Consider the following 57,671-nt stretch of genomic DNA (forward strand, 5'->3'; position numbering starts at 1 on the left):
CCGTCCTGGATCGTGCCGATCTGACCGCGATCGCCGAAATCGCCTGTGCACACGATCTGATCGTGCTGGCCGACGAGGTGTACGAACATCTGGTCTACGACGACGCGGAGCACCTCAGTATCGCCACCCTGCCCGGAATGGCCGAGCGGACGCTGGTCGTCTCGAGCGCGGCAAAAACCTTCAGCGTCACCGGCTGGAAGATCGGCTGGATATGCGGCCCTGCCGCGTTGATCGACGGTGTGCTGGCCGCTAAACAGTTCCTCACCTTTGTCGGCGGCGGCCCGTTCCAGCCCGCGATCGCCCATGCCCTCACCCACGAGCTGGACTGGGTGGCCCGGCTACGCGACCGGCTGGCCGGTGAACGGCTTCGGCTGTCCGCCGCGCTCGCCGATACCGGGTTCCGGGTACACCACAGTGCCGGAAGCTATTTCGTCTGCGCAGATATCCGGCCGCTCGGCGCGGACGACGGTATCCGGTTCTGCCGCGAGCTCCCGCAGCGGCTGGGCGTGGCCGCGGTACCGGTGAGTGTGTTCACCGACGACCCCGAGCCGTGGCGCCACCTCGTACGGTTCACCTTCTGCAAACGACCCGAAACACTCGACGAAGCGGTGTACCGGCTCCAGCTGGCACGGACCCGCTGACCCGGCGGCTCGTCCCGGTGCTCATTCCCTGACGAGATGCACGGGGACATCGTCGTCCCACGGCTGCCGGACGACCATATCGGCGACCCGCACATAGCCGCGTTCGAATTCGCCGGTGGCGGCGTCCACCAGACGGTAGGACTGCCGCTGCCGATGGATGGGCTGCGCGTCCAGCAGTACCACCCGCACCTCACCGGGTTCGAACCCGCAGCGCTCCTGCAGCGCGCTGATCAGCTGCTCGTTGTGCAGATGTCCGTCGCCGAAATTCCAGCCCAGGGCCGTGGAACAGATCCGTTCACCGTCGGTCAGCAGATAGTCGTCCTCGTTGTGCCCGGCCATCGCGCGATGCGCCAGGGTGAACAGTGCCTTGCCGTGCGTGTTGAACGCGCGGAAGGCATATCCGAGATAGAGCGGGATCTGCGCCGCTTCCCGGCTGCCGTAGTAGCGCTCGAGTTGCGCGGCGGGCATGGTGGCCACCGCGACGATGCCCGCGCGGATCTTCGCGTCGGCCGATGGCTTGATGCACCACAGCGTGGTATCCCAATTGCCCGCGTAGTACCGCATGCCGGGCAGGAACGAGACCTTGCGCGGGAAGACATTCCCGACCGCGACAACTCCCGCGAGAACGACCAGCAGAAGCACCACGGGCACCGGGTTGCCCAGGTCGGCGAGACCCACGTCCGCGTGCGCGACGAACAACGTCAGCACCCCGAAGATCATGAAGACGTTCCATTCCAGCGGCACCCCCATCGGTATCGAGGTGAGGATCACCAGGTGGAAGCAGATGATCGCGGTGGCGGCCACCGCGGTCGGGATACCGCCGTGGCTGAAGATCAACACCACCCCCGCGCACATCTCGACGGCCGTACCGCCGTGGGCGAACAGCCGGGACAACCGTCCGGGCCGCAGATCGTCGGGGAACCGCTCGAAGAACAGGCGTTTGAGGGCTCGCGGCCGCACCACGGGACTGTTGGACATCATCGTCGACACCACGAACGGAAAGTGCTTGTTCAGCTTCGAGACCGCGGCGCCGACCCAGATGACCACGAACACCACCTTGGCGGCGACGAGCGTATCCGCGCCGCCGAAGAGGAAGGTGACCGCCAGCGCGCCGTACACCTCGCCCCGGGCCGCCAGGAAAATAACCTTGTCGCGCAGCCCGAGCACCGCCAGCACCCCGAGAACCGCCGCGATCTCCCAGGCCGGCAGCAGTCCGACCGACGTGCCGAGTTCGGGCACCGGCCCGGTGCCGTCCGAGAACAGCGCCACCAGCAGCAGGATCAGCAGCACCGCGTACAGCGCCGCGTCGAACGGTGTCCGGGTCGAGCCGCGGGTGAACGGCACCCGCCCCGGCCATGGTGGCAGCCTGATCGTGCCCGGGCGCAACCAGTACAGAATCGAGCCCATCGGCGGGAAGAACCGGTTGTTCAGCGGCCCGAAACCGCAGCCCAGCCCGATGACCTCGAACAGCATCGTGAAGAGCACGACCTTCTGGAAGACGATCGGTTCCGACCACCACGCGCCGACCTCGGTGAATCCGTCGATTCCTGCGGTGGTCAGCGCGAACAACAGGCCGCCCAGGATGTAGAGAACGATCTTCGCCACATAGAACAGGTGCAGCGGCGCCGGTGTGCCGAACCCGACCTCCGCCCAGTGCCGGGCCATCGGCCGGATTTTCTCCGCCCGTGTGCCCCGACTCCATTCTCCGTAATCCACCACCGGAAGCTCCGGCCGGAGGATGCCGAACAAGCGATCCGTTGTACCCACTGCGTGCTCGATCCTGTCTTCGTTCAATCACTTGATTGAACGAAGCTACTACGACCGGGCGCGCCTCGGTTCCGTTTCGTCCGAGGGAGGCGAATCCGGCCGGCCACGGGCAACCGACCCCTACTCGATCAGCTGCTCGCTCCGCAGCCAGTCATAGGCGACATCGGCGGGATCCTCGCCGTCGATATCGACCCGGCCGTTGAGTTCCTGCATCAGATCGTCGGTGAGCCGTTCGGAAATCGTCCCGATCAGGTCCCGCAGCTGCGGGTACTGCTCGATGATCGCGCCGCGCACGACCGCCGTGCCGCTGTAGGGCAGGAAGAATTTCAGATCGTCGTCGAGCACCACCAGGTTCAGGTTCTTCACCCGGCCGTCGGTCGTGTAGATCATGCCGAAGTTGCACGGGGCACTATCGGCTGTCGCCGTGTACACGACACCGGCGTCCATCCGGGTGACATTGCCGGCGGGCACGCCGTTCGGATCGTTGTAGGGAATCCCGTACTTCTGCAGCATCGGCAGGAAACCGTCGGAGCGGCTGAAGAATTCGTCGTCGACACAGAACGTCCGGTCGGCGACCGGCAGCGCGGCGACCTCGGACAGCGAAGTGACGCCCAGACGTTCGGCGGTCGGGGTGGATGCCCCGAAGGCGTAGGTGTCGTTGAAGTTGGCCGGTGGCAGCCACTCCAGGTCGTAGTCGCGTTTCTCGATATCGTGGACCTGCTGCCACAGCTGCTGGGGATCGGCGATCGTCTCGGTCCGGTTGTGGTAGTTCACCCACCCGGTGCCGGTGTACTCCCAGAGGATGTCGGCGTCGCCGTTGAGCTGGGCCTGCCGGGAGGACGCCGATCCCGGGGCACCGGTCAGATCGGTGACCTCCGCGCCCGCCGCGGCCAGATAGGTGGCGGTGATCTTGCCCAGCAGCACACCTTCGGTGAAGCTCTTGGAGGTCACGGTGAGCCGCGCACCGTCCAGCGGCCGTTCACCACCGGGCAGGCTCGCATCGTGGAATGTTCCGGACGAACTCACCAGACCACATCCGGTGAGCATCGAGAGCGTCACGGCGACTACGGAAACCGCCGTGGCCAGCCGGGTTCGTGGCGAGCTCATGAGACACCTCGTGGGGTCGCGGCGAGTTCGACGAGTCTGCCCAGCCAGTCGATGACGAGGGCCAGCAGCCCGACGAGGATCGCACCGGAGACGAGCAGTTTCGGCAGGAAAAGGGTGACCCCGGTCGTGATCAGCGTGCCGAGGCTGGTCGCACCGATGAACGTGCTCAGCGTCGCGGTGCCGACCAGGATGACCAGTGCGGTGCGCACCCCGTTCAGGATCACCGGGACCGCCAGCGGTAACTCGACCTGGAACAGTGTCCGGGCCGCCGAGAAACCGATCCCGCGCGATGCCTCGATCGTGCGCTGGTCCACCTGCCGCAGCCCGACGATCGTGTTCTGCAGGATCGGCAGCACCGCGTAGACGACGAGACCGACGATCGCCGTGCGGAAGCCGGTCCCCAGCCAGAAGGTGAACAGAACCAGCAGCCCGACCGCGGGCGCGGCCTGGCCGATATTGGCGATATTGACCGCGAGGGGCTCGAAGCGCCGCAACGCGGGCCGGGTCAGCGCGATACCCAGCGGTATGGCGACCAGGACCACGATCACGGTCGCCACGACGGTCAGTTTGATGTGCTCGAGGATCGTGGTCTGTAGATTTGCCCAGCTCAGCGAGGCCTGCTCGGTCGCGGTGAAGGTCGTCGACCGGTACCACAGGAGGTAGCCGATCCCGATGACGAGAATGATGAGCGGTTCGAACCAGACATCGAGCGGTACGCGGCGCAGCCTGTTCACGACGCCCCGGCCGATCCGGGTTCTCCGGCGCCGGCGGCACCCGGAAGCTCCCCGTCACCGGAACCGACCGGGAGATCACCGGCGGCCGCACCCGGGCCTTCGTCGTCGGCCGCGACCACGGGGGTGGGCGCCGGATCGGTTCCGTCGACATAGGTCTCGTACGACACGGCCGATTCCTCGTCGCGCACATCGGCGAGCTTGTCCCGGATCACCTCCGTCACCGAGCCGATACTGAGCGAGCCCACCACCGCGCCGCGTCCGTCGGTGACCAGTGCCGCGCCCTGGCTGGTCGCCAGCATGGCGTCGAGCGCGTCGTTGAGGGTCGAGGAGCGGGCGACCACGGGCAACCGCCGGTCCAGGAAGTCGGAGACCTCGGGTTTCGTCGCCAGCTCCGCGAGCGTGGGCCACGACCGTGGCCGCCCGGCGCCGTCGACCACCACCACCCAGGTGTGCCCGGCGGCCTGCGCGCGCTCGATCACCGCCGGCGCCGGCTCACCGACCCGGGCCGTGACCACCTCGTCGCATTCGATATCGCGCACCCGGGAGACGGTCAGATACGCCAGCTTCGCCCCGGATCCCACGAATTCCTCGACGAACGGCGTGGCCGGATCGGTCAGGATCTCCTCCGGGCGTGCGTACTGCTCGATACGGCCGCCCTCGGACAGGATGAGCACCCGGTCACCGAGTTTGGTCGCCTCTTCGAAGTCGTGGGTGACGATCACGATCGTCTTGCCCAGTTCGTGCTGGATCGAGAGCAGGCTGTCCTGCAGGCGCGCCCGGGTGATCGGATCGACCGCGCCGAACGGCTCGTCCATCAGCAGTACCGGCGGGTCGGCGGCGAGCGCCCGCGCCACACCGACCCGCTGCTGCTGCCCGCCGGACATATCCTTCGGCAGCCGGTCGGCGAATTCCGCCGGGTCGAGGCCGACGAGATCGAGCAGGTACTCGGTACGTTCGGCGATCCGCTTACGGTCCCACCCCAGGACCCGCGGTATCGCACCGATATTCCGGGCGACCGTCCAGTGCGGGAACAGGCCGCCCGATTGGATGACGTACCCGATCGACTGCCGCAGTTTGTCGGGGTCCTCCCGGGTGACATCTCGACCGTCGATGAGGATCCGGCCCTCGGTCGGTTCGATCAGCCGGTTGATCATCTTCAAAGTGGTCGTCTTCCCACACCCGGACGGACCGACGAACGCGACGATCTCGCCGGCCCCGATCTCGAGGTCGAGACGCGCGACCGCCGGAGTCTCCTGCCCCTTGTACCGTTTGACGACTCCGTCCAACGTGATGGACGCACCGGTGACGGCCCGCTCCGCTGTCGCCGTACCGGACCGCCCGGTCGCACCCTCGCTCACAGTGTCTCCTTCGAAGCGGATTGATGCGGTCCGCGGAGGCCGCAGCGTGGGCGGAGGTATCGCATCATGACAGTCCCTTTGCGATCGTGAGCCGTCCGAGCAGGACGAGCAGAGCGTCGAACACCAACGCGATGATGACGATGAGAATGGTTCCGGTGAGCGCCATCTCCAGGGCGTTCGCGCCGCCCAGCCGGGACAGGCCGTTGAAGATCAGCGAACCCAGGCCCGGCCCGAGAACGTAGGCGACGATGGCGGCCACACCGACGATCATCTGGGTGGACACCCGGATACCGGTGAGGATCACCGGCCAGGCAATGGGCAGTTCCACGGTGAGCAGGATGCGCCGGCGCGACAAGCCGATCCCCTCGGCGGATTCGATGACCGAGGCCGGAACCGACCGCAACCCGACAATCGCGTTACCGATCACCGGCAGGGCCGCGAAGAACGCCAGCATCAGAAACGACGGGACCACACCGAGCCCGAACGGGACCAGCAGCAGGGCCAGCAGCGCCAGCGACGGAATCGTCAGCGCGACCCGGCTCGAGGTCAGCGACAGCGCGGACAGCAGCGGCAGCCGGTACACCGCGACCGCGATGAGCACGGCGACCACGGTTCCGGCCAGCACCGTCTGAAACGCCAGGGACGCATGCTGGTAGGTGAGGAACGCCAGAGTCTCTCCTCGCCCCTGGACGTAACTCCATAGATTCACAGGATTCCCCTCGTCGACCGTCGACCGGCCGGTACCGGTCTGCGTGAGGTCACGGACGCGCGAGTCGCCAAGGCTAGCCGAAACTCGGCCGCATCGCCGGGCACGGCGCGCGGAGGGCGAACCGCCGGCCCCGGTGAATCCGCGGGCACCAGCAGTGGCGCAACGCCCGGCGCGCCGACGGGCGTTGCGATCACAGTGATTCCATCCCCGCAACGGCGACTCGCACCGATACGGCGCCGGGCAGCGCCCAGCCCGACCGTGCCGCGGCGCGGTCGGCCGTTCCCGTACCCGCGCCGGGTCGGGATCCGGACGTCGCGCCAGCGCAGCTCGAAACTTCCTGCAGCCCAGCGATTTCGGTATCGGAGGGGATATCCGGACGACAACCGAGATCGGTCGGGCGGCGGCCGAACGTGTCACGCCCCAAGTCACACGCCGGCGAATACCGGGTTTCCGCATCCCCTACCCGGTAGTGCCCGGCGACGGGGCACCGACCGGCAGACTGCCGCCACGGCATCGTCGCCCCCGACTACGCCGGATCGCCGGAATCGCCCGCCGGAACAGTCGACCGCCGGCATGCTCCGGAGCCTCGCAGGATCAGGGCAGCGGCCGGCAGGAGCTGCCGGTGTTGATCCCGCGGCCCTGCACATCGACCTCCACGGACTTCGACGAGGTGTTGTGCCACGCATGCCTATCGCCCGCAGGGCGTGAACCGTCGGCGATCCGTGTCCGGCGGCACCGCCGCGACGACACAACGCATCGTTCATGCTCCGGGCGCGACGTCCGCACCGCTGCGCGAATAGATCTCCCGGAGCTGGGTTTTCAGCACTTTTCCGCTGGGATTGCGCGGCAGCTCGGCGACCACCGCGATCTCCTTGGGACATTTGTATCCGGCCAGTTGGGCCCGGGCGAAGGCCTCGACTCCCTCGGCCGTGGGCGGCACCGCCGGATCCGCGGGGACGATCACCGCGAAGGGCGCCTCTCCCCATTGCGGGTGCGGGACACCGATGAGCGCGATATCGGCGATACCCGGATGCCCGGCCAGGACGTTCTCCACCTCGGCGCAATAGATGTTCTCGCCACCCGAGATGATCATGTCCTTCTTGCGATCGACGACATAGAAATAACCGTCCTCGTCCTGGCGTACCAGGTCACCGGAGTGGAACCAGCCGCCCTCGAAGGCCTGCGCCGTCTCCGCCGGCTTGTTCCAGTACTCCTTCATGACGGTCGGCCCCCGATAGACGATCTCCCCGACCGCACCGGCCGGTACATCATTCATCTCCTCGTCGACGACCCGGACCTCGACATTCAGGATGGGCATCCCGACCGAACCGATCTTGCGGATCGCGTCCTCACCGCGCAGGGTGCAGGTGACCGGGCTACATTCGGTCTGGCCGAACGCCGTCGACACCGCCGCCTGCGGGAAGGTCTCGATCATGGTGCGCAGCAGGGTCGTCGACGCCGGCGCCGCACCCCAGGAGATCTGCCGCAGCGCGGACAGGTCGTACCGCGCGATATCCGGTAGTGCGCAGATCGCCTGCCACTGCGCCGGCACGAAGAAACAACTCGACACGCGCTCACGCGCCAGCAGTTCGACCGACGCCGCGGGATCGAACCCGCCGGATGCCGTGATCACGAAGGTGCCGCCGGGGAGCAGGCACATCAGGTAACTCGACAATCCGGCGATGTGGAAAAGCGGTGCGCCGTTGAGCGCGACCTTGTCGTCGCCGGATGCTCCGTTGTGCAGGATCACACTGAAGGCGTGGAGCAGCAGGTTGGTATGGGTCAGCACCGCGCCCTTGGGGCGTCCGGTCGTGCCCGAGGTGTACATGATGTACGCCGCCGAATCCTCGTCGACGGTGATATCGGGAGACACCGGATCGGCTTCGGTCAGCGCCGCGTCGTAGTCGTCGCCGTGTTCCCCCGGCGCACCGTGCTCGCTGCCGCCGATCACCAGGCAGGTCCGCAACCCCGGCGCCTGCCGGCGCGCCTCGGCGAGCACACCGGCGAACCGCGCGTCCACGACTGCCGCGACCGCTCCGGAATCCTCCAGGAGGTAGGCGATCTCGGCGGCGGTGAGGCGGAAGTTGACCGGCACACAGATCGCGCCGAGGCGCATCGGCGCCAGGAACGCCTCCACCACCTCCATCGAGTTCAGGCCCAGAACAGCCACCCGGTCCCCGGCGGCGACGCCGCGGGCACGCAAGGCACCGGCCAGCCGGGACACTCGGTCGTCCAGTGTGCGGTAGTTACGCGACGTTCCGCCGAACCGCAGGGCGGGCGTCTCCGGGATCTTGCGGGCGTGGCGGGCGAGTTGATCGCCGGCGGTCATCCCCCGGGAAATCATGTAGGCAGTACCGGTCATGGCGTACTCCAGATTCGGCGTCGATCGAATACGCAGCCTACGCGCATAGTTCGCCCCTCGTGGCGCATTCGGTGCTTCCCGCCGGGACCAGCCCCGGAGTCGGAGCGAGTCTTCCACCGACCTGTCGAACCGGAGTACTCGACGGCCACCGGAGCCCCGGCAACAGCCGCGAAGTTAGCCTGGAGTCTGGTCGGGGTGCAACCCCAGCCTGCGCAATGCGGTTGCGAGCACGCAGAACTCGACCACGCAGCCCATACGGCCGTCCGATTCCTGTACCCGCATCGGATTGATCACTACCTCGTCGGCCGCGAACGGCATCCAATCGATACCACGCTCCCGCAACCACGCAGCGAAGGCGAGCCGCGGCGGCATACCACCGGAAACGTTGCGGCAACGCACGACCGGTACCCACTCCCCCGCCACCATATCCGCATCATGCCACGATCATCGTTCCGGGCACATCCGGAAAGGCTCCGCTACCGCTTGTTCAGCTGGCCCGCATCGACAGGGACAACGGTGCCGGTGACGTAGCGGGCGTCATCGGAAACCAGCCAGGCGATGGCATTGGAGACGTCCAGTGGTTCCACCAGATCCACCGGCATGGCATTGGACAGTGCGCGAGCCAGTTCCGGGGCACGTTCCATGATGGCTTGCAGGTTTCCGTCCCCGGCCATCGGCGTGCGGACGGCTGTCGGCGCGACGCTGTTGACCCGGATGTTGTGCGGTGCAAGGAAGTTCGCCCACGACCGCATCAGGCCGACCACACCGTGTTTGGCGACAGTATAGCCGAGGAATCCGGCGGTCGGAATACCGACACCGATCATGCCGCCCGTAGAACTGGTCAGCACGATCGAACCGCCCTGCCCCCGCTCGAGCATCGACGGAATCGCGACCCGGCCGGTGTTCCAGACACCTTTGAGGTTGACGCCGACGACCTCGTCCCATTCCTGGTCCTCGGTCACCGCGGCACCACCGGCCCCGATCCCGGCGTTGGCGAGCACGATATCGACCGGGCCGAGTTCCGCCGTGCCCTCCTCGAACGCCTTACGCAGCTCGGCGATCTCGCGCACATCGGCCTGGCGGGCCACGATCCGCCGCCCCAGCTTCTCCACCTCGGCGACGGTTTCGTCGAGCTCGCCGGCGGTACCCATCGGGTATCGCACCGAGTCGAGCTGGGCGCAGATATCCACCGCGATCACATCGGCGCCCTCCTGTGCCAGCCGGATCGCGTGGCTGCGGCCCTGGCCGCGCGCGGCGCCGGTGATGAAGGCGACCTTGCCGTCGAGCTTTCTTATTGTCTCTCCTCGGGATGTAGTGAAACCGGTGGCAGCAGGGGTGTCCGGCGTCAGCCGACGGTGATCGGCACGGTTTCCCAGCCCCGCATCGTCGAGGTGGACGACAGTTCCAGCGCCGTCCAGTCGACGTCCCAGACCGGGAAGCGGCGCAGGAATTCCTCGAGCGCGACCCGCGCTTCGAGCCGTGCCAGGGCGGCGCCCAGGCAGTAGTGGGTGCCGAAGCCGAAGGTCCGCAGGTTGCTCATCTTGCGGTGGATATCGAACCGGTCGGGTTCCGTCCAGCGGCCGGGGTCCCGGTTGGCGGAGGCGACCAGCAACATCATGGCGCTGCCGGCCGGGACGGTATCGCCGTACAGTTCGACGCCGGTGGTGACGTAGCGGGCCAGGGCGTGGCCGGTGGGTTCGAAACGCAGGGTTTCCTCGATCGCGTGGGGGATCAGCCGCGGATCGGCCACCAGTTCGGCGCGTTGCTCGGGATGGCGGGCCAGCAGCGTGCCCAGCCAGCCGAGCAGCCGGGCGGTGGTCTCGTTCCCGGCGCCGGCCACCACCGACACATAGGTCAGGATCTCCTGCCGGGTCAGGGTGCGCGTCACCCCCTCGGTGTCCTCGAATTGCGCGTGCAGCAACTCCGTCATCAGATCGTCGGACGGGTGGTCGGCCCGCCAGTCGATGTATTCGGCGAAATGGTCCGCATGCGGGATCGCCTTGTCCGAGACCTGCATCTGCTGCCCTGGCTCGGTGCGCAGGTTGGCGTCGGCGCGGTCGCGGACCCCCTGCTGGTCGGACTCCGGGATACCGAGCAGCATGCCGATCACCCGCATCGGCACCTCATTGGCGAACGCGGTCATCAGGTCGAACCGGCCGGCTCCGGCCAGGCGGTCCAGCGACCGGACGCACAGCTCCCGGATCTGCGGCTCCAGCGAGAGGACACGCCGCGGGGTGAACACTCGGGCGAGCAGTGCGCGGTGGATATCGTGCGCGGGCGGGTCCTCCATCAGCAACGTACCCGGGGGGATCTCGACTCCCGCCTTGATGATCTCCAGGATCGGACCGCGGGACGATGAAAAAGTCTGCCAATCCAGCAGGGCCCGGTCGATATCGTCGTACCTGCTGAGGACGTAGAAGTCGTGTTCCTCGTTGTAATACAGCGGCGATTCGCGACGCAGCCGGGCGTAGACGGGATAGGGGTCGCGGGCGATATCGCGGTCGAAGGGATCCCAGTAGACCTGGTCGGCACGGCGCACGGGCGAACTCCTTCGGTCGCTGCCGGGTTCGATCGCGCGCACGGGGCCGCCCGGTTCGGCACCAGGACCACTCGACCGCTCAAGAACCACAATTCCATGAATCGATAACCACATTATCGGATGCGGAAATTTCATGATGGAAAACCGTGACCGTGACTCTCTGACCGCCGTCTCTGTGGAGCAGCCGCCGGTGGCTGTACAGCGAACTTGCGGCGGTATCAGCCGCCCGGACGCGGGACATCGCCGCGCCAGGCGCCGGGTCTCGTGCCCGGCGACAATCCGACGGCTGTCCGGAGAAAATGCACCCGGACAGAAATACTTCCGTTTCAGGTCAGTGTTTCGTACGGCCCGTCCGATCACGAGAGTGCCGAACCGGAATCGTCCCTGCTCATACGCTTACGGGGAAATCCGGACATTTCCGCGGAGCGGGGAGGCTTCGCCCGACTTCGCCGGTAACGAATGCGTCACGATACCATCGCCCCCCGTGACCGACACCATGGTGAGGGCGGACCTGACGCCCGCGGAGCAATCTCGGGCCACCCGGCTCGCACGCGGACAATGGGCGAGGCCGGTGGCGCTGGTCGCCGGCCTGCTCGCCACCCTGCTCGCCCTGGCGGTACCGCTGTTGCCGGTACACGTGGACAAAACAACACTGAGCTGGCCCCAGCAGGGCTCCACGGACAGCATCGCCGCGCCGCTCGTCTCCTATGCGCCGGTCACCTTCGACGCCACGATCCCCGGCGCAGCGCTGGAACAACTCACCGAACGCGGCGGTCTGGCCACGGCGACCATGCCCGCGGAAGCGCCCGACCTGGAGAAGTACGGATTCGTTGCGCGGGTCCAGCCCGCGGCGGACGGCCAGGCCGCCCGCCTCGAGGTGGTGCTGCGCAGCCAGTCGATGTTCAGTGTGCCCGTCGAGGAACTCGGCGATGCCGCACTCACCGTGCACTCCGACCGCTCCTCGACCACCGCGGAGCTGATCGGCACCGACGTCCAACCGGTGATTCTGCAGGGTGATTTCCGGCCGCAGGTGGTGGGCATCTTCAGTGATCTGCCCGGTTCGGCGGGTACGACCGTGACCGCGGAGGTCGACAGCCGGTTCTCGGTGGTACCGACCTTCACCAAACGGGCGGCCTCGGTGCTGGCAGTGCTGTTCGCGCTGGTCTCCCTGGTGGCGTTGTTCCGGCTGGACAGCTCCGCCGGATTGCGGGTGCGGCGGCTGGTGCCGCAGCGCTGGCGGACCTTCGCCCGGGTCGACGCGGTGGTGCTCGCCACTCTGCTGGTCTGGCATTTCATCGGTTCCACGACATCCGACGACGGCTACCAGTTCGGCATGGCCCGCACCTCGCTGGCATCCGGCTATATGGCCAACTACTTCCGGTTCTTCGGCGTACCCGAGAACCCGGTGGGCACGCCGCCCTACGACGTGATCGCCCATATGACCGAACTCGGTATCGCCAGCCCATGGGTGCGGTTGCCGACACTGCTGGCCGGTTTCCTCGCTTGGCTGGCGCTGAGCCGGGAGGTGATACCCCGGCTCGGGGTCGTATTGCGCCACGACAAAGTCGTCGTCTGGACCGGCGCACTGGGATTCCTCGCGGTCTGGCTGCCCTATAACAACGGTTTGCGCCCGGAACCGGTGATCGCGGTGGCCGTGCTGCTCACCTGGTGCTTCGTCGAACGCGCGATCGCGACGAGGAAACTGCTGCCGTATGCGATCGCCATTTCGATCGCCGCGTTCAGCCTCACCGCGGCGCCGTCGGGTGTGATCTGCTTCGCGCCGCTGGCTGCCGGGGCACGGTCGGTGGTCCGGTTCGCCACCGCCCGCGCCCGCCGGATGACCGCTGAGGCCACCGGCCGCGACCGGCCGGCCCGGATGCTGGCCTACGGTGCGCTGCTGGCCCCGTTGGCCGCTGCCGGAACGCTCGTCCTGGTTTTCGCCTTCGGGGTCCAGCCGATATCGGCGATGTTCGAGATGACCCGCGTGCACAACGAGGTCGGCCCGTCGATTCCCTGGTACGACGACTATGTCGCCTATCAGCGGTTGTTCACACCCACGGCCGACGGTTCGATCGGCCGCCGGTTCGGGATGGTCGCGATGTGGCTCGGGCTGCTGGTCTGCGCGTTCGTGATGCTGCGCAAAGGGGGCCGGATTCCGTTCGTCGCCCCGGGCCCGGCGAAACGACTGCTGGGGATCACGTTCGGCGCGATGCTGCTGATGGCGACGGTCCCGACGAAGTTCACCCACCACAACGGGGTCTTCGCCGGGCTGGCGGGCGCGGTCGCGGTGGTCACCGCGGTGGCCGTCGGACCGAAGGTGATGCGGGCCCCGCGCTACCGGGCCTTGTTCGCGGCTGTTGTCGCGGTGGCGCTGGCGCAGATATTCACCGGCGTGAACAAATGGTTCTACGCCTCCGATCACGGGATTCCGTGGTGGAACGAGGCGCCGGCGATCGGCGGTATCGGGATGAGCCAGATCTTCCTGACCGTCGCCGTGCTGTGCCTGCTGCTCGCCGCGTGGTGGCATGTCCGGGCCCCGGAACCGGGCACCCCGCACCGGGTTTCGCCCCGCGCCTGGCGCCTGGTCAAGATTCCGCCGTTGACGGTGGCAGCGGCCGTGATCGTGATGTTCCAGGTGGGCTCGTTCGCCACCGCGGCCGCCACGCAGTACCCGGCGTTTTCGCTGGCCCGCTCGAATATCGATGCGGTCCGGGGCGAACCGTGCGGGATGGCCAACGATGTGCTCGTCGAATCCGACCCGAATGCTTCGATGCTCGCCCCGCTGTCCGGCGACGCTGCCGGCACTTTCGCCGGCGAGGCCGACGGGTTCGTCCCGCACGGAGTCGCGAACGTGACCTCCGACGACGATCAGTCGAAGGATGAGGAGAGCAGTATCGCCGACGCCCTCGACGACGAGGGGTCCGACGGCAGCTCCCGGACGCAGACCGGTGGTGCGCCACTCCCCTTCGGGCTGTCCGCCACCACTCCGGTGCTCGGTACCGCCGGGCAACAGGAAGCCGCCTCCCTGACCACCGGCTGGTACCGCCTGCCCGATGCGGCGGACCGTTCGGGCATCATGGCGATCACCGCGGCGGGCCGGTTCCGCGCGGCGACCCAGGACGGTTCGGTGATGCCGGGCCAGCCGGTCGAAATCGAATACGGCACCGCGGAATCGGCGACCAGCGCCCGGACACTCGGCCAGGTGATGCCCATCGATATCGGCCCCACCCCCTCGTGGCGGAACCTTCGGGTGCCGCTGGACCAGATACCGGAACAGGCCGATGTGGTCCGGATCAAGGCCAAAGATCAGACCCTCGACCCGCAGCAGTGGATGGCGCTCACCCCGCCGCGAATCCCGCAGACACAGACGATCAATGAACTGATCGGCTCGCAGCAGCCGGTACTGCTGGACTGGGCGGTGGGCCTGCAGTTCCCGTGCCAGCGGCCCTACGACCACAAGGACGGGATCGCCCAGGCCCCCGGCTGGCGCATCCTGCCGGACCGGCCGGCCTCCGCTACCACCTCGATGTGGCAGAGCCACGACGGGGGCGGACCGCTGGGCTGGAGCCGGCAACTGCTGCGCTCGCAGACCCTGGCCACCTATCTGAAGGACGATTGGAGCCATGACTGGGGGCAGTTGCAACGGCTCACCCCGGTCGATCCCACGGCTCGTACCGCCGTGCCTGCGGTCACCCAGGAGACCCACGGCGGGCTGTGGAGCCCGGGGCCGATCAACGTCGACTGGTAGCCGGCGGATTCAGTAGGCTCCGGCCCCTTGGAGGACGGCTCGCAGGGTGCGCGCGATGATCCGCAGATCCAGCAGCATGGACCAATTCTCGACATAGGAGATATCGAATTCCACCGACTCTTCCGGTGACAGGTCCGAGCGCCCGCTCACCTGCCAGAGCCCGGTGATACCGGGCCGCACGAGCAGCCGCCGGCGCATCACCCCGTCGTAGGAGTGGACTTCCCGCCGCACCTGGGGTCGTGGTCCCACCACGCTCATATCCCGGTGCAGCACATTGAAGAACTGGGGCAGTTCGTCGAGGCTGTATCGGCGCAGGAACCGCCCCACGGGGGTGACGCGCGGGTCGTCCTTCAGTTTGAAGAACAGCGGGTTGCCGCCGTGCGCGGTGATCAGCGCGGACATTTCCCGGTCGGCCCGGGTGTACATACTGCGGAACTTCACCATCCGGAACGGCTTGCCGTCCATACCGATCCGCTCCGATAGGTAGAAAACCGGCCCGGTGCTGGTGGATTTGACGGCGATCGCGAGAGCGAGCAGTACCGGCGAGATCAGCAGCAGGATCAGCGCGGCGAAGCAGATATCGAAAACGGCTTTACCGAACGACAGCGCCCGATCGTATTGCGGGCGTTCGATATGCAACATCGGCATACCGGCCAGCACCTGATTCGACATCCGGGTGCCGGAGATGTCCATGACGCCGGGCGCGACGATGAGATCGGTGCCGAACGCGTCGAGATCCCAGGCGAGACGCCGGATATCGCGCGGGCCCAGCCGATCGGTGGCCATCACCACCACGGTGTCGGCGCCGGTACGGCGGACCGCACTGCGTACCGACCGGTCGTCCCCGACGATGGGGATATCGCGGCGGCCGGCGCGGAGGGTGGCCGGTGCGGCGAGTGCGGCGCCGGCGGGCGTACACACTCCCACGACGTGGTAGCCGTACGCATCCTGCTCGGAGAGGGCGGCGGCGATGGCCCGGGCGGCGTCGGGACCGCCGACGACGAGGACGGACCGCCGGTACCGGCCGCGGGTCCGGCGCCGGGCAGTATGGCCCCGCCAGAGCGCCCGGGTGGCGACCAGCCCGAGCAGACCGACCGGTAGCGCGACCACCAGGTAGTGCTGCGCGATATCGACCCGCAGGATCAATGACGCGATCGCGAGGGCGCCGAACAGCTGCAGGGTGGCCGAGACGAGCCGGCGATATTCGCTGCTGCCGGCGCCCACGGTATGTGGGGAGCGAGAACCGTTCCAGCCCAGCACTATCGACCACCCGGCAGCCAACCCCACCGTGAGCGCGGTGGTACGGGGGTCGAATACCGGGGCCGGGGCCGCGCCGGTGATACCGGCCCAGTGCGCGGATAGGGCCGCCACCGTGACCACGAGGGTGTCGGTGCCGGCGAGCCGGCGGAGATGCCCGGCGCGCCAGGAGTCCCGGTCAGCGGGATTCGGCAGGTGCAGGTCGACGATACCGCCGACTCCCCGGAGATCCAGAACCATGAAACGCACTCGCTTGCACATCGAACCGTCCGCGCTTCCGGACGTCTTCCGCGACGGCCGGATTGCACGCTATTTTCAAGGAAGTCCGGCCTCGAAAACAGCAAGGCGTATCGAAACCGGGCCGACCTGTTGCGAAAGTATTGCCCCGATCGTCTTCCGGCACAAGCGCACGGAACCGACCCACTACCGGGAATATCCCGAACTCCCTGCCGCACAGGCGTGAAGCACGTTTTCGGACGTTGACAATCGTCGCCCGGATGCCGATCGTTACGCAGTTTGCTGAAGATATGCCATTGGTCACTCCGCGAAAAAATTCGTCCGCGATCGTGTCGCAATTGCGCCGGATCGGTGCTAACTTTCCCGTCGATCGGCAAGCGAGAAGCCAATTCTCGCAGCTGCGGGGCGCCGCCGATATCCGTGATCGTTCGAGTGGAGCCCGAGTGCGTTGTCGACTGTGTGATTCGTCCCGGCTGGCCGGTGTCCTGGACCTGGGGGCGACACCACCTTGCGAGAGTTTCCTGTCCGAGGAGCAGCTAAACCTTCCCGAAACCACCTACCCGCTCCATCTACGGGTGTGCGCGGACTGCCTGCTGGCGCAGATCCCGGCGCTGATCACACCGGCCGAGACGTTCACCGAGTACGCGTATTTCTCCTCGTACTCCGACAGTTGGGTACGGCATGCACGGGAGTTCGCCGATTCCGCGATCGCCCGGTTCGCCTTGGACCCCGACTCGTTCGTAGTTGAGGTCGCGAGTAACGACGGTTACCTGCTGCGCACCGTGGTCGCGGCCGGTATTCCCTGCCTCGGCATCGAGCCGGCCGAGAACGTCGGCGCGGCCGCCCGGGCGGCCGGGGTGCCGACCCTGACCGCTTTTCTCGACGAGGACACCGCGCAGCGCGTCCGTGCCGAACACGGCCCGGCGAACCTGGTGGTGGCCAACAACGTCTACGCCCACATCCCGGACGTGCGCGGTTTCACTCGTGCCCTGCGGGCGCTGGTCGCCGACGACGGCTGGCTCTCCGTCGAGGTGCATCATGCGCTGAATCTGGTGCGCCACGGGCAGTTCGACACGATCTATCACGAGCATTTCCAGTACTACACCCTCGCCTCCGCTCAGCGTGCGCTGGCGACGGCCGGGCTCACGGTGGTGGATGCGGAGACGCTGCCGACCCACGGCGGCTCCCTGCGCATCTGGGCGCGGCCCGCCGCCGTGGCCGAACCAGGACCGCGGGTCGCGCACCTGCTGGCGGTCGAGGCGGACGCGGGATTGCACTCGGTGCAGGGCTATCTCCCGCTGCGCGAGCGGGCCGAAGCGATACGCCGGGACCTCCTCCGCTTCCTGATCGACCAGAAAACCGCCGGCAAGCGCGTTGTCGGCTACGGAGCGCCCGGTAAGGGAAACACCCTGCTGAACTACTGCGGAATCCGGCCCGACCTGCTCGAATACACAGTGGATCGCAATCCGTACAAGCACGGCCGCTACACACCGGGCACCCGGATTCCGATCCACCCGCCGGAGCGGATCGCCGCCGACCGCCCGGATTACGTGGTCGTGCTGCCGTGGAATCTGGCCGACGAGCTCACCGCGCAATTGCGGTATATCGGCGCCTGGGGTGGCCGGCTGGTGCTGCCGCTGCCCACCGTGCGCGTCGTGGAACCGAGTCCGATGGAGGTCGGTGCGCAATGAAGGTCGTCTTGTTCTGCGGTGGCTACGGAATGCGGATGCGCAGCGGGGACGCCGACAGTCCGCCGAAACCGATGCAGATGGTGGGTCCACGACCGCTGATCTGGCATGTCATGCGCTATTACGCGCATTACGGGCATACCGAATTCGTCCTCTGCCTCGGCTACGGGGCCCACCACATCAAGAACTTCTTTCTCACCTACCAAGAGACGATGTCCAACGATTTCGTCATCCGGGACGGGCAGGTCGAGCTGCTGGATTCCGATATCGCGGACTGGACGATCACCTTCGTCGACACCGGTCTCGAATCGGCCATCGGGGAACGGCTGCGGCGGGTGCGTCCCTACCTGGGCGATGACCAGGTATTCCTGGCGAACTATTCCGATGTGCTCACCGATGCCCCGCTGAACCGGATGATCGACCAGTTCACGGCCTCCGGCGCGGCCGCGTCGATGATGATCGTGCCGCCGCAGTCCTCGTTCCACTGTGTCGATGTGCTGCCCGGCGGCGAGGTCAAGCAGATCACTCCGGTCGGCAAGCTTCCGATCTGGGAGAACGGCGGCTATTTCGTGCTCACCCAGGAGATTTTCGACTACCTGCCCGAGGGCGGGGATCTAGTGGAGGATGTCTGCGGGGCGCTGGCCGCGACCGGCCGCCTGTACGGGTATCAACACGACGGGTTCTGGAAACCGGCCGACACCTTCAAAGAACGCGCGGAACTCGACGCCGGGTACCACCGTGGCGATCGCCCGTGGATGGTGTGGGAGGGGGCCGCCTCGTGATCACTCTCGCTCCCGCGCGGCTCACCGAGATCGCGCTACTCGGCGCACACTGCGACGATATCGCCATCGGTATGGGCGCGACCCTGCTGACGCTGGCCCGCCGGCAGCCCGGATTGCGGGTGCGCGCCCTGGTGCTCTCCGGCGGCGGCACCGCACGCGCGCAAGAGGAAGCGACCGCGCTCCGCGCCTTCTGCGCCACCGCCGACCTGGAGTTGACGGTGCTGGATATTCCGGACGGGCGCGCCCCCGCGCACTGGGCCCGGGTGAAAGACGCGCTCGCCGAGTTCCGCCGCGGCACCGAGCCCGAGATCGTGTTCGCCCCGCAGCCCGGTGATGCCCATCAGGACCATCGCCTGCTGGCGGAATTGGCGCCCACGGAGTTCCGGGACCATATGGTACTCGGCTACGAAATCCTCAAATGGGAAACCGACACTCCCAGACCGGCCGTACTGCATCCCGTGACACCGGAGATCATCCGGGCGAAAGCCGGACTGCTCGCCGAATGCTATCCCTCGCAGGCGCACCGCGACTGGTTCGACGAGGAGGCGTTCCTGGGGCTGGCGCGCCTGCGCGGAGTACAGTGCCACGCCGCGTACGCGGAGGGGTTCGACCTGGGCAAAGCCGTTCTCGAATTCGGAGGGGCGTAAACGATGCGCGTTCTCGTCACCGGCCACCAGGGCTACCTCGGCACCGTGATGGTTCCGGTGCTGCGTGCCCGCGGCCACGATGTGGTCGGGCTGGACACCGGCTTGTTCGCCGACTGTGTCCTGGGCCCGCCGCCGCAGGATCCACCGATGCTGACCGTCGACCTGCGGGATGTGTCGGCCGGACAGCTCACCGGGGTCGACGCGGTGATCCATCTGGCCGCGCTCTCGAACGATCCGCTGGGTGCGCTGATCCCGGAGATCACCCATGACATCAACCATCGCGCGTCGGTGCGGCTGGCGCGATTGGCCAAGGATGCCGGGGTCCGCCGGTTCCTGTACGCGTCTACCTGTTCGGTATACGGCGCGGCCGGGGACGGGCTGGTGGACGAACAGGCGCCGCTGCGGCCGATCACACCGTACGCGGAGAGCAAGGTGCGGGTGGAGGACGATCTCGTGACGCTGGCGGACGCGGATTTCGCGCCGGTGTTCCTGCGCAACGCGACCGCGTTCGGGTTCTCCCCGCGGCTACGCGCCGATATCGTGCTGAACAATCTGGTCGGCCACGCCGTCCTGGACGGGGTGGTGAAGGTGCTCTCCGACGGCACCCCCTGGCGACCGCTGGTGCATGCGGAGGATATTGCCGAAGCCTTCGCCGTATGCCTGGAGGCACCGGCCGCGGCGATATCCTGCCGGGCCTACAACATCGGCACGGAGACCAACAACTGCACGGTCGCCGAGATCGCGCAGGCGGTGGCGGCGGCGGTGCCCGGTTCCGAGGTGGTGATCACCGGCGAGTCCGGCGCGGATCCGCGTTCGTATCGCGTCGATTTCGGGGCGGCGCGACGGGACCTCGATTACACGGCACGCTGGACAGTGGCCGCGGGCGCGGCGCAGCTGTACACCGAATACGTCGCATGTGGCCTGACGGCGGCGGACTTCTCGGGACGGTTCGTCCGGTTGGCGCGGTTGCGGCAGCTGGGCGAATCGGGTGCGGTGGACGCGACGCTGCGGCGGGTCAGGGCCGGTGTGTGAAATGAGCGGATTCGAGCAGTTCCCGCCAGCTGCCGGCAGCGCGGTCACGGGCCGAGATCACGGTGATGTCCTGCGGCCAGGTCAGCGCGAGATCCGGATCGTCGTGGGCGACCGCGAGATCCTCGGCCGGATCGTGCGGGCGGTCGATGCGGTAGCAGACATCGGCGGTTTCGGTGAGGGCCTGGAATCCGTGCAGGAAACCCGGCGGCACGTACAGGTGCCGGAAGCTGTCGTCGTCCAGCAGGAACGCCTGGCTGCGGCCGAAGGTGGGCGAGCCGGGGCGGATATCCACGAGGATGTCGTGGACCGCGCCGTGGGCGCAGCGCACCAGCTTCGCTTCGCCGCGGCCGCCGCGGCCGTGCATCCCGCGGACCACGCCGCGCGCCGACCGCGACTGCGAATCCTGCACGAACGTCGCGGCCGCGCCCGGGTCGGTACGGGCGTCGAAGATTTCGGCGTCGAAGGTACGGGTGAACAGGCCACGGGCGTCGCGGAAGGGTTCGGGCACCAGGAGCAGCACATCGGCGAGCTCCGTTTCGTCGATTCGCACCGGGTGATCGTGTCATGAGCGGCGTACCCCATCCGGGGGCGGCGCTCCTGCGCGCACCGAACCGGCCGCCGGCCGACCCGCCGGGCTGCAGGGCCTGCCGCCACGAGGTCTCGGTGCCGGTTCTCGACCTCGGCCCGATGCCGGCGGCCGACCATTTCCCCCTGGTCACCGATCCGCCGCAGCCGGGTGAAACAGCGCATCCACTGGCGATGGTGGTATGCCGCGGTTGCGGACTGGCGCAACTGGCTCAGGACGATACGGCCACCGCTGAACCACGCGGAGTGGAACCGCGCGCGCTGCGGGATCAGGCCGCCGACGCGGTGCGGCAGGTGGCGGCGGCCGGTCTGCTGCGGGGGCGGACGATATGCGAGTTCGCCAGTCCGCACGGTGGCAGCTGGCTGGAACTTCTCGCGGCGCGCGGGTTCCTTCCGGCCGGCGGCCCTGCCGACGTGGTGCTGGATTCGTTCGGTCTCATGCACGAACGCGATCAGCGGGCGGCGGTGGCCGGCCGGGTCGCGGCGACCGCGCCGGCGGGTGTGCTGCTGCTGCAATACCATTCGCTGCACACCATCGTGACCCAGTGTCAATGGAATGCGCTGCGGCACGGTCATTTCGCGTACTACACGCTGGCAGTGCTGCGGGACCTGCTGGCGGCGGCCGGGATGTCGGTGGTGACCGCCTGGGATTTCGATCTGTACGGGGGCACGGTGCTGCTCGCGGCGGTGCACGGCCGCGCCGAACCCGATGCGGCGGTGCGGCGCATCCTGGCCCGCGAGGCCGGGATGGACGATCCGGCGATGCTGCGGCGATTGCAGCGCGCGGCCGACCGGCATGCCGGGAATCTGCGCGCCGCCCTGGAATCGGAGGCCGCGCGGGGCGCCCGGGTGTATGCCTACGGCGCGGCCTCGCGCGCGGTGGCGCTCTTCTGCCGGGCCGGGGTCCGGCGGGAACTGCTGGCGGGTGTCGCCGACGCGGCACCGGCGAAACAGGGGCGGCGCATGCCGGGCACGGATGTGCCGATCATCGCGCCGGAGGAGCTGCTGGCGGCGCGGCCGGATCGGGTGCTGCTGACCGTCCCGGATCTGCTGGACGAGGTGTCCGAACGGTTTCCGGCGCTGGCCGGACGCTGGCTCGTCGACACACCCGCCGGGTACGCGCGGGAGCGACCCATCCGGTAGCGCGTGGCGGCCGGCCGACGAACACCCGTGCGGCGTGGCAGCGGGTTCGCCGATTCCGGCGAGCCCGGACAACTCGTGTTCGGTTCCGCGGTATTCCGCATCATTTTCATCGAAAGGATGGGCAGTGGCCCGCGTGTCGGTTTGTGTCCCCGCCTATGAGGCCGCGCGGACGCTCGAGCAGACGCTGCGTTCGATCCTGAGTCAGGACGTGGACTTCGAATTGCTGGTGCTCGACAACGCCAGCACCGACCGGACCGGTGAGATCGCCGCGTCCTTCGCCGACCCGCGAGTGCGGGTGGAACGTAACGAGACCGTATTGGCCATCGGCGACAACTGGAATCGCGCGATCCGGCTGTCCTCCGGTGACCTGGTGAAAGTGGTCTGCGCCGACGACATCCTGCTGCCCGGCGCGCTGGCGGCGCAGCTCGAGGTGATGGCCGATCCCGCTTTCGCGATCAGCTCCAGCCGCTTCCAGGTGATCGACGAGGCGGGCGCCCTGGTGGAGACCGGCCTCGGCCTGCCGGGCCTGGACGGCGTGCGGACCGCGCAAACCCTGGCCCGTACCATCGTGCGGCGCGGACCCGCGGATTTCGGTCCCACCGCGGCGGCGATGTTCCGGCGCGAACATTTCGACCGGGTCGGCGGGCTGCGCGGCGACCTGGTGTTCCCGATGGATGTCGACCTGTTCGCGCGGGTCGGGCAGTTCGGGTTGTTCTTCGGGCTGACCGAGGTCGCGGCGGCCTGGCGTGCCTCGAGTTTCAACCTGTGCGCGCGTACCTCGACGCTCAGCAAGTTGAGCGAAACCCTGCGTTTCCATCACCGCTTGGCCCGGGACTGCCCCTTGCTGCTGTCGCCGCTGGATGTGGCGGTCGGAGATCTGCGGCTGGCGCGCACGGCAGTGCACCGGCTGCGGGTCCGGGCGGGCCGGGGGCGCCGCGCCCGGATCGGAGCGGGCCGATGACCGCCGCCGCGGCGGCGCCGCGAGTACATATGACCGGTTCGGAGTGGTTCGGTTCGGCCCCCGGCGGGCTGAACCGATACTTCACCGACCTGTTCGGTGCCCTGGCCGACCACCCCGGAGTCCGCCTCTCGGCCGCGGCATTCGGTGCGCCACCGCCCGGCGGGCTGTCCTGGGGGCCTGTCGGCGGTTCCACCTGGCGGCGCGCTCGCGCGGCCTTCCGGGATAACTCGCCGGAACGCGAGACTTCGATACTGGACAGGCATTTCACGCTGTACGGGCCTCCGGCGCGTGGGCGGCGGGACCGGAGGCGCCTGGTGGTGCATTTCCACGGTCCGTGGGCGGCGGAGAGCCGATGGGCCGGCGGCAGCCCGCTCGTCGCCCGGGCGAAGTACGTGGTGGAACGGCTGCGCGCGCGGCCCGCCGACCGATTCGTGGTGCTGTCCGAGCACTTCCGGGATCTGCTGGTACAGGACTACCGCGTGGCCCCGGACGCGGTGACGGTGATCGCCCCGGGCGTCGACCTGAGCCGTTTCCGGGCCACTCCCCCGCCGGCGTCGGGCCCGCCGGTCGTGTTGTGTGTGCGGCGGCTCGAACATCGGATGGGTATCGATGTGCTACTGCGCGCCTGGCCCGCCGTACGCGCCGCGCATCCAGAGGCCCGCCTGGTCCTCGTCGGGACCGGGACGGCCGAGGGCGCGTTACGCGCGCAAGCCGCGCCGTTCGGCGCGAGTGTCGAGTTCACAGGGCATACCACCGATACCGAACTCACCGGCTGGTACACGCGGTCCGCACTCACCGTGGTGCCCTCGGTGGCGCTGGAAGGCTTCGGTCTCATCGCGTTGGAATCGCTGGCGGCGGGCCGAGCGCCGGTCGTCACCGCATGCGGCGGCCTCCCCGATTCGGTGAACGGCCTGGATCGGTCGCTGATCGTTCCCGCCGGTGACCCGGACGCACTCGCCGCCCGGCTGGTGGCGGCGCTGGACGGCGCGGTCCCCGGCCCGGACCGGTGCCGCGCCCATGCCGAAACCTTTTCCTGGTCCACGGCCGCCGACCGCCACATTGCGCTCTACCGGGAACTGGCCGGATGATTCGCGCCGTCTTCCTCTCCCATACCGCCGCGCCGTCCGGCGCCGAACTGGCGACGCTGCGGCTGCTGACCGCGCTGCGGCGGGGCAGCGCGGTGGACGCCTCGATGCTGCTCACCGCGGGCGGCCCGCTGGTGGACCGACTGCGGGAACGCGCGATTCCGGTCACCGTATGCCGCGGCGAATTCGACAGCCGATCGCTCACCATCGCCGGTTCAGGCCCGGGGATTCTGCTGGCCGGCGCCGTGGAACTGGTGCGGCTGGGCGCGCGACTCGGCGTGACCGTGCGCGCGGAAGGCACCGACGTGATCGTCGCACAGAGCACCAAGGCGCTGCTGATCGGCGCCGTCGCAGCGCGGCGCGCGGGCGTACCGCTTGTCTGGCAGGTACACGACCGGGTCAGCGGCGAATACTTCGGTCGCGTACTCGCGGTCGCGCTGCGGGTACTCGGGTGGACGGCGGCGCACGGCATCGTCGCCAACAGCCGGTCCACGCTGCACACCCTCTACACCAGGGGCCGGCCGGCTGTGGTCGCGTATCCGGGCGTCGAGTCCACCGCGGCCCCGGAACGGGAACCACAGCGCGACCCCGACCGGGTGCGGATCGCCCTGGTCGGACGACTCGCACCGTGGAAGGGTCAGGATGTTCTGCTGCGCGCTCTCGCGCGGATGCGCTACCGGCCCGGCGTCGTGCACCTGGTGGGCGGGGCGTTCTTCGGTGAAGAGGAGTACCGCGTCGAACTGGAGCGCACCGCCGCCGAACTCGGGCTGCCCGTCGAATTCACCGGTCATATCGACAATCCCGCCCCGTATTTCGCGCAGGCCGATATCGCGGTGCACTGCTCGGTGCTCACCGAACCGTTCGGGCAGGTCGTGGTGGAGGCGATGGCCGCGGGCTGCGCCGTCGTGGCCGCCGGCGCGGGCGGTCCCACCGAGATCATCCGGCCGGAGGTGGACGGTGTGCTGGTACCACCGGGCGACCCGGTCGCGCTCGCGGCCGCGCTGGACCGGCTCGTCGCCGATCCCGCATTGCGCACCCGGTTGGGTGCGGCGGCCCGGGAACGCGCCGGCGACTTCACGATCGCGGCGACGGCACGGGCTGTCACCGGACTGCTCGAGCGGGTCACCGGACGGAAACCGGTGACCCCGCGATGAACCTGCCCGGCCAGAACACCATCCCCATTCGCCTCGTCGCCCGCCACTATCCCGTCTCGCTGGACGGGTTGCGGGTTCCCGACTACGACCTGCCGACCGAAATCATCCCGGCATTCGCCGACTGGCCGACCGAGAAACTCCCGGTCGTCACCGCGGTTCCCGACCGGCCGCGGACCGCGACCTCGCGCCGGCGCGAACTGGTGACCGTGGTGCGCGATATCGCCTACGTCAGTTTCGGCAAGTACGGCCAGTACCTGGTGACCGTGGCGACCCTGCCGCTCATCGCGCGCCTGCTCGGCGCCTCCGGGATGGGCCTACTGGCCATCGGCATGTCGGCCTACTTCCTCGGCTCGCTGGTCGTGGATCTCGGCATCACTTCCTATCTCGCCGCCCGGCTCCAGGAGTCGGGTCTGGACCGCGAGGTCGTGAACCACACTCGCGGTACCTATCTGGCGATACGCGGCGGAATGCTGGGAACACTCGGGGTGGCCCTGGGGGCGGCCGCGGCCACCGCGGCGCCGGAATACCTTACGATGGTGCTGCTGGGACTGTTCGTCGGCGGTTTCTGGTCGATGTCGGAGGACTGGGTCCTGATCGGGCAGGGCAGGTTCGGCGCGTCCACGCTGTACCAGTCGATCGCGCGGGTCGGCTATCTGGCGCTGCTGCTGACTCTGCTGCCGCGTTTCCCGACGGCGGCGATGGCGTTGCTGTGCCTGCTCATTTCTTCGGTGATCAGTCTGGCGCTCACCTGGTGGGATACCTGGCGGGAGTTCGGCGTGCCGGGACCACCGCGCGGGGCGTGGAAGCTGATCCGGGCCGCCCTGCCGGTGGTGAGCGGCCGGTTCCTGGTCACCAGTTACGGGCAGGGCTCGGCAGCGGTGTACGGCGCGGTGCTCAACGCGGTGTCGCTCGGGTTGTTCTCGGCGTCGGACCGGCTGGTGCGGGCGGTGCAGTCGCTGCTCGACCCGATCGGTTTCGCGCTGTTGCCGCGGCTGGCGAAACGTAACGGGGGCCAGGGCTTCTGGCCGTCGGCACTACGCTCCCTGGCGGTCTGTGTCGCGTTGGCGGGAGTGGCCGCCGCGGCGTTGTGGGTGGCCGCGCCGCTGGTCGTGCCGCTGGTGTTCGGCGACGAGTTCGGCGGTGCGGTCGGCGTGCTGCGACTGGAGGCGCTGATCCTGCCCGCCACTACGGTGACCTCCTTCGTGACGACGGCGATCCTGCCCGTCCGCCAGGACACCCTCGGCGTGCTGATCGGCTCCGCCGTCGGTACCGCCGTAGCCGGTTGCGCGCTGCTGATCACGATGCGGACGCATTCGGTGTGGACGCTCGCGGGCGGCATCGTGGCCGCCGAATTCGCGGTGGCGCTCTGGTATCTCGCGCGGATGCGCGCACTGATCGTCCGGGAACGCGCGGCGCAGACCGCACCGGACGCGACACTGCCCGCCGGCAAGGGTGAAAGAGGAACGCGATGAAAATTCTGTTCGTCGGCGACGATTGGCTCGGCAGCAATGCCCGTTCGCTTGCCGAGGGTTTCCGCCGGCTCGGGCACGAGGTCATGGTGGTCGATTCCACGCCGGTGACCCTGCCGCCGCGGCTGTCCCCGTCGTGGCTGTACGCGAAAACCGGTGCGCAGCGGTCGCCGTGGACGGTCGACCGGATCCATACCCGGCTGGAGCGTGCCGCCGCGGAGCTGCACCCGGATGTCGTGTTCGGCTTCAAATCGGTTTATCTGGATCAGTCCCGGTTGCTGGAGATCCCGGCCGGGCTGCACGTGCACTACAGCCCCGACGATGTGTCGAACCCGGCGAACACCACCGCGGACTACCTGGCACACGAACCGGAATGGGACATGGTGGTGACCACCAAACGGCACAATGTGCCCGAACTCGCCGAACGCGGTGTGCGGCGGACACTGTTCGTGCGCAGCGCCTACGACCCGGCCTGGCATCATCTCGCCGCCCGGCGCAGTACCCGCCGGTTCCTGGTCGGCTTCATCGGTGCCTGCCGGCCGGACCGCCGCCCCGGTATGGTGTCGCTGGCTCGCACCTACGGGGCGCAACTCCTGGTCAGCGGACCGGGCTGGCGCCGGGTGCGGCAGCTGCGCACCACCCGCGCCGCGGTCACCGGCCCGGTGTACGGCGAGGATTTCGCGATCGCGGTGGCCTCGGTGACGGCCAATCTCGTACTGCTCAATTCGGGTAACCGCGATACCCACACCTGCCGCACGTTCGAGGTGCCCGCCGCGGGCGGGCTGTTCGTCGGCGAACGCACCGACGAGCACGCCGAATTGCTCGACGACGGCACCGAAGCCTTCCTGTTCTCCAGCCGCGACGAACTCGACGAGATCCTGGACCGCTGCGCGCTGTACCCGGACCAGGCGGCCAAGACCGCGGAGGCCGGGCACCGGCGGATCGTCGAGGGTGGTCACACCTACACCGACCGGGCAAGGGAGATCCTGCGTGCGCTGGCGTGAACCGGCCGGGACAGGACCGGCGCGATGCTGACCCGGGCTCTGCCCCTGATTCTCTCGAACACGGCCCTGCTCGTGATCGTGGCCGCGCTGGCGACCATGCTGGTGGCGGCACTGCTGACCCACGGCGTCCTGCGGGTCCTGCTCGTCGCGCAGGCGGTCTACTGGGCGATGTCGTACATCGCGCGCCCGCTGGTGTTGCTGACGGTGCGCCCGGAACCGCGGTTCGGCGACAATATCGCCGATCCGCGGCTGGCCGAGATCGGCTACGACGTGGGTATCGAGGCGGCGTTACGGCCGGTGGCGTTCGGCCTCACCGTCTACGCCCTGATCCTCCTCGGCTACGTGCTGTGGTCCCGGCGCCGGCCCCGGCCCGCGCGCGCCCCGCTGGCCGGTGACCCGGATCTGCTCGGCACCCTGTGGGTGCTGTACCTGCTGGGCACCGGCGCCCGGCTGCTCAGCGTGGCCACCGGCGCCGCCGGGAATGCCGGTGATGTGCAGAGCGCCTCGCCGGTGCTGAGCCTGCTCACCATGCCCGCCACCCTCGGCGCGGTCGGCGTGATCGTTTTCGTCCGGCCGCCACGGCAATCCGGCACGCTCGCGGTGCTGGGTGTCCTCATCGCGGGCGAACTCTGGTGGACCACCGCGACCGAATCGAAGACACCGATCCTCGGAGCGGCGCTGGCGGTCGCGGTGCGGTTCGCGCTCACCGGCTGGACGCGGGCGAAAGTGGCCGGTATCGGCGCCGTATCGGTGGCCGGTATCGCGGGATTCGACTGGTTGCAGTCCTTGAAGACCTCGCCGCATCTGCGCGCGGAGGCCGCGGCCGTCGACGGTGCCTACCCGGAGGCGGTACGCCCCTTCCTCAGTCTGCTGCGGCGTTTCGACCTGCTCGAGGCCGCGACGGATGCCTATTACGTGGGCCCGAGTTCCTGGCTCGGTCCCGGCGAGGTGGTCGCGCATCTGGCCCGCAGCGCGATACCGGCCCAGTTGCTGGCCGAGGAGAAGCTGCACGCCGGTACCGCGTGGGCCGCCGAGGTACGCGGCGCCTCGGTCGATATGAGTCAGGTGTCGGTCTCCCTGGCCGAGGGCAATGTCAGCGAGGGGTATGTGATCGGCGGCTGGACCGGTGTGGTGGTCGGAGTCGCGTTCACCGCGGTGGTGCTGGTGGGGTGGGCGCGCACCCTGTACTCGCGGCATCTGGTGCCGGTGCTGTTCGGGATCGCCTTGATCGAGGTCCCGGTGGTCTTCGAACGCGGAATGCTCGGTAGCGCCGAAACTCTCGGCAAATATCTGCAGGTCGTGATGCTGGCCTGGCTGGTGCGCCTACTCGTCGGCCACTGGCGGCGTACACACGGACCGCCCGGACAGCGGTACGGCGAACGTGATCGGGAATTACCGGCCGGGCCGCGGGCGGCACCGGCCGGGGTGAGTGTGGGAAGCGAAGGACGACAATGATGGAACTGCCCGATTACCTGCGCCTGCTGCGCCGCTACTGGGCGGTGCTGCTCGCGGGCCTGGTGCTCGGACTGGGACTTGCGGCGTTCCAGGTGGATTCGACGCCGAAGACCTATACGGCCACCAGCACGATGTACATATCGATGGCGACCGGCACCTCGGTGGCCGACTCCTATCAGGGTGGTCTGGCCGCCCAGCAACGGGTGCGGTCGTACCTGGAGCTGGTCACCAGCGATCGTGTCGTGGACCGGGTGATCGGCCAGCTCGGACTCGCCACGGACCGGGAAGAACTCCGCGCCGCGATCACCGCCGATACCCCGCCCGCAACCTCGTTGCTGCGTGTTTCGGTCACCGATGAGAACCCAGAGACCAGTCGCATGATCGCCGAACAGGTGGTCGCCCAGTTCCGGGCGCTGGTCGACGAACTGGAGACCATCGAGGTCACCGCGGCTCCGGCGGCCCGGGTCGCCGTGGTCGACGCGGCACAGGTCCCGGCCGGGGCGAACGGGTCGGGCGGGGCCCGGCTGCTCGCGGTGGGCGCGCTGGCCGGGCTGCTGCTCGGCGCGTTCGCCGCCTATCTGCTGGACCGGTCGGACAAGAAGGTCCGCACCGTGGCCGATCTCGCGGCGCTCGGACACCCCGTGCTGGGCACCGTCGCGCTCGGCACCGGTCACGAACCGGACGGGCTCAGGTCGGTCCGGGCGCGACTGCCGCGGGAGCAACGGATCGTGCTGACCCGGATGGGCGGGCGCGCCGAACCGGCACTCGTCCTGGGCCTGGCCTCCGCATTCGGTGCGACCGGCGCCCGCGTCCTGGTGATCGACGCGAACACCGGCGGAGACGGTGTCTCCGCGCTGCTGCCCGAATCACTCGTGCTGCCGCCGGCGGCCACCGACTGGCCGGTGCGCACGGAGAAGCCGGGGCGCGAACTGGTGGCCGCCGCCTCCGGCCGTACCGCGGCCGCTGTCCGCGGCGAGATCTTCGATCCGCCCACGGTCAAACTGGATCTGCGTGCGGGCCGAGGTGTTCCGCTCGATCCACCGGCATCCGCGGCTCCCGTCCCCGAGTCGACCGGGCCGCGCGCGGCGGAGGGACTGGCCGCGGTGTTGCGCGAGGACGCGCGCCTCGACGAGGTCTTCGTTCCGTGGCCGGCGAAATCGGTCACCGTCCTACCGCTCGGCGCAGCCGACGAGCACACGCCGGATCTGCTGGCCTCCGCCCGTTTCGAGGCCGTCCTCACCGAGGCCGCGGCCCGTTTCGATCGCGTCGTCGTCGACGTCGACGTCGCGGACGCCCCGGCGGTGGCGCCGAAATGCGCGGGAACGGTGGGTGTCGTACTGCTGGGCTCCGACCGCGGCGACCGGGTCGCCACCGCACTCACCACGCTGACCGGTGCGGATGCCACGATCGCCGGCATGGTGGCGGTATCCCGGCGAGGCCGGTGGCGGCGTTCGTGAACGGGTCACACTCCGACGAAACGGCCCGGCCCGGGCGGCGGCTCCAGCGCCGTGACCTGTTCGCCGCCGGTCTCGGCGCCGCGGGTATCGCGGCGGTCGCGGCGCCGCTGGTCGCTTCCGGACCGGAACCCGCGCCGGTCCCGATACCCACCGGTGTGCTCTCCGCCACCGTCCGGGATGTCCGTGCGTTCGGTGCACGCGGCGACGGCGTGGCCGATGACACCGAGGCGCTGGCCGCCGCCTGCCGTACCGACGGCCCGCCACCGGTGGTGTACCTGCCGGCCGGCGAGTACCGGATCACCGCCTGGCCCGACCTGCCCGATTTCGCCGTCGTCTACGGTGACGGCGCCGATGCCACCACGGTGTTCTGCGATCAGGACACCACCCTGATCGATCTCGCGGGCAAACAGCGCATCCGCTTCGCGCGGCTGGGTTTCTTCCTCACCGGGCCGACGGCGACGGCGGTGCGGCTGGCACAGTGTTTCCGCTGCAGTTTCGACTCGGTGCTGCTGCGCGGGAACCATCTCGGTGACAACCACCCCCGTTACCTCGGTCAGCGGGGCGTCGTGCTGGAGGGCAATACCGGTGGGACTTCGTTCATCGACTGCGATATCAACAATTTCGGGGTCGGCCTGTCGACCTCCTGTATCCAGAACTACGTCACCTCGTCGAAGTTCGCCGGTAACCGCGTCGGCGTCCTCGGTACCGGTAACGACCACAATGCCGGGCTGGCGCTCACCAATGTCGAATTCGTCTCCGATACCGATCCGGGAACCACCGATCGGCATCTGCTGATCGACGGCGCCGCCAACAACTGGTGGCTCACCAACGTCTGGTTCGAGGGCGCCGAGGTCGCGGTCCAGGTGGGTACCGCCGGAGTGGGCGGTCCCTCGCAGTTCGGGATGGTGAACTGCAAGGTCGCGGCGCGATCCTGCGATATCGACCTGGTCTATTGCCGGCAGCCGTATCTGGCGAATATCGCCTTCGACGCCGACCCCGGCAGCCGGCCGATCGAGCTCCGGATCGACGAGGCCGGCTGCCCCGAAGGGATCGCCGTCAATCTGATCTCCGGCGCGGACACCGAGATCGGGCCGGCGGTGTTCCCGCGGCACTGGCAGGTCACCGGCCGCGGCCAGACCTACCGGCCGACGTTCACCGGTACCATCACCGCCCGCGCCGGCGGCACCGAGGAAATCCTGCGGGCCACCACCGCCGACGGGGCCGGGCTGGCGTCGGTACTGGCCAGCGGTGCCTGGCTGTCCGATCACGCCGACGCCGGTGTGGTGCTCAAGGATCCGGAGGGCGGTTACTGGCGGCTCGTGGTCGCGCCCGACGGTGCGCTGCGCACCGCACCTCTGGGCCGGGACCGGCCGGATCGCTGACGATGGACCGGCAGTCACGGAATACGCCACGGAGGTGGCGCACGGCGATAGCGAGCCTGATCGCGACAGCACTCGCGGGCATCGCCGGATGGCCGGTCTTCGTCGCTCCGCAAACCGACCCGCTGCGCCCGGCCGACGCCATCGTGGTCCTCGGCGGCACCCCGTACGAACGGTTCGATCTCGGGCTGGAGCTGGCCCGGCAGCGGTGGGCGCCGGAGCTGCTCATCGCCGCCTCCACCGGCCTCGACGATCCGCGGATGGACCGCTACTGCCGCACCGAATACCCGTTCCGGGTGGACTGTTTCGAGCCGCGGCCGTGGACCACCCGCGGCGAGGCGCAGGAGATCCGCCGCCGGGCGATCGCGGGTGACTGGCGCCATATCATCGTCGTCACCTTCACCCCGCATATCTCGCGGGCCCGCTTCATCGTCGACCGCTGTTTCGACGGCGAACTCACCCTGGTCGCCAGTCCCAGCCCCACCGGCCCGGCGTTCCGGGCGTGGATGTATGTGCGGCAGAGCGCCGGATACCTGAAGGCCTTCACCGAATCCGGCTGTTAGCCGGCCAACGCAGGAGCGAGTGTGATCACCGATTTCGGTCAGAGCGGCAGCGCCCAGGCACGGCTGCACGAACTGGTGCCCGGCGGGGCCCACACCTATGCCCGCGGCGCCGACCAGTACCCGGAGGGTATGGCGCCGGTCCTGGTGCGCGGGCACGGATGCCGGGTCACCGATTGCGACGGCAACGAATTCATCGAGTACGGCATGGGGTTGCGGTCGGTGACGCTCGGTCACGGCTACCGGCCGGTCGTCGACGCGGTGAGTGCCGCGATCGCCGACGGCGTCAACTTCTCCCGGCCCACCATGCTGGAACTGGCCGCCGCCGAAGACTTTCTCGCGCTGGTCCCGGGCGCGGACATGGTGAAATTCGCCAAGAACGGATCGGACACCACCACCGCCGCGGTACGGCTCGCCCGCGCCGTCACCGGCCGGACCACCGTCGCCGCCTGCGCGCAGCCGTTCTTCTCGGTCGACGACTGGTTCATCGGGACGACCGAGATGCCGGCCGGGATTCCCGCCCAGCCGACGGTCCGCTTCCCCTACGGCGATCTCCCTGCGCTGGAGCAGCTCCTGTCCGGCCGTGAGGTGGCATGCGTGATCATGGAGGCCGCGACCGCGCTACAGGAACCGCCACCCGGATACCTCACCGGCGTCCGCGAACTGTGCGACCGGTACGGGACTCTACTGGTCTTCGACGAGATGATCACGGGATTCCGCTGGTCCTCCGGCGGCGCGCAACGGGTCTACGGGGTGACGCCCGACCTCTCCTGCTGGGGCAAAGCGATGGGCAACGGATTCCCGATCGCCGCGCTCGCCGGGCGGCGCGAATACCTCGAGCTCGGCGGCCTGCGCACCGACGCCGCCCGGGTGTTCCTGCTGTCCACCACCCACGGCCCGGAATCCGGGTCCCTGGCGGCCTTCCGCGCGGTGGTGCACGCCTACGCGACCACCGACCCGATCGCCCGTATGGAGCGGGCCGGCCGCCGGCTGCGCGCCGGTTTCCAGGACATCACCGCCGAACTCGGGATCGCCGACCGCCTCCGCATCGCGGGCCGCCCGTCGTGCCTGCTGTTCCAGACCCTCGACCCGAAGGGCACGCCGTCGCAGGAATTCCGCACTCTGTTCCTGCAGGAACTGTTGCGCCGCAGCGTCCTCGGACAGTCCTTCGTTACCTCCGCCGCACATACGAACCGCGATATCGACCGGACGATCGAAGCCTGCCGTGGCGCCGCGGAGGTCTACCGGAAGGCCCTCGAACAGGGCACGGTACAAGGTCTGCTCGCCGGGCGACCAGTCGCTCCCGCCCTTCGCCCGTATGCCGCGCCGCGCCGGCTCCCGGAGGTCGTGCGGTGAACCCACCACTGACTCCACACCAGGCTGGGAAGGTCTGCCGTGAATCCACCGACGACCCCCACGCCGGGCCGCGGGGGTCGGACCATGAACACACCGCCGACTCCACACCGGTTCGAGGAGCTCCTGCCATGAACACACCGCCCACCGCGCGCCGCGTCGACGGACCGTCCGCGCTCCACGGCTCCGGGGCACGGATCGCGATCGTGCACGAACGGTTCACCGAATACGGTGGCTCTGAAGCGGTGGCCGGTGAGCTCGCCCGCACTTGGCCGCAGGCCCGGGTGTTCGCGCCGATCGTCGACCCCGCCGCCGCCCCGGAGTTCGCGTATCCACCGTGGGACACCATCACCGGAACCTGGCTCTCCCGCGCCTACACCGCTACCGGCCGACGCTCGCACGCCCCGCTGCTACCGCTCGTTCCGCGTGCCCTGCGGCGGCTGCCGCTGCGGGACCGATTCGACGCAGTGGTGGTGAGCCATCACGCCTTCGCGACCCAGGCGGTGTTCGCCACCGACGCACCGGTGATCGCCTACGTGCACAGCCCGGCCCGCTGGGCATGGGAACCCGCCTTCCGCGCTCAGGAGGCGAACAGTGCGGCCGGCCGCGCCGCCCTGACCGCACTCGGCACACTCGCCCGCCGCACCGAACTCGCCGCCGCACCGCAGCTCACCGCCGTGGTCGCGAATTCCCGCGCGGTCGCCGCCCGTGTCCGGAACTGGTGGGGCATACCGGCCACCGTGGTGACCCCACCGGTCCGGCTCGACCGCTTCACCCTCGGCCCCGCGGTGCCGCGCGAGGATTTCCTGCTCTTCGCCGGACGGCTCGTCCCGTACAAACGCGCCGACCTGGCCATTCGCATAGCTCAGCGCGCGGGAATGCGGCTGGTGATACTCGGCGGCGGCCGCGACCGGCGGCGGCTGGAAACGCTCGCCGGACCGGAAACCCATTTCCTGGGAGCCGCTTCCGACGCGGTGCTGGTCGATCTGTACCGCCGCTGCCGGGCCCTGCTCATGCCCGGTGTGGAGGATTTCGGCATCGTGCCGGTGGAAGCGATGGCATGCGGCGCTCCCGTGCTCGCGGTCGGCGCGGGCGGCGCCCTCGACACCGTTCAGCCGGGCCTCAGCGGTGCCCATATTCCCTTCGGCTCCGACGAGAACGTGATCACCGGCTTTGCCGCCGCCCTCCGCGATCCGGGCACCACCGACCTCGATCCCGCCCGGATCAGGTCCCATGCGCAATCCTTCGGCCCGGACATGTTCCGGGCTCGCATGGCGGACGTCGTCGCCGAGGTGCTGCACAACACGATCCCGTCGCCGGCGGCGAACGCCTGAGCACATTTACGACCGAACCCCCGCGCGATCACAGCTGCGCAACTGTTCGGGACGGCCCGGATGATCCCGGGGGGCCTTCAGTCGCAGATCGCCCCTTGCGATGCCGATCCCACCAGCCGCGCGTATTTTGCGAGTACCCCGCGGGTGTATCGCGCCGGCAGCGGCGCCCAGCCGTCGCCGCGGCGGGCGATTTCGGCGGGTTCGACCAGCAGATCGAGCGTGCCCGCGCCGACATCGAGACGGATGCGGTCACCGTCGCGCACGAAGGCGATCGGGCCCGCGTCCACCGCTTCCGGCGCCACATGCCCGACACAGAGGCCGGTGGTGCCGCCGGAGAAACGCCCGTCGGTCAGCAGCAGCACATCCTTGCCCAGCCCGGCGCCTTTGATGGCTCCGGTGATCGCCAGCATCTCCCGCATACCGGGGCCGCCCTTGGGGCCTTCGTAGCGGATCACCACCACATCGCCCGCAGAGATCGTGCCGTCCTCGAGCGCGTCCATGGCGGCCCGCTCGCGGTCGAAAACCCTTGCGGTCCCCTCGAATACATCCGATTCGAAGCCCGCCGATTTCACCACGGCACCGCCCGGTGCGAGCGAACCGTGCAGGATGGTGATCCCGCCGGTCGGGTGGATCGGCTCGGTCAGTGCCCGCACCACCTTGCCGTCCGGGTCCGGCGGCGCGATATCGGCCAGGTTCTCGGCGACGGTACGGCCCGTCACGGTGAGGCAGTCCCCGTGCAGCAGCCCGGCGTCCAGCAGCGCTTTCATCACCACCGGCACCCCGCCCACCCGGTCGATATCGGTCATCACGTGCCGGCCGAACGGTTTCACATCGGCCAGATGCGGGACCCGCCGGCCGACACGGGCGAAATCGTCCAGGCTCAACTCCACCCCGGCGTCGTGCGCGATCGCCAGCAGGTGCAGCACCGCGTTGGTGGATCCGCCGAAGGCCATCACCACCGCGATGGCGTTCTCGAACGCCTCCTTCGTGAGGATATCGGCGGTGGTGATGCCTCGCCGGATCAGTTCGATCACCGCCACCCCGCTGCGGCGGGCATAGCCGTCGCGCCGGCGGTCCGTGGCCGGCGGCGCCGCGCTGCCGGGCAGCGACATCCCGAGCGCCTCGGCGGCACTCGCCATCGTGTTCGCGGTGTACATCCCACCGCAGGCACCTTCGCCGGGACAGATGGCGCGTTCGATGGCGTCCACGTCTTCCCGGCTCATCAGCCCGCGGGCACACGCCCCCACCGCCTCGAACGCATCGATCACGGTGACCTCGCGTTCGCTGCCGTCGGAGAGTTTCGCGATACCCGGCAGGATCGACCCGGCGTAGAGGAACACGCTGGCCAGGTTCAGCCGGGCAGCCGCCATCAGCATGCCGGGCAGCGATTTATCGCAGCCGGCGAGCAGGACCGAGCCGTCGAGCCGTTCGGCCTGCATCACCGTTTCCACGCTGTCCGCGATCACCTCGCGGGACACGAGTGAGAAATGCATTCCCTCGTGGCCCATCGAGATCCCGTCGGACACCGAGATGGTGCCGAACTGCATGGGAAACCCGCCGGCCTCGAAAACACCGTCCTTACAGCCGCCGGCCAGCCGGTCCAGCGACAGGTTGCACGGTGTGATCTCGTTCCACGATGACGCGACACCGATCTGCGCCTTCGCCCAGTCGTTGTCGCCCATGCCGACGGCGCGCAACATCCCGCGCGCGGCCGTTTTCTCCAGGCCGTCGGTCACATCGCGGCTGCGTGGTTTCATATCGGGGGTAGCGAAATCTCCGGACACGGGTGCCATCGTCCTCTCCTCACGCCGGAATCGCGGGGTACCACGCCGGACAGCGTCGACGCCATGCGACTCGGTGAACCGGACTACCGAACCCCCCGACGCCAGCGCGGGCTGATCCGCCGCTGCCGGGCCCGCCCATCACCCGCGGCACCCAGGCGTTGATCCGGCAACGGCGGCACGAGACTCGCGTTCGCCGGCCGCAGGGCGTGGGTCGATGCGTGCCGCCGGACCGGCCGTGGCGAGCCTTGACCTCCAGCTCGCCGACACGAAGACGCCCGGTCCCGCGCCGACCCCGGACTATGGGGCGAGTGGACGCGGCCCGCACAGATGGTCGACCATGGGGCGATGTCGCTCAGTGCGTACGAGGCCGATCTGTTCGAAGGGTTCCGGGGCCGGTTGGAGGCGATCGCCTACCGGCTCCTCGGGTCGGCCGGTGATGCCGAGGATGCGGTGCAGGAGGCGTTCCTGCGCTGGCACGCGGCGGACCGCGAACGGATCGAGACACCCGAGGCGTGGCTGACGAAAGTGCTCACCAACCTCTGTCTCAATCAGCTGACCTCCGCCCGGGCCAGGCGGGAAACCTATGTGGGGCAGTGGCTTCCGGAACCCGTGCTGTCCGGTGACCCGATTCTCGGTCCGGCCGATACCGTCGAGCAACGCGAATCGGTCTCGCTCGCGATGCTTACGCTCCTGGAACGGCTGTCGCCGAAAGAGCGTGTGGTGTATGTGCTGCGCGAGGCATTCGAGTACCAGCATCGCGAGATCGCGGAGATCCTCGACCTCAGCGAGTCGAACTGCCAGCAGATCTACCGCCGCGCCAAACAGCATGTGGTCACCGAGCGATCCCGCCCTCGGGTCGATGCGGCGGCCGCGCAGGAGCTGGCCCGGGAATTCCTGGCCGCGGCCCTCAGCGGCGATACCGAACCGTTGATCCGGCTGCTCACCGGCGACGCGGTCTCCATCGCCGACGGCGGCGGCCGGGTCACCGCTCGCCGGAGTCCCGTTCTCGGCGGCTCCGCGGTCGCGCGGTACCTGCGTCATCTGTTCACACCGACCGCTGCAAAACGCGCCCTGATCGGCGACAACCCGGTCTTCTACAGCGTCGCCGTCAACGGCGGCCCGGCCCTGCTGGTCGAGGTCGGCGGGGAGGTCCTCGGCGTCTTCTGCCTCGAACCGGCTCCCGGCGGTGTCGGGGCGATTCGTATCCAGGTCAACCCCGAGAAGCTGGGGCGCGTCCGGCGACAGTGGGCGGCCACGGCACCCCATGACCCCCTCCCTGCCGAGTGGTGACCCGGCTCGTGAAATCCGCCCGTGGTTACCCGCGCGTAGGCTCAACCGGTGAAGCAACTGACGATCGGTGTCGTGGCGACCTCCCACAAGGAGGACGAGCATCGGCTCGCGATCCATCCGGCGCATTTCGACCGGATCGACCCGGGAATCCGCGCGAGTATCTTCCTCGAACACGGTTACGGTGAGCAATTCGGCTACTCGGACGAGCGGCTGGCGCCATTGGTCGCCGGACACCGGACGCGCGCGGAGCTGTTCGCCGGATGCGACGTCCTGCTGCTGCCCAAACCGCTGGCGGAAGACCTCGAGGCTCTGCACGCCGGGCAGGTGGTGTGGGGCTGGCCGCATTGCGTCCAGGACCCACAGCTCACGCAGCTGGCCATCGACCGGGGCCTGACGCTGATCGCCTGGGAGGCGATGAACCACTGGAACGCGGACGGTAGTTTCGGCCTGCACGTCTTCCACAAGAACAACGAACTGGCCGGTTATTGCTCGGTGATGCACGCGCTGCGACTGCGGGGTCTCACCGGTGACTACGGCCGGAGGTTGCGGGCCGCCGTCATCAGCTTCGGTGCCACGGCCCGGGGCGCCGTGCGCGCGCTGTCGGCACTCGGGATCAGCGATGTGACAGTCCTGACCCAGCGCAGCGTGTCGGCTGTCGCGTCGCCGTTCGCCTCGGTGCGGATGCAGAAATTTCAGCGCGATCCCCACAATCCCCGCCGCACCCTGGCGCTGAAAGCCCCGGAACCGGGACCGCTCGCCGAGATGCTGGCCCACTACGACGTGATCGTCAACTGCATGTTCCAGGACACCGAGAACCCACTCCTCTTCGTGCTGGACGAAGATCTCGGACTGTTTCCCCGCTCGACACTGTTCGTCGATGTCTCCTGCGACGCCGGCATGGGTTTCGAATGGGCTCGCCCGACCTCGTTCGCCGACCCCATGTTCACCGTCGGTGACGACCTGCACTACTACGGCGTCGACCACAGCCCGTCCTATCTGTGGAACTCGGCGACCTGGGAGAACTCCGAGGCACTGCTGGAGTATCTGCCGATCGTGGCGGGCGGGCCGGAGGCCTGGGACAGCAGCGAAACCGTCCGGCGCGCGATCGAGATCCGGGAGGGCCGTATCCAGAACCCGCGGATCCTCTCGTTCCAGGGGCGGGCCGAGACCCACCCGTATGCGGTCCGCTGAACGGCGAGGCCCGGGCTACATCCGGGAATGGACGGCGCCGATCCGCAGGAAGTCGAGTTTCTCCGCTTCCGGCGTCCCGGCCGGGGCCGTGTAGACGACAACCTTCAGATCGGCGCCCGGGACGGACAGCACGTCACAATCCAAGATCACGTCGCCGACCAGGGGCTGTGTCACGGTTTTCCGATCGTGGACATGTGCGACCACCGCACCGCTACGCCATAGTTCCGCGAACCGTGCACTGCCACTGCGGCACTCGCTGATGAGCCGCTGCAGCCCCGGGTCATCCGGATACAGGGCTTGCGCACCGCGCAGGTCGGCGACCAGTGCGGCCTGGACAGCGGGGTCGCCGCGTTCGGAGCGCACAGAAACCACCGGGTCACCGGACCCGCTCAGAAAGGTGAGACGAACGAGGTTGCGCTGTTCGGCGGGCACGGTGAGCGGGTCCCCGATCAGCGTCGCCCACAGCGGGGTCCACGTGATCAGGGTCCAATCGGCGCTGAAGACGCCGATCGGCAGGTCGCCGAGCCGGGCGACGAGTCGCTGGATACTGGGCGGGATATGCCGGGAGATCCGCCCCGGCGGCGGCGGTAGGAGCCCCGCGAGCCGATAGAGATGGTCGCGTTCCCCGGCCTCCAGCTGCAACGCCCGGGACAGTGCGGCGATCACTTGCTCGGACGGGTGGGTGGCCCGGCCCTGTTCCAGCCGCACGACGTAGTCGACGGACAGGCCGGCCAGTGCCGCCAGCTCCTCTCGCCGCAAGCCCCGCGCTCGACGCCCGGAGATGTCGGGCAGGCCCACATCGGCCGGTGCCAGGCGGTCACGCCAGCCGCGGAGGGCGACTCCGAGCTCCTTGGTTGTGGTCACCTGTCCAGTGTGAGCCATCGGCCCGCGACCAGGGTGGTACTGCGCGTACCACCGCCCGGCAGGGCACTGGTTGACCGGAGGCTGCCACGGGAAGCTCGAGTCATACCGCGCCGACCACGGTGCGGACGAGGCAGGGAACTCCCTGATTCCGGAAGGACCGATCGAACCATGAAGCACACACTCGTCATGACCGGCGCCGGTCGAGGGATCGGCCGCATCGCGGCCGAGCGCATCCTCCGAGCGGATCCGGATATCCACCTCGTGGTGGTCGCGCGGGCCGCGACCAGCGCCGCCCTGGCCGCGGACCTGAGTTCCGCCGGGCACGCGGTCACCCCCGTACCGGCCGACCTCACCTCCCTGGCAGACGTCCGTACCGCCGCCCGGCATATCGGCGAACTCCTCGATACCGACCGATTGCCGCCGCTGCGCGGTTTCGTCGGTAATGCGGGAATCCAGTACACCGACAATCTGACGGCCGGAGCCGAGGGCTACGAAGCGACCTTCACCGTCAACGTCCTGGCCAACCACCTGCTCGTGCGTCTGCTGCAGGATCGGTTCGCCGCTCCCGCGCGGATCGTGATCACCGTGAGCGATACGCATTTCGGCGACCTCCGGCACAACATGGGCATGGTCCCGGGACCTCGGTGGCAGAAGCCCCGGACGCTCGCGACACCCGGGGCGTTCGCCGATCCCACCACCGCCGCCGCGGGGCGCGCGGCCTACTCCACCAGTAAGCTCGCCGCCCTGTATCTGGTCCACGAGTACGCCCGCCGCCTCCCCGCCGGCCTCGACATCGTCTCCTACAACCCCGGTTTCGTACCGGGTACCGGACTGGCCCGGCACGCCGATCCGGTCTCCCGGTTCGCCATGCGCTACCTCATGCCGCTCCTGACGATCACACCGCTCGCCGTCGGCCGCACCACCGCCGGGCGCCGGCTCGCGGACCTCGCGCTGGGACGCATCGCCGCCACCACCGGCAGCTACGTCGACCGCGACCGTGAAGCCCGGTCCTCCGGCGAGTCCTACGATCCGGACCGCGAACGCGAACTGTGGACCGCGGCCGAGGAACTCTGCGGCTTGTGAAGCCTGCCGCTTTCCGGTTCTCCGGTAGCAGCACGGCGGGGCAGGGCTTCCGGCGCCGAGTCCAGCAGCGCGCACCCCCATGTCCGGCGCCCAATATCCCGGTTCGACGTGACTATGCTTGCCTTCGTCCGCGCACACCCTGATCGTCGTCGAACCCACTCCCTCCTAGATCACGCTCACCTGGGAACGATTCGACGAAGACCTCGATCGAGTCCGTGAGGAGAGCCATGATCTTCCGTCCGGCGGCCGCCGTGCCGGCGTTTGCCTGTGCCCTGATGGTCACGGCTCCGGCGGTCGGGCACGCCGAGCCACCCGTCGCCGGCCGGTACGTCGCGATGGGCAGCTCCTACGCCGCGGGGCCCGGAATCGAACCGGTACAGGGTGCAGGATGCGCCCGGTCGGACCGGAACTACGCGCATCAGGTCGCCGACGCCACCGGTTTCACCCTCACGGACGTGACCTGCTCGGGTGCCACCACCGCGAATCTGCTGTCCGAACCCCGGCAGATATCCGGCGGCGGAACTGCCGCGCCGCAGATCGACGCCGTCACCGAGGACACCGGACTGGTCACGATCACCATCGGTGGCAACGATCTCGGGCTCATCGGCGGAATGCTCGCGAGCAGTTGCGGCAGTATCGCCGGTCGTGCTCTGCCGGCGGCACCGCCGGACGAGGTCACCGGGCAACTGAACACCTTGTGCGGGCGCGCCGCCACCACAGAACCCAGCTCCGCCGACATCGAGCGGGTCACGCAGGCGCTGACCGATATCGTTCGCGCGGTGCAGGACAAAGCGCCCGGCGCGACCGTCCTGCTGGTCGAATACCTGCCGGTCCTCGCACCCGCCGCGCACACCTGTCCGGAAGCCCCGCTGGCTCCGGAGGACGCGACCGCCACCCGGCGCACCTACGATGCGCTGATCGCCGCGACGCGCCGGGCGGCAGCGGACACGGGGGTCGACTCGCTCGCGGTCCCCGGGGCCGATACGCACACCGCCTGCTCTCCCGGCCCGTGGGTCAACGGGTTGATCGCGCCCGCACCGGGCGCGGCTCTCCCCGATCTGATGTCGGCGGTGGGTTCCTCCTACCATCCGAACCTCGCCGGAATGAGCGCCGTCGCCCAGCAGGTCACTGCCGCGGTCCGGCGCTGAGCACAGCCGCCGTCAGCACAACCCGGCGCCCGCCCCTCACTATCGCGAAGCGCCGATCACCGCGCCCAGGACCTCCCGGGGCCCGGGCAGGCCGGCGATCTCACCGGCCACCTTCGTGGCTGTGTTCCGGTAGGAGTCGTCGTCCAGGAGGGCCGACAGGGCTTCGGTGATCTCGCCGGACTCTCCTACGGTGCGGGCCACCCCGCCGGCGGTAGCCCGGGCCGCCGTGATCTCCTGATCCGCCCCCTGCGGCCACAGGATCATCGGGATGCCGTGCACGAGTGCGGACAGTACGGTGCCCGAACCGCCCGCGCCGATCACGATATCGGTATCGCCGAGAAGTTCCGCGAGGGGCGTGAACGGGACATAGCGAACCGCTGCTCCCCCACTGTGCTCGACCGGCTCCCGGTGCGTGTTCTCGGGCGAATCGTTCTCGTCGTGAATCGAGAGTCCCTCGGTCACCACGAGGTCCACCTCGTGCCCGCGCACCGCGTCGACGACCGCGTCCAGCAGGTGCGGCTCGGAGAAGATCGTCCCGAGCGTGACGAGCACGCGGGGGCGACCGGACGGCGGCGGGTCGAGCCGCAGGGTGGCATCGCCGGGGCGCCGGTGGGCCTGGGCGCGGATGGGCAGCCCCGGGAACGGGGAAGTCCAGCCGGGATCCCGCAGCAGGGCCGGGCAGGGGTCGATATAGCTGCGTGCCGGGGCGGGGGTCAGTCCGCGGTCGGTGTAGCGGGCGGCCGCGACGCGGGTTATCTCGCCGGTGATCCCCGCGGGCAGTCCGGGACCGAGTCCGACCTGATGCCAAGGGATCTCGAGTGCCGCGGCCAGTAACGGACCGACCGTGTCGAACGCGTCCGCGACGACGATATCGGGCTGCCACTGCCGGACGAGAGGCATTGCGGCATCGGCGGTCCGGTCGAGGCGGGTGCCGCCGAAGATTTCGCCGATGGTGGCCGGGGTCGGCTGGAACACATTCGCGCCGGTGCGCTGCGCGGTTTCCTCACTGAAGGCCAGGGGCATGGGCCCGGCCGGGAGATGGTCCACGCCGGGCGGCAATTCGGTCGTGATCAGTTCGCCGACGCCCGCGCTGGTCAGCAAGCCGGCGGCGTGCCCGCCGGCGAATGCGGCGTCGATCAGTGGGGCGAGCGGCAGCAGGTGCCCGTAGGCGGGTACGCCGCTGAAGAGAACGCGCACGACAGATAACGCCTTGTGAGGCAGAATGTTCGGACATTCCCCACAGTAAGGCCGCCGCCGGGTTCGGGTCCGGGAAGACAGGTGCGGCGATCATCGCCGTCCTCGGTCACCATGATTCGATGATCGGGGCATTGTGCTCAGCGAGCCGCCACTCCGCCGTGATTCGGCCCAGCCTGGACTGCGCGGCGATTCCGCAGACGGCCGCGACCTTGTCGCCGCGGAGCTCCAGGACCACCACGCCCACCACGCGGTCCGCGGTCGCCGCGATCATGGCCGGGGAGCCGTTGACCAGCCCGACGTGGATGGAGAGTTCACCGCCGACCATTCGCCGTTTGGCGGGCGTCGGTTTGAAGCCCGCGCGCAAGGTGGTCGCGATCCGGCGGGGTGTCGTCAGAACCTGTAGTTTCGCGGCCAGACCGGCGCCGTCGGAGATCGCGGTGGCGTCATCGGTCAACAGGGCCACGAGGTGCTCGGTCCGCCCCGAGGAGGCGGCGGCGACAAAGGCCTCCACGATCCGGCGGGCCGAGGCACGGTCGGCGGCGCCCGCGTGGCGTCCGGCGGAGATCCGCTGCCGGGCCCGGTGCGTATGCTGCTGGCTCGCGGATTCGGTGATGTCGAGTATTTCGCCGATCTCGGCGTGGGTGTAGGAAAAGGCTTCGCGCAGTACGTAAACGGCCCGTTCGACCGGGGACAGCTGCTCCATCAGCCGCAGCACAGCCAGGGTCACCGATTCGCGTTGTTCGACGGTATCGGCCGGGCCGAGCATGGGGTCGCCGTCCAGTAGCGGTTCGGGTAGCCAGGCGCCGGCCGCGCGTTCGTGCCGGGCGCGGGCCGAGCGCAGCCGGTCGAGCGACAGATTGGTCACCACCTTGGTCAGCCATGCTTCGGGGACGTCGATCCGGTCCCGGTCGGCGGCCTGCCAGCGCAGGAACGCGTCCTGGACGACATCCTCGGCGTCGGCGGCCGAGCCGAGCAGCCGGTACGCCAGCGAGGCCAGCCGCGGTCGGCCGGCCTCGAAGCGTTCCACGGTGGCGGTGTCCACGGTCGTCACTTTAGGCCGCGACCGCCTCGCCACTCCGGTCCGGCACACCTGTCAGATGAAGCCTTCGGGTGGGCAGGCCGTACGTCGGATGGCGCAGGCTCCACGGACCCGCCGCCAGAATGGCGGCCTTCACACCCGCGGCCGGACGGCCCCGCAGGGCCCCGGATCGTGACCGCTCGTCACTGTCGACCAGCTGGAAGATCGCGTCCTTGCGGCCCAGGCTGATGTGGTTACCGACGTAGGACAGCGCGGTGCGCGCGACCGGGCGGCCGGTGAGATCGCCGATGATCGCGGCCACGGCCTGCTTGGCGGTGAATCCCGCCGAAGCGCAGGACATAGGCAGCGGCCGGCCGCTGTCACCGATCACGAAGGCACTGTCACCGGCGGCATAGACCTCCGGATGCGAGACCGACCGCATCATCCGGTCCACCCTGATCCGGCCGTTCTCCTGCACCGCGAGACCGCTCGCGGCGGCCACCGGGTGCACAGCGAAACCGGCCGCCCAGACGGTGGCGTCCGCGGTGAACACGGTGCCGTCGGCCGCGACCGCGCTCCTGGCCTCCACTCGTTCGACAGTGGTGTCCTCGTGCACCGCGATCCCGAACCGGTCGAATGCCTGCCGCAGGTGCCGCCGAGCCACCGGCCCCAGCCACCCACCCAGCTCACCGCTGGTGGCGAGGGTGACCCGCAAGCCCGGCCGGGATTCGGCGAGTTCGGTCGCGGCCTCGATGGCGGTGAGATTTCCGCCGACAACGAGCACGGTCCCGTCCCCCGCGAGATCGTCCAGCCGCCGGCGCAGCCGCAGCGCCGACGGCCGTCCGGCGACGTGGAAGGCGTGTTCGGCGACGCCGGGCACCTCATGCTCGGCGGCGGTACTGCCGAGGGCGTAGAGGAGGGTGTCGTATTCGAGCCGGTCGATACCGTCCTCACCGGTAACCGTGACGATCCGGTCGCGCGGGTCGACGGCGTCGACGTGCGCGATACGCAGCCGGATGCCCGTACCCGCGAACAGCTCCGCCAGCTCGTGCCGGCGCATCTCATGGCCCGCCGCGAGCTGGTGCAGGCGCATCCGCTCGACGAAGTCGGGCTCCGCGTTCACGACGGTAATCTCGACCTCGCTCCGATACAGGCGGCGAGCAAGAATTCCGGCGGCGTAGGCCCCGGCGTATCCGGCCCCGAGGACCATGATGCGGTGCTTCATAACAGTGCTCCTGTCTGGTTCGCGTACCCCTTGAACGGGATGGCGACGGGATCCCTGACAGGAATCAATGGTGACGTGGATCACTTCCGTCGCGTGCGCCACGGAGCTGGACGGGCGTGACCGCTGTGGGCACTCACGCGCCGCGGCCGATCGGGATGCGCGATCGGCCGCGGCAGACGCGCATCCATCGGCAGTAATTTCAGCGCCGGAAAACCCGCCGCGCCCACGCGCGCAGCCGTGCGCCGCGGGATTCCGGTTCGGATGTCTCGGCGGTCTCCGCGGCCACCACTGCCTGGGCGAACCGAGCGTGTAACTGCTCGCGTACCTCATCCGGTGTATAGGCCCGGCGGCGCCGTTCGGCACGCACCACCACCACACCGGTGGCCACCACACCGGCCGCTCCGGCCAAACCCAGCACCTTCCACCACGTCATACCGCATAGGCTACTTGTATGGCGGGTACGGACATCGATCTCGATCGGGCTGTCGAGATCACCAGAACCGGCGATATCTGGCTGTTCCGTGGACATTCCACGGCCGACCGGATGATCCGGATGACCACCAACAGCCCGGTCAACCATGTCGGCATGGCCGTGACGATCGATGATCTCCCGCCGCTGATCTGGCACGCGGAACTCGGCCGGTCGCTACCGGATATGTGGTCGGGCACCGCACACCGCGGCGCCCAGTTGCACAATCTGCGCGACGCAGTGCTGGTGTGGGCCAACCGCTACGGCCAGCAGGCGTGGTTCCGTCAGCTCGATCCATCCGCCACTCGCGAGATGGAGGACGGTGTCCTGCGCACGGTCGCCCGGCTCGACGGCACCCCGTTCCCGTCCACGGCCGCCCTGACCGCGCGCTGGTTCCGCGGCCGGATCCAGCTGCCGCGCCGCAAGTCCCGCCGTCCCGCCGCCCGCGAAGTCGAGAACGCCTACTGCGCGGAGATCGTGGCCGCAACCTATCAGGAAATGGGCTTGCTACCGGAGAAGCGCAGCCCCGACTGGTACGACCCCGGCCGCTTCTGGAGCGGGGACCACCTGCAGCTCACCGGCGGTCACGCACTCGGCGGCGAGGTCGCGGTGCGCGTACCGTCCGAAACAGTCGGCTGACCGCTCCGTCCCGCTACTGCCGGGGCCAGAACACCGCCCACACAAGGACTCCCAGCGGCAGGCCGACCGCCACCGCCAGGCCGAACACGATCACCGCCGATCCGGATCGATCACGGGCCAGCGATACCCGAGCGGGTAGACGCTCATCGGCGTCACGAGGGCGGCGATATCGGTAATGGTGTGCCGTACCGCGTCGGCATGCTCGAACGAGGGAACCACGACCGCCGCCACGTCGTGCTCCATCACCGCACCGCACAGGATGAGCGCGGTAGCCAGCGGCCCGGTATCGAGCCGGGCAGTCCACACGATCCGGTAACCGTGCTGCTGGGCTACCCGATGGATATCCACCCCGTCGCCGTACATATCTCGCCGGATCAATCCGAGTGCCTTCGGCACTCGCCGTCCATCTTTCCCCTTTGGATCGAAGACGCTGGAAGCACCCGGAACCGGGGCCTGAACCGCACCACCCAGCAACGATGCTCCTCGACCGTGCCGGATGTCCCACCGGCACAGGACAGCTGCCGCGGGCTTTCCCGGTTCCGGGTGCGGGCCTAGTAGACACTCGTAACTTGCTGGTGGACAGTTCCTTTGGATGCTCCGTTCAAGTTCGCCCGTTTCGCCAGCAAACCGTCCGCGACGGGTGCACAATGCACCCAGCACTACCGATCAGGGCAATCCGATACCAGCGATCAGGCCACCCGGGAGCAGAACTGGGTGCCACCCACCGACTGACCGCAACCGCAAACGGTTAACCGTCTCGACCAGCACCCGACCGGCACGGTTCGGGTGCGGGTGTCCGCTCATCGCCCGGACTCGAACACACCTGCTCTGCAGGGCATCGTGGTGCTCACGTGTCGGTACCGCGATGGATGATCACCGGGGCGTGAGCGTGGTGGAGCAAGCTCTGGCTGGTGGAGCCGAGGAGGGCTCCGCGGATCCGGCCCCAGCCTTTGCTGCCGACGACCGCCATCTGCGCGTCGGTGAGGGCATCGAGGAGTTGGCGGGGTGCCGATCCGCGCCGGGACCGTTCCTCCACGGCGACGTCGGGGTATTCGCGCCGGTAGGGCGCGATGATCTTGGCGAGGTCATCGGCTTCGGCGCGTGCGATGGCTTCCCAGTCGATGGCCATGGCCGCCGGGCCCAGTAGGTGCAGGGAGGTCGGGTCGGAAGCGAGGACCGCGGTGTGGTCGCTCCATACTCGTACGGCAGTGACCCGGACCGAGAACATCTGTGCCCATTCGAATGCGAGCCGGGTCGCGGGCGTCGAGAACGGGCTGCCTTCGGCGCCCACGACGATGGGGCGGTCGTCGACGGAGACCTTCGCCGGGTCGCCGCGCCATACCGCGACCGGGCACTGCGCCTGGTTGGCGACCCGCAGCGCCGTGGACCCCAGTAACCACCGTTCGACCGATCCGGCGCCGGTCGCGCCCAGCACGATCATCTCGGCACCTGCTGCCGCTTCCAGCAGACCTGTCGCGGGTGACTGGTCCGACGATGCGATCGGTACGAGGCGAGTATCGGTCGAGTAGTCGCGCAGCGCTGCTTCGGCCTCGGCCAGCACCTCGTCGCGGCGTGCGTTGTACAGCTGCGACAACGTGGTGTAGTCGAACCCCGCCTTGGGCACCGGGGCGGGCGCGGAGTGCACCAGGTGCAGCGGCAGCGCGAGCGCGTCCGCGAACACCGACGCCCACTTCGCCGCCGCCAAGGCGGTCTCGGATCCGTCGATACCGGCCACGATGTAGCGCTGTGAAGGGGTGGACTGCATGCCTTTCACCTTTCGGGAGTGGCAGTGCTGGGGCAGATGACGAGGGGCCGGTGGGCGCGGTGCAGCAGGTTCTGGCTGGTCGATCCGAGCAGTGCGCCGTGGAAACGGCCCCGGCCCCGGCTGCCCACGATCGCCATCTGGGCGTCGTCGAGGGCATGCAGCAGTTCCCGGCCCGCCGACCCGCGACGCGACCGCAGCCGCACGGACACATCGGGGCATGCCTCGCGGTAGGGCGCGCCGAGTTCGGCAGCGAGTGCGGCTGCCCAACGGGCGGCCGCCAGTGAGGTGTCGGATCCGTCGATACCCGCCACTATCGGGGTGCCCGAGTGCGTGTACCGCATCTGTTTCCGCCTTCCGGTGCCGCGCGGCCGTGATACGCCCCTGGCGGCTACCCGGTCACCGGCCGCCGAACCACACGGCGCGATCACAGTGTGGAAACGGGCAGGACACCACGCAAGTTCGGCGTCCGGCGGACACTCAGTGATCCGCGAACTGCCAGCTCAGGGCCGCTACCGCGACCGGCGCGTGGGTGCTGTTTCGGGTGTTGCCGGGTGGGTGGGCTCGCGTCTATGCCGGCGCCGCTACGATTCCGCGTACCACGCCGAACTGCACTGGTGGACCGGCCACGTCATCGGCGGCACCGCGTACCACGGACCTCGCTGGTCTCCCCGGCCGGGTCGAAATCGGTTGATCGGCGGCGAGCGCCGGCCCCAGATCCTGGCCCGGGTAGGCGGACCACCACCCCCGGACCGGCCACCGCAACGCACGCCACGACTACCGCTCGCCGACATCCTGTCCATCGGGGAATCACCGGCCACATAATCCGCCCACAGGCGCCAGCGTCCTTGTCATGCGTTTCGGATCGACACACGGGTTCTCCGGAAGAGTCGGCTATCATGAATACAGCGTTTTCCATCTCGGCACCTGTGACTACTGCTCGAGCGACACCGGCAGCACTTTCAATCGACTCGAGAAGGAAGCTCTTCGATGGCTCCCATAGTGACGTGTCGCCCCACTTGGCGGATCATCACTCCACTGATCGCGGTCTCAGCGTTCGGGCTGGTCGCCTGTAACAACACTCAGGAGTCCAGCGACGTTCCGGGGACACCCCCACCGGTATGGACCGAGAATCCAGCGGGAAACACCACGTCGGCCACCACTGGAGCGCCAGGGCAGACCCGCGAGGGCTCAGCCCAGGTCGAGTTGAAAGATCCCACCGGAAGGCAGGTCGGCACCGCCCATTTCGCCACTGTCGGGGGCAAGGTGCGGCTCACTGTCGAAGCGCAGGGTCTGAGCCCGGGCTTCCACGGCCTGCACATCCATCAGTACGGCAAATGCGAGCCCAACTCCACCGCGCCCTCCGGGGGTCCGCCCGGTCACTTCCTCTCCGCCGGCGGCCACCTGCATCTCGACGGGCCGGAACAGCATCCGGCCGCCGGAGACATGACCGCACTGCAAGTGGGCAAGGACGGCACCGGAAGGCTGGTCACGATCAACGACTCGGTCACAATGGACCAGATCACGGGCAAAGCCCTGATCCTGCATGCCGGCCCGGACAACTTCGCCAACATCCCCACCCGATACCAGACCGATGGCGTACCCGGCCCAGACGCGGAAACCCTGAGCACCGGGGACTCGGGTCCGCGGATCGCCTGCGCCGTCATCAGCTAGTGCCTGGGCCGGATAGGTTGCTGCGGTACACGGTGGTTCCTACAGGGTGGCAAGCAGGCGGGCACCGTTCTTCTCTACACAGGTCCGTCGACCGAGGTCGCATGGCGGTAACGATCGCCAGTGAGTGGGTGAGGGGCTGTTAGATTGGCAGTGATGCGCTTTCGGCATGCCGTTCGACGACCGTTCGAGTTGGAGAGGCAAGGCGATGAAAGCATTCGTCATGAAGGAAATCGGGTCGGTGGGTTTCATGGAGAAACCTGTGCCCGAGCCGGGTCCGGCGGATGTGATTGTCCGGACTACTACCGCGCTTATCTGTACATCTGATACCCATACGGTCCGGGGTGGTATCGGTCCGCGGGAAAATCTGACATTGGGCCATGAGGCAGTCGGAATCGTTCACACGGTCGGCAGCGACGTCGCCTGTCTCCGGCCGGGCGATCGTGTCCTCTCCGGGGCGATCACCCCCGATTGGGGTGATCCGGCGTCGCAGAACGGGTTTCCGTCGCAGTCGGGAGGTCCGCTCGGGGGTTTCAAGTTCGCGAACTCCAAAGATGGTGTTTTCGCTGAGTATTTTCATGTCAACGATGCGGATGCGAATCTGGCTGTCATCCCGGATGATGTCGCGGATGAGGCGGCAGTGCATTGCGCCGATATGTTGTCGACCGGGTTCATGGGTGCGGAGAAGGGAAATATCCCGATCGGCGGTACCGTGGCGATCTTGGCGCAAGGCCCAGTGGGATTGATGGCGACGGCCGGAGCGCGGTTACGTGGAGCGGGCCTGGTCGTCGGCGTGGAGTCGGTAGCACAGCGGCAAGCGCTGGCGCGCCGTTACGGTGCGGACGAGGTCGTCGATTTCACGAGTGTGGACGTTGTCGAGCGGATACTCGAGCTGACCGGCGGTGAAGGTGTCGATACGGCGATCGAAGCGCTCGGTGCCGATATCACGTTCCAGACGGCTGTGAAGATCACCAAGCCGGGTGGCACGGTGTCTGTGGTGGGGTATTTCGGTGACGGCGAATTCGTGCGGATTCCCCGGGTGGAATGGGGGGTCGGGATGGCGGACAAGACGATCAATACCGGATTGTGTCCCGGCGGGCGCTTGCGGATGCAACGCCTACTTCGCCTCCTGCGGGCCGGTCGGGTGGATCCGACTCCGATGACGACACATACGTTCGCGTTCGACGATATGGAACGGGCATTCGAGGTGTCGGACAAAAAGCTCGAAGACGTGGTGAAGGTACTGATCCGATTCGAGTGAACCCGCCGCCGCTTACGCTGTGGAGGAGGTGTGATGCACGATCTCGATCCGCCGTTTCGGCCGATACGCCGCGTAGACGGTTACCTGCCCCTGGAAGATTACGGACTGATCGGAGATGGCGCGACGGCTGCCCTGGTCGGTGTCGATGGATCGATTCCCTGGCTGTGCATTCCACGGTTCGACGCCGAACCGCTGTTCTGCGGACTGCTCGACCATGCGCGGGGCGGGTCGTTCACCCTCGCGCCGGCGGAACTACGTGAGGGTCGTCAACGCTATCTACCGGACACCGGGGTGCTGGAAACCGAGCTGCGCTGCGCCGGCGGCGTCGTCCGGTTGACCGATGCGATGGTCCTGCGTTCAGGTGCCGACCTCGGCGAGGACGCCGCCGCCGGCAGAGCGGAACTCGTTCGCAGCGCCCTGGTCATCGAAGGCCGGGTACGTTTGGCCGTCGAAGTGCTGCCCAGGGGCGGTGCCGAGGCACGGCCGGTGTTGAGCGGCCTGGAGATCCGCCCGAGTACCCAGCCGCGTCTCCGGTTGCATCTGCGGAGCAACCGGCCGATTTCCGGGCTGCACACCACGTTCGACCTGGCCCAGGGTGAGCAGTTGGACCTGGGATTGTCCTGGGGACGGTTTCACCGGCATCATCGATTCGATTCCGGCTCGATGCTCCGCGACACCGCGAATGCCTGGCGGTCGTGGCTGGAGGGCTGCAGTTACGCGGGCCCGCAGCAGCAACTCGTCCGGCGCGCCGCGATCTCGCTCAAGATGTGCGATCACTGGGCCGGCGGGGCGGTGATTGCCGCACCGACGTCGTCGATCCCGGCGCCGATCGGCGGGGTCCGCAACTGGGACTATCGGTATGTCTGGATCCGGGACGCCGCCTTTTCCGTCTTCGCCTTCCGCCGCCTCGGCTTTCACGACGAGGCGGACGCGTTCCTCGGCTGGGTCCTCGACGCCGTCGAACGCGGAGACCGGCCGCGCATCATGTACGACCTCGACGGCGAGCCGGTACCGGACGAGGTATCGGATGCCGGTCTCGAAGGCTACCGCCGTTCGGCACCGGTCCGGTGGGGCAACGGCGCCGCCGACCAACGCCAGCACGACCTCTACGGCGAAATCCTCGACTGTGCCGACCAATGGCTGCGGGCAGGTGGCGAGCTGCAGCCTGTTCTCTGGGCCGGACTGGCCGGTTTGGCGGATATGGCCGGCCGCGCGTGGGAGCAGCCCGATCAAGGGATCTGGGAGGTCCGCAGCGAGGGGCGCGCGTTCACCTACAGTGCGGCGCTGTGCCAGGTCGCGCTGGACCGGGCCGCGTCGATCGGCGAGCGCTTCCGGCTACCCGGGCCTATCGGCACGTGGCGCGCCACCGCCGCGCACATCCGCGAGTCCATCCTGGAACGAGCGTGGAACGAGCGAACCCGGACGTTGAGTGCTCATCTCGACGGAGGTTCCGCGCTGGATGCCAGCCTGCTCGCACTGCCGCTGCGCCATGTCGTCCCCGCCGGCCATCCGCGCATGGTGGCGACGACGGCGGCGATCGCCGAGCGCCTGGACGCCGGCGGGGGACTGCTCTACCGGTACCTGCACGACGAATCACCCGACGGCCTGTCCGGCGATGAGGGCGCCTTCGTCCTGTGCAGTTTCTGGCTGATCGATAATCTGACCCTGCAGGGCCGTATCGAGGAGGCCGAGCAGCTCTACGACTCCCTGTGCGCCCGCGCCAGCCCCCTGGGTCTGTTCTCCGAACAGATCGACCCTTCCACCGGCGCGTTCATAGGCAACTTCCCGCAGGCGTTCAGCCATATCGGCGTCATCGCCAGTGGCGTGAACCTCGCACGTGCAAAGGCGGCCACACGATGATCCGACGACTTGTCATCTTCGGCGGCACAGGTGACCTAGCCGGACGTTATCTTCTGCCGGGGCTGGCCGCTCTCCACGAAACCGGCCGTCTGACCCCGGATTTCGAGGTCGTCTGCGCCGACCGGAAGGGCCGGGACAACGAACAGTTCCGCGCATGGGCCGCGACCCAGCTGGACCAGCACGCCCCGGACATCTCGGGAGACACCCGGCAGGCGATACTCACGGCTGCGCGATACCGGCAGGCCGATATACAGGACCCGGGGCAGGTAGCGGAGACGATCGCCGGTGCGGGACCGGTGGCCGTCTACCTGGCACTGCCGCCGGCGTTGTTCCCCACTGCGATCCGGACACTGCACGCCGCCCAGCTCCCGGCCGGCAGTCGGCTGGTGCTCGAGAAACCGTTCGGGGAGGATCTCGCCAGCGCGGAAACCCTCAACCGGCTGCTGGCGGATCTCGTTCCCGAACAGGCCGTTTTCCGGGTGGACCATTTCCTGGCCATGACGACTGTGCAGAACCTGCTCGGGAGCCGGTTGGCCAACCGGGTACTCGAATCGCTCTGGAACAGCGCGCATATCGCCGAAGTCGAGATCATCTGGGACGAGACCCTCACCCTCGAGGACCGCGCTGGGTATTACGACGGTGTCGGCGCGCTCGAGGACATGGTGCAGAACCATCTTCTGCAACTGCTCTGCCTGGTGGCCATGGAACCACCGATCACTCTGTCCGAACGCGATCTGCGCGATCGTAAGGTCGATGTACTGAGGTCGATCCGTACCCTGACCGACGACGACATACCGCACCGCACCCGCCGAGCCCGATACAGCGCCGGCGTGATCGGTGACCGCCACGTCCCCTCCTATATCGAGGAGCCCGGGGTGGATCCGCAACGGCGCACCGAAACCTTCACCGAGGTCCACTTGCGGATCGACAACTGGCGCTGGGCCGGTACGAACTTCGTGCTACGCACCGGCAAAGCCCTCGCCGCCGACCGCAAAGAAGTCGCCATCCACTTCCGTCCGGTCCCCCATATGCCCTTCGGCCACCACGGTACGACAGCACCGAATGTCCTACGGTTCGGACTCGACCCCGAAAACCTCACCCTCGCCCTCACGACCATCGGCGCTGCCGTCGATACGCTGGTCCCGGTCACCATGACCGCACCGATCCAACCGCCCGACCTGCCCGCCTATGGACGACTCCTGCTCGACGTCCTGCTCGGAAATCCGGCCCTGTCCATCCGCGGGGACGAGGCGGAAGAGGCATGGCGAGTGGTCACCCCGATCATTTCGGCCTGGTCACAAGACCTGATACCGCTCGACGACTACCCCGCCGGCTCACTGGGCCCCGCGGACGGCGACCGCGGCTGATGGACAGCTCCGGAGCCGCGAATGCGTGAGATGCCAGTAATGACCGCTGCGCTCGTCGTGCTGCTGGTGTGGGTCCGGATTGTCACACCGCTGCTCAGGCTGCGCCGCCCTTGGCGTGTCGATCGCATCACCCCCGAACTCGGCGACGCGCACACCGTGAGCTTGGCCCCGGAAGGGCACCCCGGCTTCGTTTTCCAGCCGCCGTGCACGACGCCCTCACCGCGGTCGGTGTCCCCGCCGAATATATCCACACCGAACGCCTCCACTTCGGGTGAAGGGAGCCCTGATGCGACATATCTACACCACCCGCGCCGTCATCGCGATCACCCTCATCTCGTTGGCTGCGTCAGCATGGTTCGCTGTTGCCACCGGCTGACAATCGATGACCGGGTTATCAGCACAGCATCGTGGTTGCTTTCCGCGGCTTCTCTCCGACTCGCCGATGCTCTGACCTGCTACAAGAAGCGCCCCGCGTAAGACATCCTCTTACATTATGTCGCCGACGAAGCACTCTGCGGGGGAGCTACGCAGTCAGGCATGGTGGGACAACGCGGGAAACCGGGAGATGACGGCTCTGTATCTCGAGCGGTTCCTGAACTACGGCCTCACGCGGACCGAACTCCAGTCGGGCCGGCCGATCATCGGAATCGCGCAGACAGGTAACGATCTGGTTCCCTGTAATCGGCACCATCTCGCGCTCGCCGACCGGATCAAGGACGGGGTCCGCGATGGTGGCGGCATTCCGTTCGAATTCCCCGTCCATCCGTTGCAGGAGACCGGAAAGCGCCCCACTGCGGCGCTGGACCGCAATCTCGCCTATCTCGGACTGGTCGAGGTGCTCTACGGATATCCACTCGACGGAGTGGTCTTGACGACGGGCTGCGACAAGACCACGCCTGCCTGCCTGACCGCGGCGGCGACGGTGAATATCCCGGCGATCGTCCTGTCCGGTGGACCTATGCTCAACGGCTATCATAAGGGCATGCGGACCGGGTCGGGTCTGGTGATCTGGCAGTCGAAGCGGCTGCTGGCGGCCGGGGAGATCGACTACGAGGAGTACATGGCGCGGGTGAGCGCCTCCGCGCCCAGCATCGGGCATTGCAACACCATGGGTACCGCGCTGTCGATGAACAGCCTGGCCGAGGCCCTGGGGATGTCCTTGCCCGGTTGCGCGGCGATACCGGCCCCTTACAACGAGCGGGGGCAGATGGCCTACGCCACCGGCTTGCGGGCGGTGGCCATGGTCCGCGAGGACCTGACTCCCCGCAAGATCATGACCCCGCAGGCCTTCGAGAACTCGATCGTTGTCGCCTCGGCGATCGCGGCGTCGACCAACGCGCCGATCCATATCAATGCCATCGCACGTCATGTCGGGGTGGACCTGACCAATCAGGACTGGCAGCGCGTCGGACGCGATATTCCGGTGCTGGTGAACCTCGCTCCCGCCGGCGAATTCCTCGGTGAGGATTTCTACCGCGCCGGCGGTGTCCCCGCGGTCATGCGATCGCTGCTGGAAGCGGGACACCTGCACGGTGACGCCGCCACCGTCTCGGGACGAACCGTGGCCGAGAACCTCGAGGATGCGCCGCCCGCCGACCCGGTGGTCGTTCGCCCCGTGCACGACCCGGTCACCGCCCACGGCGGGCTACTCGTCATGTCCGGGAACCTGTTCGATTCCGCGATCATGAAAACCTCGGTGATCACCGATGACTTCCGGGCCCGTGGCCTGCCGCGCCCCGACGGTTCGTCGGCGTTCGACTTGCGCGCCGTCGTCTTCGAGGGGCCCGAGGACTACCACGCGCGCATCGGAGATCCCGAGCTGGGCGTCGACCAGGACTGCCTCCTCGTCATCCGCTACACCGGGCCCGTCGGGTATCCGGGCTCCGCCGAGGTCGTGAACATGGAGCTGCCCGCCACCCTGGTCCAACAGGGCATCGCCGCGCTGCCCACACTCGGCGACGGCAGGCAGAGCGGAACCTCGGACGCACCGTCCATCCTCAATGCCAGCCCCGAGGCCGCGGCAGGTGGGAATCTGGCCATCCTGCGCACCGGTGATCTGATCCGTATCGACCTGGACAACGCGCATGTGGATGTCCTCCTGACAGAGGAGGAGATCGCTGCCCGGTGGGCCGACTACACACCACCGGCACTGGAGCACCAGACGCCGTGGCAGGAGATCTACCGTTCCACGGTCGGCCAGCTGGACAGCGGCGGCTGCCTGGAACTCGCCGTGTCGTACCAGGACATCGTCCATACCAAGGGGATTCCCCGTGACTCACACTGACTCCCGCGAAA

Annotated in this window: 50 protein-coding genes (2 of these 50 cut by a window edge); 30 read left to right on the top strand and 20 right to left on the bottom strand. The window is 68.5% G+C overall.

Annotated features, from left to right (window positions below):
• A protein-coding gene (locus ACIA75_RS22145) for a pyridoxal phosphate-dependent aminotransferase (protein WP_397106892.1) crosses the window boundary here: on the top strand, window positions 1-641 show its 3' portion. Its footprint begins 535 nt before the window's first position; the window shows 641 of its 1,176 coding nt (coding positions 536-1,176); its start codon lies beyond the left edge, outside the window; the stop codon is at window positions 639-641.
• 21 nt (window positions 642-662) lie between these two features.
• Here ACIA75_RS22145 and ACIA75_RS22150 read toward each other — a convergent pair whose 3' ends face one another.
• The 9 genes from ACIA75_RS22150 to ACIA75_RS22190 all read right to left on the bottom strand — a co-directional run bounded on the left by ACIA75_RS22150 (window position 663) and on the right by ACIA75_RS22190 (window position 11,217).
• A complete protein-coding gene (locus ACIA75_RS22150) occupies window positions 663-2,390 on the bottom strand; it encodes a DUF3556 domain-containing protein (RefSeq protein WP_397107982.1) in 1,728 nt (575 codons plus the stop codon).
• Between the two features lie 138 nt (window positions 2,391-2,528).
• The gene (locus ACIA75_RS22155) at window positions 2,529-3,515 is read right to left on the bottom strand and encodes a glycine betaine ABC transporter substrate-binding protein (protein ID WP_397106894.1); all 987 of its coding nucleotides are present in this window, start codon (window positions 3,513-3,515) and stop codon (window positions 2,529-2,531) included.
• Window positions 3,512-4,249, bottom strand: coding sequence for an ABC transporter permease (locus ACIA75_RS22160; RefSeq protein ID WP_397106896.1), 738 nt, complete (start codon window positions 4,247-4,249; stop codon window positions 3,512-3,514). Before ACIA75_RS22160 ends, ACIA75_RS22155 begins: the two co-directional genes overlap by 4 nt.
• The gene (locus ACIA75_RS22165) at window positions 4,246-5,607 is read right to left on the bottom strand and encodes an ATP-binding cassette domain-containing protein (RefSeq protein ID WP_397106898.1); all 1,362 of its coding nucleotides are present in this window, start codon (window positions 5,605-5,607) and stop codon (window positions 4,246-4,248) included. The genes ACIA75_RS22160 and ACIA75_RS22165 overlap by 4 nt, the downstream gene beginning before the upstream one ends.
• A 64-nt stretch (window positions 5,608-5,671) precedes the next feature.
• Window positions 5,672-6,316 (bottom strand): ABC transporter permease, encoded by a 645-nt coding sequence (locus ACIA75_RS22170; RefSeq protein ID WP_397106901.1) that lies wholly within the window; start codon window positions 6,314-6,316, stop codon window positions 5,672-5,674.
• 760 nt (window positions 6,317-7,076) lie between these two features.
• Window positions 7,077-8,678, bottom strand: coding sequence for a long-chain-fatty-acid--CoA ligase (locus ACIA75_RS22175; protein ID WP_397106903.1), 1,602 nt, complete (start codon window positions 8,676-8,678; stop codon window positions 7,077-7,079).
• 174 nt (window positions 8,679-8,852) lie between these two features.
• Complete coding sequence (locus tag ACIA75_RS22180) at window positions 8,853-9,104, bottom strand: hypothetical protein (RefSeq protein WP_397106905.1); 252 nt, start codon at window positions 9,102-9,104, stop codon at window positions 8,853-8,855.
• 50 nt (window positions 9,105-9,154) lie between these two features.
• Window positions 9,155-9,973 (bottom strand): mycofactocin-coupled SDR family oxidoreductase, encoded by an 819-nt coding sequence (locus tag ACIA75_RS22185; protein WP_397107984.1) that lies wholly within the window; start codon window positions 9,971-9,973, stop codon window positions 9,155-9,157.
• Window positions 9,974-10,023: 50 nt separating this feature from the next.
• Window positions 10,024-11,217 (bottom strand): cytochrome P450, encoded by a 1,194-nt coding sequence (locus ACIA75_RS22190; protein WP_397106907.1) that lies wholly within the window; start codon window positions 11,215-11,217, stop codon window positions 10,024-10,026.
• Between the two features lie 496 nt (window positions 11,218-11,713).
• On the opposite strand from ACIA75_RS22190, the gene ACIA75_RS22195 reads away from it, so the two are divergent.
• Window positions 11,714-14,965, top strand: coding sequence for an arabinosyltransferase domain-containing protein (locus ACIA75_RS22195; protein ID WP_397107986.1), 3,252 nt, complete (start codon window positions 11,714-11,716; stop codon window positions 14,963-14,965).
• A 9-nt stretch (window positions 14,966-14,974) separates the two neighbouring features.
• On the opposite strand, the gene ACIA75_RS22200 is transcribed toward ACIA75_RS22195, so the two are convergent.
• Entirely contained in the window at window positions 14,975-16,483 is a 1,509-nt protein-coding gene (locus ACIA75_RS22200; protein ID WP_397106909.1) for a sugar transferase, read from the bottom strand.
• Between the two features lie 419 nt (window positions 16,484-16,902).
• On the opposite strand from ACIA75_RS22200, the gene ACIA75_RS22205 reads away from it, so the two are divergent.
• The 4 genes from ACIA75_RS22205 to ACIA75_RS22220 are packed head-to-tail and all read left to right on the top strand — an operon-like array spanning window position 16,903 to window position 20,608.
• The gene (locus ACIA75_RS22205; RefSeq protein WP_397106911.1) at window positions 16,903-18,150 is read left to right on the top strand and encodes a class I SAM-dependent methyltransferase; all 1,248 of its coding nucleotides are present in this window, start codon (window positions 16,903-16,905) and stop codon (window positions 18,148-18,150) included.
• Window positions 18,147-18,929, top strand: a complete 783-nt coding sequence (locus ACIA75_RS22210) for a sugar phosphate nucleotidyltransferase (protein ID WP_397106914.1) — start codon at window positions 18,147-18,149, stop codon at window positions 18,927-18,929. Before ACIA75_RS22205 ends, ACIA75_RS22210 begins: the two co-directional genes overlap by 4 nt.
• A complete protein-coding gene (locus tag ACIA75_RS22215) occupies window positions 18,926-19,576 on the top strand; it encodes a PIG-L deacetylase family protein (protein WP_397106916.1) in 651 nt (216 codons plus the stop codon). Before ACIA75_RS22210 ends, ACIA75_RS22215 begins: the two co-directional genes overlap by 4 nt.
• A 3-nt stretch (window positions 19,577-19,579) precedes the next feature.
• Window positions 19,580-20,608 (top strand): NAD-dependent epimerase/dehydratase family protein, encoded by a 1,029-nt coding sequence (locus tag ACIA75_RS22220; RefSeq protein WP_397106918.1) that lies wholly within the window; start codon window positions 19,580-19,582, stop codon window positions 20,606-20,608.
• Here the strand turns inward: ACIA75_RS22220 and rfbC are convergent.
• Window positions 20,592-21,158, bottom strand: coding sequence for a dTDP-4-dehydrorhamnose 3,5-epimerase (gene rfbC / locus ACIA75_RS22225; RefSeq protein WP_397106920.1), 567 nt, complete (start codon window positions 21,156-21,158; stop codon window positions 20,592-20,594). The two genes, ACIA75_RS22220 and rfbC, sit on opposite strands and share 17 nt — an antisense overlap.
• A 14-nt stretch (window positions 21,159-21,172) precedes the next feature.
• Here rfbC and ACIA75_RS22230 point away from each other — a divergent pair, with 14 nt between their 5' ends.
• The 12 genes from ACIA75_RS22230 (at window position 21,173) to ACIA75_RS22285 (ending at window position 35,547) form a co-directional block, all read left to right on the top strand.
• A complete protein-coding gene (locus ACIA75_RS22230; protein ID WP_397106922.1) occupies window positions 21,173-22,336 on the top strand; it encodes a class I SAM-dependent methyltransferase in 1,164 nt (387 codons plus the stop codon).
• A 124-nt stretch (window positions 22,337-22,460) separates the two neighbouring features.
• The gene (locus ACIA75_RS22235) at window positions 22,461-23,297 is read left to right on the top strand and encodes a glycosyltransferase family 2 protein (protein ID WP_397106924.1); all 837 of its coding nucleotides are present in this window, start codon (window positions 22,461-22,463) and stop codon (window positions 23,295-23,297) included.
• Window positions 23,298-23,326: 29 nt separating this feature from the next.
• Entirely contained in the window at window positions 23,327-24,385 is a 1,059-nt protein-coding gene (locus ACIA75_RS22240; RefSeq protein WP_397107988.1) for a glycosyltransferase family 4 protein, read from the top strand.
• Entirely contained in the window at window positions 24,382-25,536 is a 1,155-nt protein-coding gene (locus ACIA75_RS22245; protein WP_397106926.1) for a glycosyltransferase family 4 protein, read from the top strand. The genes ACIA75_RS22240 and ACIA75_RS22245 overlap by 4 nt, the downstream gene beginning before the upstream one ends.
• Window positions 25,533-27,008, top strand: coding sequence for a lipopolysaccharide biosynthesis protein (locus tag ACIA75_RS22250; RefSeq protein WP_397106928.1), 1,476 nt, complete (start codon window positions 25,533-25,535; stop codon window positions 27,006-27,008). The genes ACIA75_RS22245 and ACIA75_RS22250 overlap by 4 nt, the downstream gene beginning before the upstream one ends.
• The gene (locus ACIA75_RS22255) at window positions 27,005-28,009 is read left to right on the top strand and encodes a glycosyltransferase (RefSeq protein ID WP_397106930.1); all 1,005 of its coding nucleotides are present in this window, start codon (window positions 27,005-27,007) and stop codon (window positions 28,007-28,009) included. The genes ACIA75_RS22250 and ACIA75_RS22255 overlap by 4 nt, the downstream gene beginning before the upstream one ends.
• A gap of 24 nt (window positions 28,010-28,033) precedes the next feature.
• Window positions 28,034-29,464, top strand: a complete 1,431-nt coding sequence (locus tag ACIA75_RS22260; RefSeq protein WP_397106932.1) for a hypothetical protein — start codon at window positions 28,034-28,036, stop codon at window positions 29,462-29,464.
• Window positions 29,461-30,921 (top strand): hypothetical protein, encoded by a 1,461-nt coding sequence (locus tag ACIA75_RS22265; RefSeq protein WP_397106934.1) that lies wholly within the window; start codon window positions 29,461-29,463, stop codon window positions 30,919-30,921. The genes ACIA75_RS22260 and ACIA75_RS22265 overlap by 4 nt, the downstream gene beginning before the upstream one ends.
• Window positions 30,918-32,303 carry a glycosyl hydrolase family 28-related protein gene (locus tag ACIA75_RS22270; RefSeq protein ID WP_397106936.1) on the top strand — a complete coding sequence of 462 codons (1,386 nt, stop codon included), beginning with the start codon at window positions 30,918-30,920 and terminating at the stop codon, window positions 32,301-32,303. Before ACIA75_RS22265 ends, ACIA75_RS22270 begins: the two co-directional genes overlap by 4 nt.
• A 2-nt stretch (window positions 32,304-32,305) precedes the next feature.
• Window positions 32,306-32,863, top strand: a complete 558-nt coding sequence (locus tag ACIA75_RS22275; RefSeq protein WP_397106938.1) for a YdcF family protein — start codon at window positions 32,306-32,308, stop codon at window positions 32,861-32,863.
• Between the two features lie 21 nt (window positions 32,864-32,884).
• Window positions 32,885-34,216, top strand: a complete 1,332-nt coding sequence (locus ACIA75_RS22280) for a glutamate-1-semialdehyde 2,1-aminomutase (protein WP_397106940.1) — start codon at window positions 32,885-32,887, stop codon at window positions 34,214-34,216.
• Between the two features lie 128 nt (window positions 34,217-34,344).
• On the top strand, window positions 34,345-35,547 hold the full coding sequence (locus ACIA75_RS22285; RefSeq protein WP_397106942.1) for a glycosyltransferase: 1,203 nt from the start codon (window positions 34,345-34,347) through the stop codon (window positions 35,545-35,547).
• A 77-nt stretch (window positions 35,548-35,624) separates the two neighbouring features.
• On the opposite strand, the gene ilvD is transcribed toward ACIA75_RS22285, so the two are convergent.
• Window positions 35,625-37,340, bottom strand: a complete 1,716-nt coding sequence (gene ilvD / locus ACIA75_RS22290; protein WP_397106944.1) for a dihydroxy-acid dehydratase — start codon at window positions 37,338-37,340, stop codon at window positions 35,625-35,627.
• 336 nt (window positions 37,341-37,676) lie between these two features.
• On the opposite strand from ilvD, the gene sigJ reads away from it, so the two are divergent.
• Window positions 37,677-38,621 (top strand): RNA polymerase sigma factor SigJ, encoded by a 945-nt coding sequence (sigJ, locus tag ACIA75_RS22295; protein WP_397106946.1) that lies wholly within the window; start codon window positions 37,677-37,679, stop codon window positions 38,619-38,621.
• 48 nt (window positions 38,622-38,669) lie between these two features.
• The gene (locus ACIA75_RS22300; protein WP_397106948.1) at window positions 38,670-39,812 is read left to right on the top strand and encodes a N(5)-(carboxyethyl)ornithine synthase; all 1,143 of its coding nucleotides are present in this window, start codon (window positions 38,670-38,672) and stop codon (window positions 39,810-39,812) included.
• Between the two features lie 15 nt (window positions 39,813-39,827).
• On the opposite strand, the gene ACIA75_RS22305 is transcribed toward ACIA75_RS22300, so the two are convergent.
• Window positions 39,828-40,676 carry a helix-turn-helix transcriptional regulator gene (locus ACIA75_RS22305; RefSeq protein ID WP_397106950.1) on the bottom strand — a complete coding sequence of 283 codons (849 nt, stop codon included), beginning with the start codon at window positions 40,674-40,676 and terminating at the stop codon, window positions 39,828-39,830.
• 168 nt (window positions 40,677-40,844) lie between these two features.
• Here ACIA75_RS22305 and ACIA75_RS22310 point away from each other — a divergent pair, with 168 nt between their 5' ends.
• A complete protein-coding gene (locus tag ACIA75_RS22310; RefSeq protein WP_397106952.1) occupies window positions 40,845-41,759 on the top strand; it encodes an SDR family NAD(P)-dependent oxidoreductase in 915 nt (304 codons plus the stop codon).
• A 227-nt stretch (window positions 41,760-41,986) separates the two neighbouring features.
• Entirely contained in the window at window positions 41,987-42,907 is a 921-nt protein-coding gene (locus tag ACIA75_RS22315) for an SGNH/GDSL hydrolase family protein (protein WP_397106954.1), read from the top strand.
• A gap of 39 nt (window positions 42,908-42,946) precedes the next feature.
• Here ACIA75_RS22315 and ACIA75_RS22320 read toward each other — a convergent pair whose 3' ends face one another.
• From ACIA75_RS22320 to ACIA75_RS22335, 4 genes are all read right to left on the bottom strand, one after another.
• Complete coding sequence (locus ACIA75_RS22320; protein ID WP_397106956.1) at window positions 42,947-44,104, bottom strand: glycosyltransferase; 1,158 nt, start codon at window positions 44,102-44,104, stop codon at window positions 42,947-42,949.
• Between the two features lie 106 nt (window positions 44,105-44,210).
• Window positions 44,211-45,146, bottom strand: coding sequence for a sigma-70 family RNA polymerase sigma factor (locus ACIA75_RS22325; RefSeq protein ID WP_397106957.1), 936 nt, complete (start codon window positions 45,144-45,146; stop codon window positions 44,211-44,213).
• 10 nt (window positions 45,147-45,156) lie between these two features.
• Complete coding sequence (locus ACIA75_RS22330) at window positions 45,157-46,347, bottom strand: NAD(P)/FAD-dependent oxidoreductase (RefSeq protein ID WP_397106959.1); 1,191 nt, start codon at window positions 46,345-46,347, stop codon at window positions 45,157-45,159.
• A 199-nt stretch (window positions 46,348-46,546) separates the two neighbouring features.
• Window positions 46,547-46,780 (bottom strand): hypothetical protein, encoded by a 234-nt coding sequence (locus ACIA75_RS22335; RefSeq protein ID WP_397106961.1) that lies wholly within the window; start codon window positions 46,778-46,780, stop codon window positions 46,547-46,549.
• Window positions 46,781-46,798: 18 nt separating this feature from the next.
• On the opposite strand from ACIA75_RS22335, the gene ACIA75_RS22340 reads away from it, so the two are divergent.
• The gene (locus ACIA75_RS22340; RefSeq protein WP_397106963.1) at window positions 46,799-47,455 is read left to right on the top strand and encodes a hypothetical protein; all 657 of its coding nucleotides are present in this window, start codon (window positions 46,799-46,801) and stop codon (window positions 47,453-47,455) included.
• Window positions 47,456-47,545: 90 nt separating this feature from the next.
• Here the strand turns inward: ACIA75_RS22340 and ACIA75_RS22345 are convergent, their stop codons facing one another.
• Window positions 47,546-47,851, bottom strand: a complete 306-nt coding sequence (locus ACIA75_RS22345) for a hypothetical protein (RefSeq protein WP_397106965.1) — start codon at window positions 47,849-47,851, stop codon at window positions 47,546-47,548.
• A 192-nt stretch (window positions 47,852-48,043) separates the two neighbouring features.
• On the opposite strand from ACIA75_RS22345, the gene ACIA75_RS22350 reads away from it, so the two are divergent.
• Window positions 48,044-48,187 carry a hypothetical protein gene (locus ACIA75_RS22350; protein WP_397106967.1) on the top strand — a complete coding sequence of 48 codons (144 nt, stop codon included), beginning with the start codon at window positions 48,044-48,046 and terminating at the stop codon, window positions 48,185-48,187.
• A gap of 115 nt (window positions 48,188-48,302) precedes the next feature.
• Here ACIA75_RS22350 and ACIA75_RS22355 read toward each other — a convergent pair whose 3' ends face one another.
• Both ACIA75_RS22355 and ACIA75_RS22360 read right to left on the bottom strand, forming a co-directional pair.
• Window positions 48,303-49,220, bottom strand: a complete 918-nt coding sequence (locus ACIA75_RS22355; RefSeq protein WP_397106969.1) for a universal stress protein — start codon at window positions 49,218-49,220, stop codon at window positions 48,303-48,305.
• Between the two features lie 5 nt (window positions 49,221-49,225).
• Window positions 49,226-49,561, bottom strand: a complete 336-nt coding sequence (locus tag ACIA75_RS22360) for a universal stress protein (RefSeq protein ID WP_397106971.1) — start codon at window positions 49,559-49,561, stop codon at window positions 49,226-49,228.
• 646 nt (window positions 49,562-50,207) lie between these two features.
• On the opposite strand from ACIA75_RS22360, the gene sodC reads away from it, so the two are divergent.
• The 6 genes from sodC to ACIA75_RS22390 form a co-directional block, all read left to right on the top strand.
• Entirely contained in the window at window positions 50,208-50,891 is a 684-nt protein-coding gene (sodC, locus tag ACIA75_RS22365; protein WP_397106973.1) for a superoxide dismutase[Cu-Zn], read from the top strand.
• 247 nt (window positions 50,892-51,138) lie between these two features.
• Complete coding sequence (locus ACIA75_RS22370) at window positions 51,139-52,149, top strand: zinc-binding dehydrogenase (protein ID WP_397107990.1); 1,011 nt, start codon at window positions 51,139-51,141, stop codon at window positions 52,147-52,149.
• A 33-nt stretch (window positions 52,150-52,182) separates the two neighbouring features.
• On the top strand, window positions 52,183-54,009 hold the full coding sequence (locus ACIA75_RS22375) for a glycoside hydrolase family 15 protein (protein WP_397106975.1): 1,827 nt from the start codon (window positions 52,183-52,185) through the stop codon (window positions 54,007-54,009).
• Entirely contained in the window at window positions 54,006-55,376 is a 1,371-nt protein-coding gene (locus tag ACIA75_RS22380; protein WP_397106977.1) for a glucose-6-phosphate dehydrogenase, read from the top strand. Before ACIA75_RS22375 ends, ACIA75_RS22380 begins: the two co-directional genes overlap by 4 nt.
• A gap of 493 nt (window positions 55,377-55,869) precedes the next feature.
• Window positions 55,870-57,660 (top strand): IlvD/Edd family dehydratase, encoded by a 1,791-nt coding sequence (locus tag ACIA75_RS22385; RefSeq protein ID WP_397106979.1) that lies wholly within the window; start codon window positions 55,870-55,872, stop codon window positions 57,658-57,660.
• A protein-coding gene (locus tag ACIA75_RS22390; protein WP_397106982.1) for a C-terminal binding protein crosses the window boundary here: on the top strand, window positions 57,647-57,671 show its 5' portion. 995 nt of this gene lie beyond the right edge of the window; only the first 25 of its 1,020 coding nucleotides appear in the window; it begins with the start codon at window positions 57,647-57,649; its stop codon lies off the right edge, out of view. Before ACIA75_RS22385 ends, ACIA75_RS22390 begins: the two co-directional genes overlap by 14 nt.

Origin of the sequence: Nocardia sp. NPDC051750 (genome assembly GCF_044453135.1) — a bacterium.
Classification (GTDB): Bacteria; Actinomycetota; Actinomycetes; order Mycobacteriales; family Mycobacteriaceae; genus Nocardia.

What these genes read in the sequence shown, in the direction of transcription:
- ACIA75_RS22330 (WP_397106959.1), bottom strand. Translation starts at nt 46,347, where the DNA reads ATGAAGCACCGCATCATGGTCCTCGGGGCCGGATACGCCGGGGCCTAC.
- ACIA75_RS22275 (WP_397106938.1), top strand. Translation starts at nt 32,306, where the DNA reads ATGGACCGGCAGTCACGGAATACGCCACGGAGGTGGCGCACGGCGATA.
- ACIA75_RS22180 (WP_397106905.1), bottom strand. Translation starts at nt 9,104, where the DNA reads ATGGTGGCGGGGGAGTGGGTACCGGTCGTGCGTTGCCGCAACGTTTCC.
- ACIA75_RS22255 (WP_397106930.1), top strand. Translation starts at nt 27,005, where the DNA reads ATGAAAATTCTGTTCGTCGGCGACGATTGGCTCGGCAGCAATGCCCGT.
- ACIA75_RS22385 (WP_397106979.1), top strand. Translation starts at nt 55,870, where the DNA reads ATGTCGCCGACGAAGCACTCTGCGGGGGAGCTACGCAGTCAGGCATGG.
- ACIA75_RS22260 (WP_397106932.1), top strand. Translation starts at nt 28,034, where the DNA reads ATGCTGACCCGGGCTCTGCCCCTGATTCTCTCGAACACGGCCCTGCTC.
- ACIA75_RS22250 (WP_397106928.1), top strand. Translation starts at nt 25,533, where the DNA reads ATGAACCTGCCCGGCCAGAACACCATCCCCATTCGCCTCGTCGCCCGC.
- ACIA75_RS22230 (WP_397106922.1), top strand. Translation starts at nt 21,173, where the DNA reads ATGAGCGGCGTACCCCATCCGGGGGCGGCGCTCCTGCGCGCACCGAAC.
- ACIA75_RS22315 (WP_397106954.1), top strand. Translation starts at nt 41,987, where the DNA reads ATGATCTTCCGTCCGGCGGCCGCCGTGCCGGCGTTTGCCTGTGCCCTG.
- sigJ (WP_397106946.1), top strand. Translation starts at nt 37,677, where the DNA reads ATGTCGCTCAGTGCGTACGAGGCCGATCTGTTCGAAGGGTTCCGGGGC.
- ACIA75_RS22360 (WP_397106971.1), bottom strand. Translation starts at nt 49,561, where the DNA reads ATGCGGTACACGCACTCGGGCACCCCGATAGTGGCGGGTATCGACGGA.
- ACIA75_RS22265 (WP_397106934.1), top strand. Translation starts at nt 29,461, where the DNA reads ATGATGGAACTGCCCGATTACCTGCGCCTGCTGCGCCGCTACTGGGCG.
- ACIA75_RS22175 (WP_397106903.1), bottom strand. Translation starts at nt 8,678, where the DNA reads ATGACCGGTACTGCCTACATGATTTCCCGGGGGATGACCGCCGGCGAT.
- sodC (WP_397106973.1), top strand. Translation starts at nt 50,208, where the DNA reads ATGGCTCCCATAGTGACGTGTCGCCCCACTTGGCGGATCATCACTCCA.
- ACIA75_RS22310 (WP_397106952.1), top strand. Translation starts at nt 40,845, where the DNA reads ATGAAGCACACACTCGTCATGACCGGCGCCGGTCGAGGGATCGGCCGC.
- ACIA75_RS22285 (WP_397106942.1), top strand. Translation starts at nt 34,345, where the DNA reads ATGAACACACCGCCCACCGCGCGCCGCGTCGACGGACCGTCCGCGCTC.
- ACIA75_RS22210 (WP_397106914.1), top strand. Translation starts at nt 18,147, where the DNA reads ATGAAGGTCGTCTTGTTCTGCGGTGGCTACGGAATGCGGATGCGCAGC.
- ACIA75_RS22220 (WP_397106918.1), top strand. Translation starts at nt 19,580, where the DNA reads ATGCGCGTTCTCGTCACCGGCCACCAGGGCTACCTCGGCACCGTGATG.
- ACIA75_RS22240 (WP_397107988.1), top strand. Translation starts at nt 23,327, where the DNA reads ATGACCGGTTCGGAGTGGTTCGGTTCGGCCCCCGGCGGGCTGAACCGA.
- ACIA75_RS22380 (WP_397106977.1), top strand. Translation starts at nt 54,006, where the DNA reads ATGATCCGACGACTTGTCATCTTCGGCGGCACAGGTGACCTAGCCGGA.
- ilvD (WP_397106944.1), bottom strand. Translation starts at nt 37,340, where the DNA reads ATGGCACCCGTGTCCGGAGATTTCGCTACCCCCGATATGAAACCACGC.
- ACIA75_RS22355 (WP_397106969.1), bottom strand. Translation starts at nt 49,220, where the DNA reads ATGCAGTCCACCCCTTCACAGCGCTACATCGTGGCCGGTATCGACGGA.
- ACIA75_RS22375 (WP_397106975.1), top strand. Translation starts at nt 52,183, where the DNA reads ATGCACGATCTCGATCCGCCGTTTCGGCCGATACGCCGCGTAGACGGT.
- ACIA75_RS22200 (WP_397106909.1), bottom strand. Translation starts at nt 16,483, where the DNA reads ATGTGCAAGCGAGTGCGTTTCATGGTTCTGGATCTCCGGGGAGTCGGC.
- ACIA75_RS22155 (WP_397106894.1), bottom strand. Translation starts at nt 3,515, where the DNA reads ATGAGCTCGCCACGAACCCGGCTGGCCACGGCGGTTTCCGTAGTCGCC.
- ACIA75_RS22245 (WP_397106926.1), top strand. Translation starts at nt 24,382, where the DNA reads ATGATTCGCGCCGTCTTCCTCTCCCATACCGCCGCGCCGTCCGGCGCC.
- ACIA75_RS22195 (WP_397107986.1), top strand. Translation starts at nt 11,714, where the DNA reads ATGGTGAGGGCGGACCTGACGCCCGCGGAGCAATCTCGGGCCACCCGG.
- ACIA75_RS22335 (WP_397106961.1), bottom strand. Translation starts at nt 46,780, where the DNA reads ATGACGTGGTGGAAGGTGCTGGGTTTGGCCGGAGCGGCCGGTGTGGTG.
- ACIA75_RS22370 (WP_397107990.1), top strand. Translation starts at nt 51,139, where the DNA reads ATGGAGAAACCTGTGCCCGAGCCGGGTCCGGCGGATGTGATTGTCCGG.
- ACIA75_RS22340 (WP_397106963.1), top strand. Translation starts at nt 46,799, where the DNA reads ATGGCGGGTACGGACATCGATCTCGATCGGGCTGTCGAGATCACCAGA.